Below are 56320 nucleotides of genomic sequence, written 5' to 3' on the forward strand. Positions count from 1 at the left end.
CAGATAGGCGTTGACGGTGACGCCCCGATCGATCGCCAGCCCGGCCTGCTCGGCCAATCCAAGACGGGGCCGCACGCCGACGCCAACCACGACGATATCGGCCTCGATCGCGCCGCCGCTTTTCAACGTCGCGCGCTTGCCGTCGATCGCGGTGACGGTGTCGCCGAGATGGAAGATGACGCCATGCTCTTCATGCAGGGCGCGGACGAAGTCGCCCATCTCGGGCCCCAGCACGCGCTCCATCGGCCGCTGCTCCAGCCCGACGACGTGAACCTCGATATTTCTGGCGCGCAACGAGGCAGCGGCTTCGAGCCCGATAAAGCTCGCGCCGATCACGACCGCGCGCCGGGCGCCATCGGCCAATGCGATGATGGCGCGGGAATCGGCCAGCGAGCGCAGCACGTGCACATGGGACTGGTCCGCGCCCGGTATCGGCAGGTGCACCGGCTCCGCGCCGGTCGCCAGCAGCAAGCGGTCGTAGGGGATGGTTTCGCTGCCAGCCGTGACGACATGGCGCGCGCTGGTATCGATTGAGGTGACCTCGGTGTTGAGCCGCAGGTCGATCTTCACCTCGGTGTAGAATTCATCCGGCCGCAGCGGCAGCCAGTCCTCCGGCGCGCTGCCGGCGAGATAGTCTTTTGACAGGTTCGGCCGATCGACCGGCGCTGCGGCGTCATTGCTCAGCATGACGATGCTGCCGCGATATTCCTGCCGCCGCAGCATCTCGGCTGCGGCAAAGCCCGCCGCGCCACCGCCGACGATCACGATCCGGCCGGGCGCGTCGGTGGCGCCCTTCACCCGCGGCTTGGGCTGTTCACGCTTCTCCCGAACGAAGATGCGGCCATCTTCGAGCTCGACCTTCCAGACCGCGACCGGACTGAGCGCCGGCGCCCTTGTGGCTTCGCCGGTGCGCAAATCGAAACAGGCGTGATGCCAGGGACAGCGGATGCCCTCCCCGGTCACGAGGCCTTCGGCGAGCGGCCCGTGATAATGAGTGCAATGCGCGCCGATCGCAAAAATCTCGGAGCCCGAACGCACCAGCAACACTTCATCCTCGCCGACATGGCCGAGCAAGGTCTCATCGGCGAACTCGGACAGGGTTATGCCCTTTGACAGATCGGGACCGGCGGGTGGCGCTTGCTGGTCGGCCATATCTTCCTCCGCTATGTCTTGCTCCGCTCGCGTCTACGTCGCCATTCCCAGAAATTCCTGACGGGTCAGCGCATTGTCGCGAAAGCAGCCCAGCATACGGCTGGTCACGAGATCGGTGTCCGGCTTGTGCACGCCACGCGTCGTCATGCAGTGGTGCGCCGCCTTGATAACGACGCCGACGCCCTGCGGTTTCAAGACGTCGTTGATGGTGTTGGCAATTTGCGCCGTCATTTTCTCCTGAATCTGCAGGCGCCGCGCATAGACGTCGACCACGCGCGCCAGCTTGCTTATGCCCACCACGCGGCCATTTGGAATGTAGGCCACCCAGGCCTGACCTGTGATCGGCGCCATGTGATGCTCGCAATGGCTCTCGAAACGGATGCCGCGCAGCACGATCATCTCGTCATAGCCCTCGATCTCCTCGAAGGTCCTCTCCAGGATCTCGACCGGGTCCTCACCGTACCCTGCGAAGAATTCCTCGAACGAGCGCGTTACACGCGCCGGCGTCTCACGCAGGCCGTCCCGTTCGGGATCTTCGCCGGTCCATCGGATGATGGTGTGCACGGCCGACTCGACCTCGGCCCTGCTCGGCCTCTGGATCTCGGACAGCGACGCTCTTGCGCGATCCAGCGCATGTACGTTCGGATTCATTGAGATGCCTTTCCAAGACGATTGCCAAGGGAGTTTGAACCTATTGGATGTCACGTCGGCGGAAAGGTTCCCGATCGCGGACGGTCCTCCCGCTTCAGCCGCGGCAATGTGTGCCGAGGGGTCCGCTTACCGGCCGGGTGCAGGCATGGTATCAAGACTTGCTGGAGGACCGCCTGAACGCATTGCGGTCATTCGCTGGACGCCGTGTTTCGCTTAAGCGGCTGATCGGTCGAATCCTCTCGCTGCGCTCAAGCGGTCGACGCGAAGCGTGGACCGACGGGAGCACAATCATGAAAACGTTGCTGCTGGTGCTTTCCATGGTTGCCGGCGCGCGGGATGCGACCGCGCAGGAGGACGCACAATGCGTCCGCGAACGCGCCGCCATGGTCGAAACCATCAAGGACTACGCCCGGTCCCACACCGTTGTTTCGGGACAGCAGGGTTTTTCGGAGCGGGTCCTTGAGGCCATGGGGCAAACCAAACGCCATCTGTTCATTCCCGAGCGATCCTGCTCGATCGCATACGCGGACATGCCGGTTCCGATCGGCCGCGGCCAGACCATATCGCAGCCATTCATCGTGGCCTTGATGACAGCGTTGGCAGAGGTCGCGCCCGATCATGTCGTGCTCGAAGTCGGTACGGGTTCGGGCTACCAGGCCGCCATCCTCGCGCACCTCGCGCGAAAGGTCTGCACCATCGAGATTATCCCTGCATTGGCCGAGGCCGCCACGAAAACACTCAAAGACCTTGGGTATGACAATGTGAGCGTCAGGCTTGGCGACGGCTATGCTGGCTGGCCCGAATGCGGTCCGTTTGACGCCATCGTGGTGACCGCCGCGCTCGGGGAGGTGCCGCCGCCGCTCATTGAGCAGCTTAAAGTGGGCGGCCGGCTCGTCATGCCGGTGGGAGGTTACGGCACTCAGCACCTTACGGTCGTCGAGAAGATCGCCCCTGAAAAGACAACAACGCGCGCCGTCGCCCCCGTGCGGTTCGTGCCCTTCACGCGCTCACCGAGCCGGTAACGGCAGCCCGGATGAAGCGAGGTCAGGACGACAATGCCGCCTTCACCATGCCGCTGGCTTTACCGAAATCCATCTGGCCGGCGAACTTTGCGCGCAGCACGCCGATCACCTTGCCCATGTCCTTCATGCCGCTCGCGCCGGTCTCGGCGATCGCGGCTGATATCACGGCCTTCATCTCATCCTCCGACATCTGCTTCGGCAGATAGGCCGAGATGATCGCGATCTCCTCGCGTTCCTGCGCGGCAAGCTCGGCGCGGCCGCCCTTGTCGTAGAGCTCGACCGATTCCTGGCGCTGCTTGATCATTTTTTGAAACACGCCAAGCAGATCGGCGTCCGACAGCGGCGGCTTGCCTTCCCCGCGCGCGGCGATGTCGGCGTTCTTGATGGTCGAATTGACCATGCGCAGCGTGGAGAGCTTTCGCTCGTCCTTCGCCTTCATGGCGTCCTTGACCGCGTTGTTGATGTCGTCGCGCAGCATTTTTCAGTCCTTCGGCTTTTCAGAGCCCTGATCTAGGCCGTCCCCGGCAATGAAACAATGCCAATGGCCCGTTTCTACAGTTCGTTGCTGATCCGCGTTGCCAAGTAAGAATTTCGGGCAGTATCCCAGTTTGAATTGTTCGAAGAGCGGCTACCAGCAGGCCGTGTATACGTCGTCCTCGACCTCAGAGACGATTCCCGCATTGTCTGTCCGCCAATACACGCCCCAATCAACGACGCAGACTATGACGGCGTCTTGAATGCGGGCGTAGCGGCGACCGAGGCCATGTGCCCCCTTGATTTCATAGCCGTGCTGCGCCAGCGAAGTCAGCAATTCGGTTTCTGGGATGCCGGTCGGAAACGCGGCACGGACGCGCTGGCGATAAACGTCTTTCCCGTCAGGCAGCCCATGTCGAAAAAAGCCTGCAGTGATGTCACGAATAATAGGTGGGCGGCCAAACCAACACAAAGCCTCCAGTCCAGCTACGACGATCGCCATACACAGCAAGAGTATTGCCACTCCTGCGGCGCACTTACGCGCCAGTCCCCGCAGGGCATAAAAACGGGACCTAGCTACCTCTTGCTCCGTCACGCCTGATGGTTCTCCTAGTGGTTCGCGGACTTTACAACAAGCGCGATGCTGGAATTTAAAACTGAAACACTACCGAAGAGACAAAGGGCGCACTTACAAGTTTAATGATATTAGCCCTGCAGCCATTCGACCAGTGCGTCCGCGGTCGCCTCAGGCTGTTCCGGCTGCGGCAGGTGACCGCAATTGGGCAGGATCACGAGCTTTGCGTTGTGAAGGTTGTCGGCCATCTCGACCGACAGCGCGTTCGGGATGGTGTTGTCCTCGTCGCCCGAAAGCACCAGCGTCGGGCATTTGATCGCCGCCAATATCGGCCGAGAATCCGGCCGGCTGATGATGGCCTCCTGCTGGCGCACGAAGCCTTCCGCCCCGACATCTTCGCCCATGTCGTAAATGAGCCGGCGCAGGTCCGCATCCTCGCGGCGCGACGGGTGGACGAAGCCGCGAAACAGCTCGTCCAGCACGGCGCGGTATTCGCCGCTTTTCGCACGCGCCATCATGGTTCGGCGGCGGGCGGTCGCCTCCGGCGTATCGGGCCGTGCCTGGGTGTTGAGCAGCGCCAGTTTTGCCACCCGCTCGGGCGCCTGCCGCATGACCTCGAAGGCGATATAGCCGCCCATCGAATGGCCGGCGAGCGCGAAGCGCGGCGGCGCCTCGGCCAGAATCCGCCGCGCGATCAGGGCCATATGGTCGTCGCGGATGTGGTTGGCGATCGTCACCGGGCCGAACCGCCACAGTGCCGGCAGCACAGGGGCATAGATCCGCGGCGAGCTGACCAGGCCGGGGACGAGCAGGATCGGCATCGAATTGTCCATGCCCGGCTCCGGATTGGGGGCAAAAGCTCGCAAAAGTGTGGAAAAGCCCCGTCTAGGGCCGCGGAACCGGCTGTCAAATATGCGGCAAACGCATGTGAATCCCTTGCTTTTCTTGGCCATCCGGCTTTGACGCGCAGGGGCGCTTGCGACTATGAAGTGCGCTCATGACAACATCTGAAAACGCCTCAGCCTGGCCGGACCACAAACCGACCGCGCTCCTCGTGCTTGCCGACGGTACCGTGCTGGAGGGCTTTGGCCTCGGCGCGGAAGGCCACGCCGTCGGCGAGGTCTGCTTCAACACCGCGATGACCGGCTATGAGGAGATCCTGACAGATCCCTCCTATGCCGGGCAGCTCATCACCTTCACCTTCCCGCATATCGGCAATGTCGGCACCAATGACGAAGATATCGAAACGGTGAACATGGCGGCGACGCCGGGCGCGCGCGGCATGATCCTGCGCTCGGCCATATCAGATCCATCGAACTACCGCGCGACAAAACATCTCGACCAGTGGCTGCGCGCCCGCGGCATCATCGGCCTCTTCGGCATCGATACCCGCGCGCTGACCGCGCTGATCCGCTCCAAGGGCATGCCGAATGCGGTGATCGCCCACGCCAAGAATGGCCAGTTCGATCTGCATGGCATGAAGGAAGAGGCGCGCGAATGGCCGGGCCTCGAAGGCATGGACCTGGTGCCGATGGTCACATCCGCCCAGCGCTTCACCTGGGACGAAACGCCATGGGCCTGGGAAAAGGGTTTTGGCCGGCAGAGCGAACCGGAGTTCAACGTGGTCGCGATCGACTACGGCATCAAGCGCAACATTTTGCGGCTGCTCGCCGGTGAAGGCTGCAAGGTCACGGTGGTGCCGGCGACCACATCGGCCGACGACATTCTGGCAATGAAGCCGGACGGCGTTTTCCTGAGCAACGGCCCGGGCGACCCGGCCGCCACAGGCAAATACGCGGTGCCTGTCATCCAGCAGGTGATTGAATCGGGCACGCCGACCTTCGGCATCTGCCTCGGTCACCAGATGCTGGGGCTCGCCGTCGGCGCCAGGACCATGAAGATGCACCAGGGCCATCACGGCGCCAATCATCCGGTCAAGGACGAGACCACCGGCAAGGTGGAGATCACCTCCATGAACCATGGCTTTGCCGTGGATCAGGCGACGCTGCCGGAAGGCGCGACACAGACCCACATCTCGCTGTTCGACGGCTCCAATTGCGGCATCGAGCTCAAGGGCAAGCCGGTATTCTCGGTGCAGTATCACCCCGAAGCCTCGCCGGGCCCGCGCGACTCGCACTATCTGTTCAAGCGGTTTGCCGATCTGATGCGGGCGAACAAGCGGGCATAAGCGCTCCTACGATTCACTCCATCGTCATGCCCGGACTTGTCCCGGGCATCCACGCTCTTGATGGTATCACCGCAGCCAAGACGCGGATGGCCGGGTCATAGGCGAGCGGAAGCGACGCCGTCCTTCGGACGGTTTTTCCCGGCCATGGCGGGAATCAAGGGAATGACCAAGGATACCGGGCCCGTGCGCACCGAGGGCAAGACGCTCAGCGTTGGCCGCCGCGCCGCCACCGCAGAGGCGCGCATCACCGACGCCAAAGGCCGGCTGCTCGCGCATGCGACGACGACGTGTCTGGTTTTCGAGATTCCAAAGGGAACGTGAGCGGCGGACTTTGGTTTGATCTTGCTACAATTCTGCGATTTCGGAGGAAGGCCCATGTCCGTCGTCAGCGCCGATATCGAGCCCCTCACCTTCAACTTCGAGGATGACGGCCTCGTGCCGAACAGCCCGATGCCGTTCCTGGTCTACAAGGGCGCGGTCGATGTCGCCAACGATCATCCGGAAAAGACCATCGAGGGGCTGTTCGGCGCCAATGGCTGGGGCGCGATGTGGCGCAACGGCGTGTACGATTATCTGCACTACCATTCGACCGTGCATGAGGCGCTCGGCGTCGCCCGTGGGCATGCGCGGGTGCAGTTCGGCGGTGACCGCGGCAAGCCACTCGATATCTCTGCCGGCGACGTCGCGATCCTGCCGGCGGGGACCGGGCATCAGTTGATCTCGGCAAGCGAGGACTTTTGTGTGGTCGGCGCCTATCCTCCGGGGCCCCCGATGCAGATCACGCGGCCGACGCCGGGAAACCATGCGAAGGCGTTGAAGACCATCCCGCAAGTAAAGCTGCCGAAGACCGATCCGGTGCAGGGAGAGAATGGCCCGCTGGTCCGGCTATGGAAGCGCAGCGCGGCTTAAACGACTGCGCCCGTCATTTGGGAGGCTGCAATTCGCCTTTGATCCAGCCAACAGCGTTGGATTCGAGCGGATCGTACGCCACCGTCCTGGTTTCGGTGTGGCCGCATTTTGCGCATTCGAACGTGCGTTGCTCCAAACCTTCCGGCCCATCCGAAACGGCAGTCGTGATCATCCGCGCCTCGCAATCGGGGCAACGCGGCCGCATCGGCAGGAGCTCTGGAGGGGGTCTTTCCGGGGCTAGCATGACACTCACCCAGCGTTGAGTTGAACCTACGGCGCCTGCAATTCGCGCGCCGCCAACCTTTACATAGGCCTAATCTAACCAGTGAAAACGCCCTTCGATCCGTCCAATACCCGACACTTGGGATAGTAGCTGCAAATATATCCGCCGAACTGTCCGATACCCGACTATCCGCCGAGAATTAATTAGCTATTGCCGGTAGTTGCGCCCATTGTGGGTCTATCGCCGGCTTCAGCCCTTAGGCATCGGCGACGGAGAGAGTTGAAGCTCCCGCCTATGTCGCGTTGGAGCTACTGTGGCCGCTGAAAATCACATTCTGAGCTTGCTGGATGCTTCAGCGCTGGCCCTGCTGAAACCGCACATGCGAACGATTGCGGTCGAACATGGCGAGTTGCTCCACAACTCATCGTCGGAAATCGAGTTCGCCTTTTTCCCGCGCTCCTGCATCATTTCCGTTCTCGCCAGCACCGACCAGGGCGCGACCGCCGAGACCTCCATCGTCGGCCGCGAGGGCATGATCGGATCCTCCACCATCCACGGCATCACGACTTCGTTTGCAGATTCGATCGTGCAGGTCGCCGGCGAAGCCGTCCGCATCCCTGCCGCGGAAGTTCATCGGGCCGGACGGGAGAGCGAAAGCTTCCGAAAGACCGTTGCTTTGTTCGATCTCTCCTTGCTCGCGCAGTCGCAGCAATCGACCGCCTGCCAGGCGCTGCACCAGGTGGAAAACCGGGCGGCGCGCTGGCTCATGCAGTGCAGGAAACGGCTGGGCAGCAACGACATCCGCCTGACCCAGGAGTTCTTCGGACAGATGCTCGGGGTTCAACGCACCACCATCAATCTGGTCGAGCGCACCCTGCAGAATGCCGGTCTCATTCAGATCGGCCGGGGCCGCATTTCCATCCTCGACGCCAAGGGGCTGGAGGCTGTCTCATGCGACTGTTACGAGCGCATCGAGAAGCGGTACGAGGAGCTATTGGGCCCGCTCGAGTAAATTTTTCCTGCCGCCGGAAGTAGTGTCGGATACCCGACACTCTAAGGCAATTTGCCCCTGCCAGCCACAGGGCCCCTGACAGCCCAGCGCTCGCAATTGATCCAGGGCTAGCGCCGTCATCCGCGGCGGGCGATCGGCAAGTTCGAGTTGGCTGAAACATCCGCTGCCTGCTCGCCCGAAGACAGCCGCATCGCGGCGACCCGGGCGACAAAAAGTCCGATGACGAGATTTGCCCGTTCAGTTTCCAGCCTGTCACGGATCGGCCCGATCGGCTCGGTCGCGCACATGATCTTGATGCAATCGAGGGTGCGGGACAATGATTCGACCACTGCCAGAATCGGCTCGATGGACGGCGGCGCGGCCGGTGGCTCCGACACGTCTTCAAACTTCGGGCCACGAAATTCAATCACTTTCTGCATCGTTCGATTCCAAACCTGAACAGCCGGTAAAGCATGGTCCGGTAGTTTCTCCGCATCATCCTGCACGGGCCCATCGGGCGGCTTTCATCATAGCGACGCCTCGCACAGGCTCGCTTAAATTGATTATCGGAATCTTGCAGTACCATCTAAAGACGTGTGCTTTTTTCGCGCATCCTGACCGGAACGGGGACCCCGGTTTCGACCCGGAGCCGCCGCCCTTCGGCCCCGCGAGCCTGCTCAGGCCGCGTTGGCGCCTTCCTGACGGCTGGCCTCGAACAGGAACCAGGTGCGGCGCTCGGTCTCGTCGATGAACAGCTCCAGCAACTGCGCGGTGCCCCTGTCCTCATTGTCATCGGCGAGCTTGTGCGCCTTGCGCATCGCCGCCGCCATGTGCTTGTTGTCTTCCATCAGCTCGCGCAACATTTCGCGCGGCGGCACATAGGCCTCGTTGTTGTCCTGGATGGTCTGCAGCTTGGTGATCTGCCCGATCGAACGGAGCGTGATGCCGCCGAGCTTGCGCACCCGTTCGGCGAGCTGGTCGGTGGTGGCGAAGATCGCTTCCGATTGTTCGTCGAGCAACAGGTGATAATCGCGGAAATGCCGGCCGCTGACATGCCAATGGAAGTTCTTGGTCTTCAGGTAGAGCGCGAAGGCGTCCGCCAGCAGGGTGTTGAGCGAAGCCGAAATCTTCTCGACGGCGGCCGGCGCCAGGTCGGTCGGTGTGTCGAGATCGGGGGAAACCTTGCCGGCCTTATTGTTGGTTTTGCTCACGTTGCACCTTCCTGTTAGGAACCGGAGACTGGCGGCGGTGGACATTGGCCGCCGGACGACCTAACGCATCATTTTCCCGCTGGTTCCGGCTCCCGGAACCGCTGTTTTTGCCGGAAGCGCGCATGGATGATTGGATCGACTATTACGATTCCACGCATACGATTTATGCGAGCAAGCTGCATCGCGACCTGCATTTCCAGATCATCGCGCGCGACATCATCGGCTACATCTCCTCGCCCGACGCCGTCGTGCTGGACTATGCATGCGGCGAGGCGCTGTCGGCCGCCAAGGTGGCGGACGCCTGCGGCAAGCTGTATCTGGCCGAGCCGGCGCCCGGCGTCCGCGGACGGCTGATCGCGCGCTTTGCGCCGAACACCAAGATCCGCGTTCGCTCGCTGGATGATCTGCGGAAAATGGACGAGACGGTCGATCTCGTCGTCATGAATTCGGTCGCGCAATACATGACGCCGGACGAACTGGATTCGGCGCTCGCCGTCATGCGCCGGCTGCTGAAGCCCAACGGCCGCCTGGTGCTGGGCGACATCCTGCGGCCCGAAGTCGGCATGGCCAGGGACGTGCTGGCGCTATTGAAATTCGCACGCGCTCACGGCTTCCTGAAAGACGCCCTGTATGGCCTTGCGAGCACGGCGCTGTCGGACTACCGGCAGCTGCGCACCCGCGTCGGGCTGCAGCGCTACCGCGAAGACGAGATGATCGAAAAACTCGCCGCCGCCGGCTTTACCGCCTCGCGCGCGCATCTCAACATTGGCCACAACCCGTGGCGGATGACATTTGTGGCGCGCCACGCTTTCCAGCGCACCTGAGTTCTAATCGCGCGCTAAGGTTGTTAACCCTAAGGCGCGGTAAGGGGTGGTTCACCGCGCCGTGATAGGCAATGATCGCCGCGGCCCGGTGGCGGAAGCGACAACGCGGGAGCAGTGCAATGCTCCTTATCCTGGTTCAAATCCAGGCCGGGCCTCCACGCTTCGCCCTGATGGGCTACGCAGCCACGCCGGAGACCGGCAGGGCAAAGCGGATGCGCTGGCGGCAAGGAAGAGCGGATAAGCCACATATGCGTTCGTCGTCCCCCGCGAAGGCGGGGGGATCCAGTACGCCGCGGCCTCTCGATTCAATCCTGGCGTCTCTGGAATACCGGGTCACCCGCCGGAGCCTGTCATCGGGCGCGCATTCGCGCGACCCGTTGGCGGGTGACGACATTTTTCGCGAAGGCGGACCGACCGCCAAAATCCCTGAATTTCCCCGTTGATGGCCCGTTTTTGGGGGTTTCGCGGGTGCGGAATCTGGTCTAAAGACCACCCGCGCGCGAGGGTGACCCGCGCTCTTGGCTTAGGGGACGCGCAGCATGCGCGCCCTTTTTTTGTGCCCAATTTCCAGTCTGAGAGCTGATGCCCAAAAGAACAGATATCTCCACCATCCTGATCATCGGCGCCGGTCCCATCGTGATCGGCCAGGCCTGCGAATTCGACTATTCCGGCACCCAGGCGGTGAAGACGCTGAAGGAAGAGGGCTACCGCATCGTCCTCGTCAATTCCAATCCGGCCACCATCATGACCGACCCGGAACTGGCTGACGCCACCTATATCGAGCCGATCACCCCCGAAATCGTCGCCAAGATCATCGAGAACGAACGCCACGTCATCCCGGGCGGCTTTGCGCTGCTGCCGACCATGGGCGGACAGACCGCGCTGAACTGCGCGCTGTCGCTGCGCCGGCAGGGCACGCTCGACAAATTCGACGTCGAGATGATCGGCGCCACTGCGGATGCCATCGACAAGGCCGAAGATCGCCAGCTGTTCCGCAACGCGATGGAGAAGATCGGCCTGCAGACGCCGAAATCGCGGCTCGCCAACGCCTCGGCGCTCAAGAAGTCCTACCGCGACAAGTACCTGGCCGATCGCGAAAAGCTGTCCGGCGACGCGCTGGAAGAGTGCGAGCGGCAATGGACGCTCGGCGAGAACGAGCGCCGCAAGCGCTACCAGGAGCATGCGCTCGGCGAAGCGCTGATGGCGCTGTCCGAAATCGGGCTGCCCGCGATCATCCGTCCCTCCTTCACCATGGGCGGCACCGGCGGCGGCATCGCCTACAACAAGGAAGAGTTCCTCGACATCATCGAACGCGGCCTCGACGCCTCCCCGACCAACGAAGTGCTGATCGAGGAATCCGTGCTCGGCTGGAAAGAGTTCGAGATGGAGGTGGTGCGCGACAGACACGACAATTGCATCATCGTCTGCTCGATCGAGAACCTCGATCCGATGGGCGTGCACACCGGCGATTCCATCACGGTGGCGCCGGCGCTGACGCTGACCGACAAGGAATACCAGATCATGCGCGACGCCTCGATCGCGGTGCTGCGCGAGATCGGGGTGGAGACCGGCGGATCCAACGTGCAGTTCGGCGTCAACCCCGACGACGGCCGCATGGTGGTGATCGAGATGAACCCGCGCGTGTCGCGCTCCTCGGCGCTGGCCTCCAAGGCCACGGGATTCCCGATTGCAAAAGTCGCCGCCAAGCTCGCGGTCGGCTACACGCTCGATGAAATCGCCAACGACATCACTGGCGGCGCGACGCCCGCCTCGTTCGAGCCGACGATCGATTACGTCGTCACCAAGGTTCCGCGCTTCGCGTTCGAGAAATTTCCCGGCGCCTCCACTACGCTGACGACCTCGATGAAGTCGGTCGGCGAAGTCATGGCGATAGGCCGCACCTTCCAGGAGAGCCTGCAGAAGGCGCTGCGCGGGCTCGAGACCGGCCTGACCGGGCTCGACGAGATCGAGATCGAGGGGCTTGGCCAACACGACGACAAGAATGCGATCCGCGCCGCACTGGGAACGCCGACGCCGAACCGCATCCTGCAGGTGGCGCAGGCGATGCGGCTCGGCTGGACCGATGAGGAAATCTTCAATTCCTGCAAGATTGATCCATGGTTCCTCAGCGAGATGCGCGGCATCGTCGACATGGAAGCGAAGATCCGGGCGAACGGCCTGCCGCCGAACGGCTACGGCATGCGCATGCTGAAGGCGATGGGTTTTTCGGACGCGCGGCTGGCCGTGCTGTCTGAGTCCACCGAGGCCGAGATCACCGCAAAACGTCACGCGCTCGGCGTCCGCCCCGCTTTCAAGCGTATCGACACCTGCGCCGCGGAATTCGCCTCCCCCACCGCCTACATGTATTCGACCTATGAGGCGCCGTTCGCAGGCAAGCTCGCCGACGAGAGCGCGCCGTCCGACAAGAAGAAGGTCGTCATCCTCGGCGGCGGGCCGAACCGGATCGGCCAGGGCATCGAGTTCGACTATTGCTGCTGCCACGCCTGCTTCGCGCTCGACGATGCCGGCTACGAGACCATCATGATCAACTGCAATCCGGAAACGGTGTCGACCGATTACGACACCGCGGACAGGCTCTACTTCGAGCCGCTCACCGCCGAGGACGTGCTGGAAATCATCGCCACCGAACGGCAGAACGGCACGCTGCACGGCGTGATCGTGCAGTTCGGCGGCCAGACCCCGCTGAAGCTGGCGCGCGCGCTGGAAGCCGCCGACGTGCCGATCCTCGGCACCTCGCCCGACGCCATCGACCTTGCCGAGGACCGCGACCGCTTCAAGCGCGTGCTCGACAAGCTTCGTCTCAAGCAGCCGAAGAACGGCATCGCCTATTCGGTCGAGCAGGCGCGGCTGGTGACGGCCGATCTCGGCCTGCCGCTGGTGGTGCGTCCGTCCTACGTGCTGGGCGGCCGCGCGATGCAGATCATCCGCGAGGAAACCCAGCTCAACGACTACCTGCTCGACACGCTGCCCGAACTGGTGCCGGCCGACGTCAAGGCGCGCTACCCCAACGACAAGACCGGGCAGATCAACACCGTGCTCGGCAAGAACCCGCTGCTGTTCGATCGCTATCTGTCCGACGCTATCGAGATCGACGTCGACTGCCTGTGCGACGGCAAGGACACCTTCATCGTGGGCATCATGGAGCATATCGAGGAAGCCGGCATCCACTCCGGCGATTCCGCCTGCTCGCTGCCGCCGCATTCGATCGACGCAAAGATGATCGAGGAGCTCGAGCGGCAAACCCGGGAGCTCGCGCTCGGCCTCGACGTCGTCGGCCTGATGAACGTGCAATATGCCATCAAGGACAGCGAGATCTACGTGCTCGAGGTCAACCCGCGGGCCTCGCGCACCGTGCCATTCGTCGCCAAGGTCGTCGGCACGCCGGTGGCGAAGATCGCCGCGCGGATCATGGCCGGCGAGAAGCTCGCCGATTTCAAGCTGAAGAAGAAGCAGCTCGGCCATGTCGGCGTGAAAGAGTCTGTCTTCCCTTTCGCGCGTTTCCCTGGCGTCGACACCGTGCTCGGCCCGGAAATGCGCTCGACCGGCGAGGTCATGGGCATCGACCGCTCCTTCGAGGTGGCGTTTGCAAAAAGCCAGCTCGGTGGCGGCACCCGCGTGCCGCGCAAGGGCACGGTGTTCGTCTCGGTGCGCGAGATCGACAAGAACCGCATCGCGGAAGCGGTGCGCTTGCTGCACTCGCTCGGCTTCAAGGTGATGGGCACATCAGGCACCCAGCGCTTCCTGACCGACAACGGCATTCCGACCGAGAAGGTCAACAAGGTGCTGGAAGGACGGCCGCACATCGTCGACGCCATCACCAATGGCGACATCCAGCTCGTTTTCAACACCACCGAGGGACCGCAGGCGCTGGCCGACAGCCGTTCGTTGCGGCGGGCTGCCCTCTTGCATAAAGTGCCGTATTACACCACTCTTTCGGGTGCCGTGGCGGCCGCGCAGGGCATCCGCGCCTATCTGGGCGGGGACCTTGAGGTTCGCACGCTGCAGAGTTACTTTTCCGAAAACTGATCATTAGTCGGGCGTAAATGCCCGCTAAGCGATTGGCAAGAAAGCCGCATGGCTGGAACTCACCGTTCGTTCGCTTGTTGAATCGCCCTTGAATGGGGCCGAAAATCGGCAGGCTGGCGGGCTCGCGTTGGGGCCATGAAAGCCCGAATCGAAATCTAAAAACTGCCTCGTGCGCGCACGCAGGTTGCGGTTCGCACGATGGAAGGACGGAAGACATGATGGAAAAGGTACCGATGACCGCGAGCGGCTATGCCGCACTGGAGGTCGAATTGAAGCAGCGCCAGTCGGTGGAGCGTCCGCGCATCATCGAGCATATCGCGGAGGCGCGCTCGCATGGAGACCTTTCGGAAAACGCGGAATATCACGCCGCCAAGGAAGAGCAGTCGCACAATGAAGGCCGCATCGCCGAGCTCGAAGACAAGCTCGCGCGCGCCGACATTATCGACATCAGCAAGCTCTCGGGCGACACCGTCAAGTTCGGCGCCACCGTCACGCTGGTCGACGAAGACACCGAGAAGAAAACCGTGTGGCAGATCGTGGGCGAGCCGGAAGCCGACGCCAAGAAGGGCCGCATCTCGATCACCTCGCCACTGGCCCGCGCCCTGATCGGCAAGAAAAAAGGCTCGACGGTGGAAGTCGTGGCGCCGGGCGGCGCCAAAGCCTACGAGATCACCAAGGTCGAGTGGCGATAGTCACCCGCAAGTTACTGTTGCGACAAAGCCGCGTTTCGACGCGGCTTTTTTGTTGGGCGCATGACGACGCCGTCGCTGACAGGATTGTGAGTGGAGTTGCGGCGGATTCCATAATAACCGATCCTGGATAATGCTTATAAAGCATAACTAAATCGACGAGCATCGGCGCTGCATGCCGCCGTTTTCGCCGCAAGGCGCGCGCGGTGAGCGGCAGGCCCGGGCGTTTCGCAACGGCATCTTGTTGCGCTGCAATCGCGACAATGCCGCGAAGCGATGACGTGCGAGGGGAATGATTCAATTTCGGGGGTGTTGTGTCGGCATCACACGCAATCGGCCAACACCGTGTAATGTTGTGACGCTAAGTTCTAGTGTGTCAAACAGGGGACAATGACATGGACCAAATCGACAAGATGTTCGCGAAATGGCAGCCGACGGCGCTGAGCCTGTTTCGTTTTATCACCGGGCTGCTGCTGTTTCAGTATGGCGTCGCCAAGATCTTCAAGTTTCCAGTTGTTGCGATGTTCGCCAACCCCCCGCCCTTGATCATGACCGCCGGTACGATCGAGCTGGTGCTTGGTGCGCTGCTGATGATAGGCCTGTTCACGCGCATTGCCGCGTTCGTTCTGGCCGGCGAAATGGCGGCGGCCTATTTCATGGGCCACATGTTCAGGGATGTCGCCAAGCCGGTGTTCCTGCCGCTGCTCAACAACGGCACGCTGGCGATCCTGTTCTGCTTCGCCTGTCTCTATCTGGCGACGTCAGGCGGCGGGCCGTACAGCGTCGACGAGATGCGCAAGAAGTAGGTGGTCCAGTCATTCCGGGGCGATGCGAAAGCATCGAACCCGGAATCTCGAGATTCCGGGTTCGCGTCTTCGACGCGCCCCGGAATGACCCGAAGGGTCAGCTCACGACCTTCACATCGAGCGGCACCGCCGCCTCGTACTTCGAATTGTGCAGTACCAGCGACGTCCGGACGTTGCGCACGTGGGGTGCAGCGGTCAGGTGCGTGACGAAATCCTGAAACGTCGCCATGTCGGGCGCGACGCATTTCAAGATGAAATCCACCTCCCCCGACAACATCCAGCATTCCCGCACCAAGGGCTCGGCGCGGACGAAATCCTCGAACGCGCGCAAATCGGCATCCGCCTGGCTGGACAGGTGGACGGACGCAAACACCGTGACGTCAAAGCCGAGGCGGCGCGGATCGAGCAGGCCGCGGTAGCCCTGGATGTAGCCCTCTTCCTCCAGCGTGCGGACCCGGCGCAGGCAGGGCGGCGGGGAAATCCCGACGCGTTTGGCCAGTTCCACGTTGGTGATTCGGCCGTCGGCCTGGATTTCGGCAAGAATTCTGAGGTCGATTTCGTCAAGATTCTTCGACACGCGCGTCGGGTTCCCTGGTTTTGGCTGCGCTGGGCGGCCTTACTGGCAACTCTCTTAGCGCACGCGGCGCAGCTTGCGCAATTTTATTGCGCGTGCAGCGCCCCATTTCGCGATTGTTACTTCAGTTCCGGGGAAAATTCGCTGGGATGAATTGCAATTCTTGCATAGCTACCCAGATATCTTAGACTTGGATTTGACACTTTCGGCGCCCCGCGACGTCCTTCCGGGCGCTTTCTGCTCAGTCAACAAAAACCCCCGAATAAGAGAGGGATCCGCCGATGCCCGCGCCTATCCATGCCAAGGTCGTCATTATCGGTTCCGGCCCCGCCGGTTACACCGCGGCGATCTACGCGGCGCGTGCGATGCTGGAGCCGGTGCTGATCCAGGGCATCCAGCCCGGCGGGCAGCTCACCATCACCACCGACGTGGAAAACTATCCGGGCTTCGCCGACGTCATCCAGGGCCCGTGGCTGATGGAGCAGATGGAGAAGCAGGCGGCGCATGTCGGCACCAAGATCGTCACCGATCACGTCAACAAGCTCGAACTCGCGCAGCGGCCGTTCCGGCTGACCTGCGATAGTGGCGACGTCTATCTGGCGGAAACGGTGATCCTCGCCACCGGCGCGCAGGCGCGCTGGCTCGGCATCGCTTCCGAAGAAAAGTTCAAGGGTTTTGGCGTCTCGGCCTGCGCGACCTGCGACGGCTTCTTCTACCGCGGCAAGGAAGTGATCGTGGTCGGCGGCGGCAACACCGCGGTCGAGGAAGCGCTGTTCCTGACCAACTTTGCATCGGCCGTGACGATCGTGCATCGCCGCGATCATTTCCGCGCCGAGCGAATCCTGCAGGACCGGCTGTTCAAGAACCCCAAGATCAAGGTGGTCTGGGACTCAGCGATCGACGAGATCTGCGGCACCGAAAACCCGGGCAAGGTCACCCATGTGCGGCTGAAGAACGTCAAGACCGGCAGGCTTACGGACGTGCCGGCCGACGGCGTCTTCATCGCCATCGGCCACGCGCCCGCCACCGATCTCGTCAAGGGCCAGATCAAGCTTAAATCCTCGGGCTATGTCGAGGTGGCGCCGAACTCGACCGCTACTTCAATTCCCGGCCTGTTCGCCGCCGGCGACGTGGCTGATGAAACCTACCGGCAGGCGGTCACGGCTGCCGGCCTCGGCTGTATGGCGGCCCTTGAGGCCGAACGTTTCCTGGCTTTGCGCGCGAGCGATCGCGCGGCGGCAGAATAATCATGCCTAGAACACGGGACGGATCATCGGACATGGATTGGGACAAGCTGAAAGTCTTTCACGCGGCTGCAGAGGCTGGAAGCTTTACCCACGCCGGCGAACAGCTCGGGCTTTCGCAATCGGCGGTATCGCGGCAGGTCAGCGCGCTGGAGCAGGAACTCGCGGTGTCGCTGTTCCACCGCCACGCGCGCGGGCTGATCCTCACCGAACAGGGCGATCTGCTGTTTCGCACCGCGCATGACGTGTTCATGCAGTTGCAGGCGGCGCGCGCCAAGCTCACCGACAGCCGCGAGCGGCCGAGCGGCGACCTCAAGATCACCACGCCGCCGGCGCTCGGCATCAACTGGCTGATCCCGCGGCTCGACGAATTCACCGCGCTCTATCCGGACATCCGCATCTCCATGATCGTGACCGACGAGGATCTCGATCTGTCGATGCGCGAGGCTGACGTTGCGATCCGGACCCGCAAGCCGACCCAGCCGGACCTGATCCAGCGAAAACTGTTCTCGATCGGCTTCCACGCCTATTGCTCGCCGGAATACATCAAGCGCTTCGGCACGCCGCGCACGCTCGACGACCTCGACTCGCACCGCATCATCATGCTCGGCGATTCACAGGTGCCGCCGCATTTGCAGAACCGTAGCTGGCTGATCGACGCCGGCCGCAACGGCTCGGGCCCGCGCGAGGCTTATTTTAAGGTCAACAATATCTTAGGACTGGTCCGCGCCTGCCAGCAGGGGCTCGGCATCGCCGCGCTGCCCGACTACCTGGTCGAGGAAAACAACCGCCTGGTTCAGCTGTTCGGCGAAACCGACTCGATCGCGATCGACACCTACTTCGTCTATCCCGAAGAGTTGAAGACGGTCGCACGCGTGCAGGTGTTCCGCGATTTCGTGGTGAGCAAGGCGCAGCGCTGGCCCTCCTAGAGCATGATCGGGAGCAGGTGACGTTTCGTCATCCCGCTTTGCGGATTAGCCTGTTTAATAGAGGGCCCGCTCACCGCATGTCAGACATGCGGCTCGGACGGTTGCTGCACAGCACTGATGAGGATCATAGTGCTTGAACGCTGAGCGGTCGCGTCGCGCATATGTCCCCCTCCTCCAGTGGCGCGGCGGTTCAGTAATCCCTCTTGGAAGGTGATTGTGTCGGCCTCACGTGGCCAATACCTCAAGCCGGGCTCTCTTGGGCCCGGCTTTTTTTCGTGCCCGTTCTCACGCCCGCGTCATCTTGCGGTGGATTGACATTGAAGCCTTCCACAACCATCATCCGCACATGATCACGCGTTCGTGCGCAGCTTTGTCGTCGAAAAAAGGTCCCCTCCTGGGGACCCGAGATCGACGCGCGCGCTAGACCTGCCGCAACCCGCGATCCCGAAAGCCCCGCCGTCTGGACGGGGTTTTTTTATTGGTCCCGTCTCCGGCTTAACCCCACGAGGAGATGGAACGATGACTGCCCAACCAACCAGCGATCTGGCAAGCCGGCTGCAGGGCCTGTGGCTGCCGCTCATCACGCCGTTTCGCGACGGCGAACTCGACGAGGCGTCGTTACGCCGGCTCGTCAGGCATTATGCGGCCGGCCCGGTCGACGGCTTCATTCTCGCGGCGACGTCGGGCGAAGGCATGTCGCTTCGTCCCGATGAGCTCGAGCGGCTGGTGACGGTGACGCGCAGCGAGCTATCCGGCAGCGGCCACTGCCTGCCGATCCTGTTGGGCCTGTCCGGCGCCTCCACCGCGAAGCTTTTGGATGCGCTGGATGAGACGGCGGCATGGCCGATCGACGGCTACCTGATCGCGAGCCCCTATTACATCCGCCCCTCGCAGCGCGGCCTGGTGCAGCATTTCACCGCGCTCGCCGATCACGCCTCATGGCCGATCGTGCTCTACAACATTCCCTACCGGACCGGCGTCAGCCTCACCAACGAGACGCTGCTTGAGCTCGCCTTGCACCCGAACATCGTCGGCATGAAGGATTGCGGCGCCGACCGCGCGCAGACGATCGACTTCTTAAGCCGGCGGCCACCCGGCTTTGCCGTGCTGACCGGCGAGGACGCGCTGTATCACGAAGCGCTGGCCGACGGCGCCGACGGGGCGATCCTGCTGTCGGCGCATCTGGAGACCGACGCGTTCGCATCGGTGCAGACGCTGTTGAAGCAGGGCGATCGCGGCGGCGCCCAGGCGTGCTGGAAGGCCATTTCCGGACTGACCCGGCTGCTGTTCGCCGAGCCGAGCCCGGCGCCCGCCAAGTATTGGCTCAAGCGCAGCGGGCTGATCGACAGCGCCGAGGTTCGCCTGCCGATGGTGGAGGTGAGCGCGGAGCTCGGCGCGTTGCTGGACGAGGAAATCGAGCGGCGCACGCCACGGCTCTTGCGCCAGGCGTAGGATGCGATCGGCTTCCTCTCGCCTCAATGGCGAGAGGGAGAAACCGGATTAGCTGACCAGCAGGCGATAGGTCAGCACCGGCGCGAAGCCGAGCACCATCGCCCAGATGGCGAACGACGACACCAGGAGAACGTCGTGCGCTCGCTGGGCGTACGCGCTGACCGGATACTCCTTGTCGTGCGTGGTCATTTGCCATTCCCCCCGGTGATGTTCTTTGAGGAGAAACCTACAGATCAAATTTTAATGTCGCGATCGGGCCTTCGCTCGAAGTTTCGGCTTCGCACTCACCAGCCATTAACCAGGATACCTTGGTGGTTAATCGGCGGTAGCAGGCGCGGTCAAATGCAAGCGAAATCGGAATCGGGTTTTTAAAACTGGTCGCGTATCAAGATGGCAGGAGCAACAAGAAACGCGGGGGCGCGTCGTGCATTTCGAATACAACAACACCATTTCTCCGGAACAGGGCTTTAGCACCGAGGACATTCTGTGGGCCGTCGGCATCTGGTCGGTGATCCTGACAATGTCGCCGGTCGTCGTGTTCTACGTGCTGATGGTGGCGTAGAGCGACTTTCGTCATTGCCTGCGACAAGCGCGAAGCGTTTGCGCAAGGGAGCGCGAGCGACGATACTGTTTGCCCGCCACAAAAGAAAAACGCGCGGAGCGCCGCGCGTCTTTGTCAGTCCAGAAAAATCAATCCAGAAAAGAAAGCGGCGTTGTTACGCCGCCTGCTTGTGCATGGCGCCAGAAGCGGACGCCGACCCGCGGATCGCCTTGATCGAACGTTCGATCGCGCCCCAAAGCCTGGTGATCTCCGCCGCGGCCCGGCCTTCCGCGTAATATTCGCGGGCGCCTTCGCCCTGGCTCAGCGCCATGATCAGATCGGCGCGGTTGGTGATCTGGCCGCTCCACACCGGCGCACGGAATTTCGCCAGCGCTTCGCGCGCGATGGTGACGATGCGGCTCTCGACGCCGTCGCGTTCGGCGGGCGCGCCGTTGACCACGACCGCGTAGGGCTTGCGCGCCGAGCGGCAGGTCTGAATCGTTTCCTGCACGGCGTTGACGTCGAACACGCCCGGCCGCGCCGGAATGATCACCATCGTCGCGTTGCGGATCGCATCGTCGACGACGGCCGAAAGATTCGGCGGCGTGTCGATGAACACCCATTCGACGCCGTCGCGCTTGGCGGCAGCGACGATGCCGCTGACGGAATTCACCGCGGCCTTGATCGGCGGTTCGTTGGTGCCGCGCAATTTGTGCCAGAGTGTAAGCGATCCCTGTGGGTCGGCATCGACCAGAAGGATGGGCTTCGTTGCCTTGTGAACATGGGCAGCGAGGTGAGCAGCCAGGGTACTCTTTCCCGAGCCCCCCTTACGTGATGCAAATACTATTACGTTCATACCTTGGCCTCCAAGTTGACCCCAGAAGCTGAAAATGAATCAGCGGGCTGATTCGCGAAAGAAAAATTTAAGGGATGTCGCGATGAAGCCACGTAATTGCCAACAAGGCTGGTTTTTGAGTCACACGTGCGTGCAGGCCCGCAACCGGAAACGGAGCGGTTGAGCGCCTTGATCGGCTTACGGCGTGCTTTTTGTGCGCTCGCGTTCGAGCTTCATGCGCTGCCGTTCGAGCCATTTGCGCTCGATCCATCCGAGCCCCTGCGCCATCGGCTTCTGCAGCGGCGGCACGTCCTGCGCGAACAAAAGGAGTCCGAGCGGCAACATCCAGAGTCCGAGCACCGGCAGGAAGCTGAGAAAGCCGCCGGCGATCAGCAGTATGGCGAGCGGAATCCGGACGTAGATCGACGACGGCTTGCGTACCCAGCTGACGAACTTCGCCGGCCGCGGCGGCAGCTTCTTCTCGAACCAGGCAAAGTGCCGGTCGAGTTCCTTTTGATGTGCGCTCAATGAAACCCTCTCCTCTTGCGCAAGGAGATGTTCATTGCAGGGGGCGCAAACAAGGCGTCAGTCGGCCGCGCGAGGGGACCTTGAAATGGCGATGGCGCCGTCAGGTCGCCCGCGCCGTCAGGTCGCCCGCGCCGTCAGGTCGCCGGTTTCGCCGGCTTTTTGGTTTTGCGCGCCTTGGCGCTCACGGCCTTGCGCGGCGTCGCCGGCCGGATCATGGTCGGCCGGCCAGCCGGCCTGGCCGCAGCCTCGCGGGGCTCGGGATCATCCGGCCTGAACTGGGCGCGGCAGGGCGGCGAGAGCTGGGATTTTTTGGCGACCATGCAGGCGGTCACCCGGCTGACATCGGGAATCTCGGAGCTGCACAGCCGGAACGCATCGCCGGTGCAGGCCTGCTCCTGTTCGGGAGTGTAGGCCTGACCGGCGGCGGGCGAGATCGAAACCGCGAGTGCGGTAGCCAGCAACCATCCAAACCGGAAATTCCCTGCTCGAAAAATCATCATCCATCCCCCCAGCCCAAAGTTTGGCTGAATTGTGGGTGAACGGATCAGAATTCGCAAGCACGGGTGGACAACACGCCACAGCACAAGTGTCGCGGCAGCTCGAGGGGGGCAATGCAGTATGGGTGCGGGATACAGATGGGTTTGAGCACGACGTGGTGGTTGATGGTCAACTGCTTGACCGTCACCCGGAACGAGCGGCGGTCCTGGGCATCAGGAGGAAAGCCGCGAGGTAGAGCAGGCCCGTCACGATCAGCAGATTGTTGTAGCCGGTAACGAGCGCTGCATATTCCAGACAACCGCCGACGATCGCACCCAGCAGGTTGACTGCAAATGCCGACTGCGAGTCCGACGAGTTCTGGAAGCGCTTCGAGAAGGCCACGTTGGCGAGGTAAATCGGCAGGAACGCCAGCAGGGTCGCAGCCAGCAGCCTGGGCACGAAGGGGAGAGGCAGCAGCCACTCGGGACGGATGACCCAGGCTAGGGCCAGAGATGCGGCGATACCGGCGTAGACTACCGGCAGTGATGGCGTCCGGAACTTCCGCGTCGTCTCCACCGCAGCGAGCACGATGACGAGCACGGCGGCGAAGACCAGCGCGTTGACGAACCACGTGGTGCCGAAAAGGAGGGCAAAGGTCGCTACGTTCTTGGTCTCCAGCAGCAGGAACGCCGCCCCCATGAAGAACAGGTCGGCATAGGGGCGCATGTCCCGCAGCGGCCCGCCCAGCGTGCGTACGGCGACCAGGGACGTCAGGAGAACAGCGAGTAGCGTAATCGTATAGAGCGGGGGGAACGAGCCGCCCCTGAAGTAGAGGAACGGCGTATTGTCGGTTGCCGGAGAAATCACGCCGTCGCGCGAATCCTGGGCCCAGGTCGTTTCGCAGCGCTGGTCCGCGGCCGTCATCCCGATTGTGATGACCGCTTGCGCATCGGCGAATGTGTCGACGCATGGAGCGTGCCCGAATGCCGTAGCGGCGGTTCCGGCCAGCCTGTCGATGAGCCAGCGCTCCCGGTAGTAATTGTACATGGCGAAGGCGCCGTGGGGTTTCAGGTGCTCGCGCACGGAAGCCAGCGCTTCCTGCGTGAACAGGAATGACTCGAGCCGAATCTGCGAGGCCCCGCTGACCAGTGTCAGCGAGTCGGGCAGCGCGAAAAGAACAAGGTCGTACTTGCGGCCGGTGCTTTCGAGGAATGCCCGCCCGTCATTCGTGTGCATCTTCACCCGCTTGTCGGCGTATGGCCGGTCGGGGTTCTGCTCCACGCCGATCTTGAGAATTCGCGGGTCGATGTCGACTGCATCGACATGGCGGGCCTGCTTGCGCAGGGCGATCGCCACGTCGGACCCGGACCCCGCTCCGATGATCAGAACGTCATCGAGGGGATTACCGGGCAGCCGGAGATAGGGCGTCTCGTAAATTCTTTCGCCCTGCTCCAGCTTCCACTTCGCGGGGGCCATCAACTGGTGGGGCACTCCGTTGACGCCGATGAGGAGCAGGTTCGAGTCCGCCGGGCCGACTTCCTTGGTGACGACCTTGTAGTAAGGGGACCAGCTTACGCCGGGAGCCAGCGTCTCCTGCAGCAGCTTGCCGACCAGCATCAGCGCCCATGCGCAAGTCACAAGCCGGCGGGACGGGCTGGCCAACGCCAGATAGAGGGTGAACGCGATGAAACCCCAAGCCACCGACGGCGCATGCAGAAAGCTCAGCGCCGTGAACACGGATATGCCGAGAAGCGATCCGATCAGATCGTAGCGATATGCCGTCAGGGGAGGCAGTTTGCCGAAACAGCGACCCACGACTTCGGCCGGCCCGGCCATGACGACTGCGACCATCGCGAAAATGATCGGCAGTGCGAGCCAGGCGGGCGGGCCGCTGGCTTCGAGCGAGGTGAAATAGATTACGTCGGAGCCGGTCCGTTCGATCGTGACGGGGAACCAAAGCACGCCCACGATGAGAATGCTCAGCAGCGGCATCGATGCCGGCCATATGGACCAGCTTTTCCTGCTGATGAGGAAGCCCGCGCCGATACCGAGGAACGAACCCAGGAGGACGAAATTCGAAAAATACGACAGGTGTATAACGTTCGCGCCGAGCCATCGGATCAACGCCAGTTCGAGGAAGAGCATAAGACAGCTTGCCAGCACCATTCGAACGACCGTGCGCCCCGGCCTGCTGCTGCTTGCCTTGGCATCGGCCGTGACGTGTGGCGGGGCGCCGTCAACCGGCGAAATGGAGTCTGCTAGACCCGGATCAACAACTCGAAGCAAACGTCACCCCCTCTGTCCGCTGCGGAATCCTCTCGCGCGAAAACGCAAACTGAAAGATCCGCCATGGCACCGCTTCTCAGGCAGCGGGGCAAGGTACCGGGTGGCGGTCTAAGGGCGGGTTAATGTGGCGAAACTGGAAAGCGGCCGGCCAATCCTACGGGACTATCGGCGAGGTCTGGCCCTTGCCGAGCCCGCTGAGAGGGCGGCGTGATGGTACCCCGGGGGTCCGCACGTCCAACCCGAGACGGCGTGCGCCGTTCTTCGACATGCACTCGCAGACCGGCGCCACGATCGAGGCATCTACGCCCGACGCCTAACCGGATCAAAAACCGTAATTATTTCAGTGTTTTATGTGGTACAGTTGGGTGGGCTCGAACCACCGACCTCCTGTTCCACAGACAGGCGCTCTAACCAACTGAGCTACAACTGCATCCCTCACGCGGGGCCCCATAAAGAGGGGTCGCGAATGGGCCGGAAACTAGGTGCAACGCCTCGCTTTGGCAAGGCCGGGAAGCGTCTGATTATAGTCGCTCCGGGGGCATTTTGCGTTCATTTGCCGGGGCTCCGCAGATGGCGGCAAAGCATCCCTTGGCAGCAAAAAGCCCGGGCCGCTTCGCCCGGGCTCTTCGTCATCGATACCGGAAGCGATCAGGCCGCCGGCTTGTAAAGCTTCGAGGCGGAAGCCTTGATCGGCTCGACGGTCTCGGTGGCGACCTTCTGGCCGAGCTCGGCGAGCTCTTTCGCTTGCGCCGTGATGGTCTCGTACTGCTTCTTGGCGTGCGAGGTCCACAGCTCGAGCGCCGCGGCCGGCGTCTTCACGCCGAACAGCTCCTGCGCGAAATCGAGCGAGGACGTGGTGTTGGCCTTGAAGAACTCGATCAGCTTGGCGTTGTACTCGCTGGCGCCCTTGCTGGCCGAGGTGAACACGGCCTCGATGGTGCCGTTGTGGGTTTCGGCGGCATCCTTGAACTTGGCGTAGCTGTCGCGGGCCTGCGAGACGCCCTTTTCGGCAAGCGCGCGCATCTGCTCGGGGACTTCGAACGGGATGATGGAGGCAGAGAAGGGATCGGTGGAGCTGGTCACGGCTTGCATCCTTCACAATGGGGTTGAAACGGCATTCCCCCCTGCGGACCGCCGGGCAGGCAAGGCGGGCCGAAAGGTCACGCACACACTCACGAAAAGTGCCCATCCACGGGCTGGCCCAATTAGCACCAATATCATGTCAAATTTGTGCAGCGCACTGCAATTTCTGATGCATCGCCGCATATTTAACCCGGAATACGGGTTCCACTCCCGGCTAACCCGGTGCCGGGCTTCTCGCCGATGGCGGCCACTCACACTTTCGGCTTCGCCGCGTCCATGGCGGCCTTGCCGACGGCCTGGCTCATTTCGCTGGCTTGCTCCGCCAGCGCACGCATCTGCGCCTGCACATACTCGCTGTGCAGCCGCATCACCTCGGGCAGATCCTTGGCCTTCAGCAGTGACTGCGTGTGATCGAGCGAGTCCTGCACGTTCTTCTCGGCAAAGGCCATGGCCTTGCTGCCGACATCCTTGGCGCCGGCGCGAACCGCGGCGTTGCGCTCCTCGATAGTGCCGGCGGTGGCCTGCGCGGCGGTGACGAATTTCTCAAAAGCCTTGCGGGCCTGCTCGACGCTCGCTTCCGCCATCGATCGCATTTCCTCGGGTATCTCGAATCGGTCTCGCACTTCGTCACTCATGGTGCGTTCCTTTGTCCTGGCTGGGATTTGCGCCCGGATACCGTCAGGGGGCCGCATCCTGGACGGAATGCGGCGCCGGGGGGTTCCCCTTTGAACCCTTGACGGCCGTTTGCAACCACCTAACGCAGCGGCCGGGCCAAAGGGTCCAGCCGGGTTAAGGTTATCCGCCGCTTAAATTACCCCCGGCCGGCCGGGCCGTGGACCTGCAGCGGCCGGCTTGCGATAGTAATGTTCCCTTAACGCTTTCGGCGTTTTGGCAGCCGATTTTGAAGCCGGACGGTCATGTAGTCGCGATGCAGGATGCGGAATTTCAGTGGCGGGCGCACGGCGATCCGCGATTGGCGGCCTACGCGGCGAGCCGCCTGCCCGCCTGGTTGTGGACGGCGGATGGCCGGCGGATCCTGTGGGCCAATCCGGCTGGCGCCCGCCTGTTCGGCGCAGCCAATGCCGCAGCCCTTGCCGAAAAAACCTTTGGGCCGGCCGACCAGCACCGGCGGCAGATCGCGCGGCTCGCGGGCCGGCTGCTCGCCAACGGCGCCATCCGGCTGGAGCGCTTGCAAGGGTTTGGCGCGGCGCCCGGCGGGCTTGCGACCTGCGGCTGCTCGCGGTTCGACTTTCCCAATGGCAGCCACGGCGTTCTGATCGCCGCCGGCAACATTGCGCTGATCGCGCCGCGTCCGGCGCTGGCGCAGCCCGACGACGAGGTGCAGTTGGACGCCGCCTCATCAGAGCCACCTTCATCAGAGCCACCCCCGCAGCCGAGCGCACCCGTCATGCCCGTCATTGAGCAACCGGTCGCGCCGCAACCGGCTCCCGATTACGAGCAGCCGGCACAATCGGGCGAAGCGCCCGCCGAGTTTGCGTTGTTCGATGCGTTTGCCGAGCCTGCCGCCGCCGACGAGCCGCCCGCGGCCGAAACGATTGCGCGCGCGCCATCGCCTGCGATCGAAGCCTTTGCCGGCCGGCCGGCGCCGCAGGCGCGCCGCCTGCCGCTGCGCTTCACCTGGCAGATGGATCGGGAAGGCCGCTTCACGCTCGGCACCGACGAATTCGCAGGCCTGATCGGCCCGCGCACCACGGCCGCTTTCGGCCGGCCATGGCGCGAGATCGCCGAGACCTTTGGATTCGATCCCACCGGCCGGATGATGCAGGCCTTTGCGACGGGCGCGACCTGGAGCGGCATCACGCTGAACTGGCCGGTGGACGGCGGCGGCACGTTGCCGGTCGAACTGTCCGGCCTGCCGATCTTCGACGCGACGCAAAACTTCATCGGCTATCGCGGCTTAGGCGTCTGCCGCGATTTCGACGCCGTCGCGCGGCTCGCCGCCCTACGCCTGGCGGAATTGTCCGGCGAGATGGTGACGCCGCAAGAAGTGCCCGCTGCGCCATCTGCCGAGCCGGCCAGCGTTGCATTGCCTTCATCCGACGAATTGCCTGAACCGATTGCTGCAAGAACTTCCACTGCGGAGACCCATGCTGGAGAGACTTCTGCTGCAGAGACTTCACATCAAAAAGATTTGGAAACGCCCGTGGAACCTCCCAAGGAAGCCTTAGAGGAAAGCGTCCGAGAAAACGTCCAAGAAGACGTCCAAGAAAACGTCCAAGAAAACGTCCGAGAGCTCGTCAAGGACGCGCTGACGGAAACCGCAACGGAGTTGCCGGCAGACGCTGCCGCAAACGTCCTGCCGTTCCGCGCCCCGGGCGAAGCGAAGCAGCCAGCGCTGTCGCCGGTTGAAAACAGCGCCTTCGACGAACTCGCGCGGCAATTGTCGGCGCGGCTCGACTCCGAGAACGGCAACGAGGCGGCCGAGGCCTGCGAAACCTCTCCGGCCGTGCGCGAAGCCGCGAGCGCGCCGCCCGAATGGCTGGCGCCACCTGAGCCGCCGGCGCGTGGCGAAACCGCGCGCGACAAGGCGCTGCTCGATTTGCTGCCGGTCGGCATCCTGATCTACCGGCTCGACCGGCTGCTATATGCCAACCCCGCCTTCCTGACGCAGATGGGCTATCCGAGCCTGCACGCGCTGGAAGATGCCGGCGGCCTCGACGCGCTCTATGTCGAACCCGGCTCCTCCAACACCTCCTCGACGTCGGACACCGGCAGACCGGTGACGATTTCGGCAAGCCAGCCGACGGACGCGGATACGCTGTCAGCGTCGGCCGACGCACGCCTCTACACCATCTCGTGGGACGGCGATTCGGCGCTGGCCTTGATCTTCTCGGGCACGCAACATGAGGGCGCAGCGATCGCGGCCGCCATCGCGCGAGCCGAGCCTGCATCAGAGCCTGACGTCTTCGAACCGTCGGTATCGGAGTTCGAACCGGCGGTATCGGAGTTCGAACCGGCGGTATCGGAGTTCGAACCGGCGGCACCGGAGCCTGACGGCTCCGAACCGTCGGATGTCGGCCATGCCAACGCCGAAGACCTTGCCGCCATCCTCGACACCACGGCCGAAGGCATCCTGATGTTCGACGCCGAGGGCAACATCCATACCGCCAACCGCAGCGCCGAAGCGCTGTTCGGCCATGACGGCGACGAACTCGCGCGACGCAATCTCGCCGATCTGTTTGCGCCCGAAAGCCGGCATGGCGTGTTCGAATATCTCGCCGGCATCAAGGCGTCCGGCGTCGCAAGCCTGCTCGATCACGGCCGCGAGGTGCTGGGCCGCGAAAGCAAGGGCGGCATCATCGCGCTGTCGATGACCATGGGCCGCACCCGCCCTGAAGGCCCGAATTTCTTCGCGGTGTTCCGCGATCTTTCGCAAGCCAAGCAGACCGAGAGCGAATTGCGCGAGGCGCGGCGGCTGGCGGAACGCGCCGCCAATGCCAAGGCCGACGTGCTGGCCCGGATCAGCCACGAGGTGCGGACGCCGCTGAACGCCATCATCGGCTTTTCCGAAGTGATGATCGGCGAGCGGTTCGGCGCGCTCGGCAACGAGCGCTACCTCGAATACATGAGGGACATCCGCGCCTCCGGCGAACGCGTGATCGCCATCATCAACGACCTGCTCGACCTCTCAAGGATCGAAACCGGCAAGCTCGATCTGGCTTTCACCAACCAGAACCTCAACGAGCTGGTCGAGAGCTGCGTTGCGGTGTTGCAGCCGCAGGCCAACCGCGAGCGCATCATCATCCGCACGTCACTCGCGCACATGCTGCCGCCGGTGATCGCGGACGCGCGGGCGTTGCGCCAGATCACGCTGAACCTGATCGGCAATTCGATCCATCTCGCCAATGCCGGCGGCCAGGTCATCGTCTCCACGGCGTTGTCCGATTTCGGCGAGGTGATGCTGCGGGTCCGCGACACCGGCCACGGCCTCAACGACAATGAGGTTGCCGCAGCCCTGCAGCCGTTCCGGACGCCTGCGCCATCGGATCGGGCCGAGAGTTCGGCCGTCAGCCTGTCGCTAACCAAAGCCCTTGTCGAAGCCAACCGCGCCAAATTCCAGATCAAGACTGGCGGCCGTTCCGGCACGCTGATCGAGATCGTGTTTCCGCACGCGGTCGTGCGCGCCTGATATCACCGGCATCGGTCGAAACGATGCCGCTGTCGCTTTCAGTGCAATCGCTCTGATCCGGCAACTCGCCGGCCATTTTGCTCGTGTTCCACGCAGCCAAACGGGTTTGCGGCAAAACAAGCGCGTTTGCCGCAAAAGATGACGCGGCAATCGACAGTCCTTCTGGACAGCGACGCCTTTTCCGGCTGATATGCGGCGAATTGACACACAATGGCTCCACGTGAGCCTTGGAGGAAACCCCATGATCCCGTTTCATACGCGCCTGTTCGGCGCGGTCGTCGCGTTGACGCTTGCAGCATATAGCCCTGCCCTCGCGCAGCAGCTCGAGCTCAAGATCATGGCGCCCGCCGCCCCCGGCGGCGGATGGGATCAGACCGCCCGATCGATGCAGCAGGCGCTGGTCGCCGCCAAGATCGCCCGCAGCGTCCAGGTCACCAACGTGGCCGGCGCCGGTGGCAGCGTCGGCATCGCGCAGTTCGTCAACGGCGCCAAGGGCGACGGCAACCAGCTAATGGTGAACGGCTTCGTCATGGTGGGCGCGCTCGCCATGAACAAATCGCCGGTGACGCTTGAACAGGTGACGCCGATCGCGCGCCTCACCGAGGAGATCCAGGTGATCGTGGTGCCGGCGAATTCGCCGATCAAGACGGCGCAGGATCTTGCCGCTGCCGTCAAGGCCGACATCGCCAAGGTCACGTTTGCCGGCGGCTCGGCCGGCGGCGTCGACCATGTGATGGCGGCGTTGTTTGCGGGAACGATCGGCGCCGACGCCAAGAAGGTCAACTACATTCCATTTTCCGGAGGCGGTGAATCGCTGGCGGCCATTCTCGGCGGCAAGGTCACCGCAGGCATTTCGGGAATGAGCGAATACGAAGGACAGATCAAGTCCGGCAAATTGCGCGCGCTCGGCGTGACGTCGGAGAAGCGCATCGCCGGCAGCGACATTCCGACCTTCAAGGAACAGGGCATCGATCTTGTACTGGCCAACTGGCGCTCGGTGGTCGCGCCTCCCGGCATCACGCCGGAACAGCGCAAGACGCTGAGCGCCGCGGTGGAGAACATGGTCAAGTCGGACGCCTGGAAGGACATCCTCAAGCAAAAGGGCTGGGATGACGCCTATCTCGGCGGCGACGCGTTCGCGGATTTCCTGAAAAAGGAAACCGCGCGCGTCACCGACGTGCTGAAGTCGGTCGGCCTCGTCAAATCATGACGGATCTTCCGCAAGGCGGCCCGGCGTCGCGGCGCGTCGATCGCGCGGGCCTGGTCATTGCCGCGGCGCTCGCAGCGCTTGCCGCGGTGCTGGTATGGGACTCGCGGCAACTGCCAACCACCACGATGTACGGCATGGGACCCGAGGTGATGCCGGTCGTCATCGCGATCGGGCTCGGTCTGCTTGCGATCGGCAATCTGATCGACGCGCTGCGTGGCAATCTGCCGGCGCGCGAGAGCGCCGATCCCAGAGCGGTGTGGCTCATTCTCGGCGGGCTTGCGCTTCTGATCGCCATCATCGGCCTTGGCGGCGGCTTCATCCTGGCGACGTCAGCGCTGTTCGTCACCACCTCGGCGGCATTCGGACGGCGCGCCATTCTCGTTGACTCCGCCATCGCACTCGTGATGACCACCCTGATCTATCTCGCGTTCGATCGGCTGCTGACGTTGAGCCTTCCCACCGGGCCTCTGGAAAGACTGCTGTAATGGAAACCTTCGCCGCGCTCGCGCATGGCATGGCTGTCGCCGTGCAGCCGATGAACCTGCTCTACGCGCTGATCGGCGTGTTCCTCGGCACTGCAGTCGGCGTGCTGCCCGGCATCGGTCCGGCGCTCACGGTCGCGTTGCTGTTGCCGGTTACCTACAAGCTCGATCCCGGCGGCTCGCTGATCATGTTCGCCGGAATCTACTACGGCGGCATGTATGGCGGCTCGACCACGGCGATCCTCATCAACACGCCCGGCGAAAGCGCGTCGATGGCGACGGCGCTCGAAGGCAACAAGATGGCCAAGGCCGGCCGCGGCGGGCCGGCGCTGGCGACGTCCGCGATCGGTTCGTTCGTTGCGGGCACCATCGCCACCATCGGTCTCGCCTTTCTGGCGCCGTGGCTGGTCGATTTCGCGGTGCGCTTCGGGCCTGAAGATTATTTCGCGCTGATGTGCGTGGCGTTTGTCACGGTGTCCGCAACCTTCGGAGATTCGCCGATCCGCGGACTGACCAGCCTGTTTGTCGGGCTAACGCTCGGACTGATCGGCATCGACAAGCTCACCGGCCAGGCCCGGCTCGCTTTCGGCATCCCCGAACTGCTCGACGGCGTCGAGGTGACGACGCTTGCGGTCGGCCTGTTCGCCGTCGGCGAAGCGCTCTACGTCGCCTCGCGCCGCCATCACGCCGAGGAGAAGATCGAGCCGGTGCGCGGGTCGCTGTGGATGACGAGGGAGGACTGGAAGCGGTCATGGAAGCCGTGGCTGCGCGGGACGATGTTCGGCTTTCCGATCGGTGCGCTGCCGGCCGGCGGCGCCGAAATTCCGACGTTCCTGTCCTACTCCACCGAGAAGCGGCTGACGAAACATCCGGAGGAATTCGGCAAGGGCGCGATCGAAGGCGTCGCGGGGCCGGAAGCCGCCAACAATGCTTCCGCCGCCGGTACGCTCGTGCCTCTGCTGACGCTGGGCCTGCCTACCTCGGCAACGGCTGCGATGATGCTGGCGGGCTTTCAGCAATACGGCCTGAACCCGGGACCGCTGCTGTTTGCCGAGCGGCCCGATCTGGTATGGGGCCTGATCGCCAGCCTGTTCATCGCCAACGTGATGCTGCTGGTGCTCAACCTGCCGCTGGTAGGCCTGTGGGTGAAACTGCTCGCGATCCCGCAGCCGTGGCTCTACGCCGGCATTCTCGTGTTCGCGACCATGGGGACCATCGCTGCCAAACCGTCGGTCGTCGAACTGTCGATGCTGGCAGGTTTTGGCGTGCTGGGATTTTTGATGCGCCGGTTCGATTTTCCGATCGCGCCTGTCGTCGTCGGTCTCATCCTGGGCCCAATCGCCGAAAGCCAGCTGCGCCGGGCACTTGCGATCAGCCTCGGCGATCCAATCGTGCTCTTGCAAAGTCCAATGTCGGCCACGCTGCTCGGTATCGCGCTGATCGCACTGCTGGCGCCGTTCGTGCTGAAGGGACTTGGCCGGTTCAGGGCGAGCGAGGATTAGCGCGTGGACTCGTTAGCGCACAGCCAAATTCGGATTGAGGCGAGTTTGAATTGACTTCCGCTTTCGGCGTCACAGCGGACATGGCTGGACTTGCCGCTGGGTCGCCCCTGTAGCGAATGACCCAATGCGGACATAACGCGCTTCTCCATTTTACGTCAGCTCATGATGTCACAGCCGGCAAACCCGGATCGATCCCAGTCATGGCGACGGATACATCCCAGAGCCGCTGGGCGACCGCCGGATCCTGCGCCTCAGAGGATCGAGAAGCTTCCCCGGAGACTCCCCTGATCTCGCGGAAGCCGGTCGGCCCGTAATAGCCGCCGGGGGTCACTGGCCCGGTCGCAGCCTGCAGAGTGGGCCACGCGCCCATCGCGGCGGTGTTGAGAAACACTCTCGCGAGCGGCAGCAAGAGTTGGAGCGCTCCCATATAGCGTCCGAGGTCAGTCGCGGCAGCACCCGGATGACAGCCCAAGGCCGTCACCGGCGAGCCCGCAGCGCGGAGGCGGCGGTCCAGCTCAAAGAAAAACAGCGCATTGGCGAGCTTGCTCGCAGAATACCGCCCGAACCGGCTGTAGCTTTTCTCGGCGTTCAGATCGTCCCAATCGAGTTTTCCATTCCGATGGACGCTGCTGGAGGTCACCACGACCCTCGCCCCCTTCGTTTCCGCCAGCTTCGGCAGGAGCAGAGCCGTCAGCGCGAAGGTGCCAAGATGGTTGACGCCGAACTGGAGCTCAAATCCCTGCTTCGTGCGCATCAATGGTGGGGTCATTACGCCGGCATTGTTGACGAGGACATCGATGCGCGGCTCCTTTGCCGCCAGTTCGGCTGCGGTCCGAACGCTCGCAAGGTCGGCCTGGTCGAGTGGCAGGAATGCCAGGTCTGCCCTTGGGGTCGCTTGCCTGATCTGTGCCATGGCGATTTCCGCCTTCCCCTTGTCGCGACAGGCGAGCAAGACGCGCGCGCCACGCGCCGCCAAAACGCGGGAAGCCTCGAAGCCAAGGCCAGTGTTCGCTCCAGTGACGATGAAGCACTTGCCCCGCTGGTCAGGCACATTGGCTTCGGTGAATCCGCTTACTTTCGGCATGGTGGTTCCTTTCGATTGAGTGAGTACACGCTCATTTTTTTAGCAAATTGAAGAGTTCATGCGGCCGTACCCTTCCAGAACAGGTCGAAGCCGGCCTGCCTGAGGTGTTTGGCGTCTTTTGGCTTCCCCGCGATGGCCTCGATCACGATGTCCGCCAGTCCCATCAGGACCGTGTCGATGTAGAAGGATGCACGTTTGGGGTCGACATGTCCGGCAAGGCTCTGCTCGACCATTTCCCGAGCCTCTTGAAACATGGCATCGCAGCTGCGCCGGCTCTTGGCGCTGACGCGGTCCGACACCTTGAGCTGGCGCAGCGCCTTGCGCTGCGTCGGGTTCGCCACGCCCCAGTCGATCAAGCGGTCCCAAATGTGCCGGACCCGTTCGCGCGGGCTGCCAGCCTGAGGAGAGGAAGCAAGCATCCCCGCGAGGCCCTTCTCGATCTCCACGAATAGCTGGTTCAGCAGATCGTCTTTCGTCCCGAAATAGGTAAACAGCGTGCCCTCCGCGACCCCGGCCGCCTTGGCGATGTTCGCGGTGGATGCGCCGGTGCCCATCTGCGCGACCAGCTCCGCAGCGGCCTCCAGGATTGCTTCACGTTTCTCTTCACTGAGCGGACGGGCCATGCCATCAACATCTTTTATTGAGTGAGTAGTCACTCAACTAATCTAAGCGGAGGCGACCTAAAGTCAAGGGGAGCCTAGCGGCGCCAAATCCGCCTTTCGCTCGGGATTTCCGCTACTGTGCAGGTTTTCGGATGCCGGCATGCCGAGACCATCTCCACGCTCGGACAGCCGGCGTCCGAAAAGCGCCAAGGCACGAAATCGCGGGAGGTGGGGCGCTGACGGTGCAGCGGGCGCTATGGGGATTTTGCGGCGGGCTCGGGCCTGAGAAGACTGGACCGGAGCGGTTGCGATGATCGGGCTTCTGCCACGCGTAGGGGTGTGCGTCGGTATGAACGAGCGATCTGCGCGTCGCGCGACAAGATTGGTCGCGCGACTGCTGGTGAATCCAGCACAGCGATGCGAGCGTGGGCGCTGCCGGCTGAGAGCCGGCCAGAATGGCGCTTGTCACTGCGGTCGTTGATCGGCGGCGATGGTCTCATGATGTGTCGATCCTGATCGGCGCCGGCGCCGGTGTGGGGCGGTGCTTCGGCTCGCAGCCGCGCTCAAAAGTCTCGATGACGATCATGCGGGCGCCGCAGCACGGGCATGGACGCGGCAGCACGCGGGGTTCGTTGATCGCGGCTTCGGGCGTCTCGGGTTCTTTAGGGCGCGCCGGCTGAGCGAGCAGCTGGCGCGCGTGCGCAATGTTTGCGGCTCGGGCGCCGTTGGCGAGCAGGCCATAGTGTCGGATGCGATGGAAGCCCTTCGGCAGCACGTGGATCAGGAAGCGCCGGATGAACTCGTCGGTCGCCAGCGTCATCGCCTTGTAGCGGGCGGGCCCCTCGATCCGATAGTCCTTGTACTTGAAGGTGACACCGTTCTCGTCGGCGGACAGCAGCCGGCGATTGGAGATCGCGATGCGGTGGGTGTAGCGCGACAGATAGCGCAACACCTGCCTGGGCCCGGCGAACGGCTCTTTGGCGTAGACCACCCAATTGATCTCGCGCAGTGGCGTCAGATAGGCAGCGAATGCAGCCTTATCGGCGAGCCGCGCATGCTCGCCGAAGAACTGCAGGCGGCCGGCGTGGTGAGCCGCGACCAGCATCTCCAGAAACAGCCTGCGGAACAACGCCGAGAGAACCTGCACGGTCAAAAAATAGCGTGGTCGGCACGCGATCCACTTCGATCCGTCCGGCGACAGGCCACCACCCGGCACGACCATGTGGACATGCGGGTGATGCGTCAGCGCGGAACCCCATGTGTGCAGCACCGACATGAAGCCGATGCGAGCGCCGAGATGCTTGGGATCGGCCGCGATCGTGAGCGTGGTCTCCGCCGAGGCTTTGAACAGCAGGTCGTAGATCACCGCCTTGTTCTGATAGGCGATGTCGGCGATCTGCGCCGGCAGCGTGTACACCACATGAAAGTACGGCACCGGCAGGAGATCGGCCTCGCGCTCGGCCAGCCACTCGCGGGCCGCAGCGCCCTGGCACTTGGGGCAGTGCCGGTTGCGGCAGCTGTTGTAGGCGATGACGGTGTGGGCGCAGGTCTCGTTCTCGCAGCGCGCCACATGGCCGCCGAGCGCCGCCGTGCGGCAGCGCTCGATCGCACTCATGACTTTCAGCTGGCCGAGACTGACGTGGCCCGCATTGGCGCGCCGCCACGCCGCCCCGTGGTCGCGCAAGATATCCGCGACCTCCAGCGCTGGACGCGACACAGCTCCCGGCCGTTACGCCGGCGGCGGGTTCTTCCTGCTCTTCCTGGGTCTCTTGCGAGGCTGCGACAGCCGGTCGAGCGGGCTTTCGATCGCCGCGATCATGCCGGTGGCGACACGGGTATAGCGCGCCGTCGTGTCCAGTTTGTCGTGACCCAGCAGCGCCTGGATGAATCTGATATCGGTGCCGTCCTCCAGCAGGTGGGTCGCGAAGCTGTGGCGCAGCGCGTGCAGCGTCACGCCCTTCCTGATCCCGGCCGCATCGGCCGCCTCATGAAACAGGCGGTTGAGCTGGCGGGTGGTCATGGGCTTGCCGGCCCTGGTGCCGGGAAACAGCCAGCGTTCCGGCACGGGCGTTTGCGCATCGTGACGCGATGGGCGCGCCTTCCACCATTGCCGCAACAGATCGAGCGTCTTTGACGACAGCATGACATTACGGTCCTTGCGCCCCTTGGACTGCTCGATGCGAATGATCTTCTGCGCGCTGTCGATATGCTTGACCTTGAGCCGCACCACCTCGCCGGCGCGCAACCCGCAGCCATAGCCGAGGCTGAGCAGGAGGCGGGCCTTGAGGCTGCCGGCGACGGCCAGCAGGCGCCGCGTCTCATCCTGGCTCATCACCAGCGGGATCTTCTGAGGCTCGCGGAGATGATAGATCTCGGCCGCAAGGTCCAATCGGCGCAGCGTCACGCGGAACAAGAACCGCAACCCGGTCATGATGCGGTTGCGGTTGCAGATGCTCGCGCCCGTCTCGGCCAGGTGCAGCTGGAAGCGGCGGATGTCCTCAAGTGTGGCCGTGTCGGGGGACTGCTTCACAAACGCCGCGAACCGCTTGCAACTGCTGATATGGCCTCTCTGCGTGCCCGCACAGAGCTTGCGCGCATTCATGTCCTCGATCATGCGCTGGCGCAGCGGGCTGACAGCATCCGTACTCATAGGAAACTCCTGTCTTGAATGAGGTTGACGACACCTCGATCTTCAAGACAGGGCGACCCGCGCGCTATCGACGATCTTGACCCCGGCTACCGTGCTCGCGGTCGGGCTCCCCGCGCAGCGGGCTATCGCGCAGCGATTTAGTGCGTTGGCACTTAGCGTAGTTTCGCTGCGATGCGGAATGTGGTCGGCTATCGGCCGCATATCCGACATCGAGTAGCCATCAATCTCGATTTATGGGTACGCGCCCTGGTCCTTCCAGCCGGTCGATGGATGCCGTTTGAAGTCACGACCGGCACAATTCTTGCTCGAATCCAGTCTGCCCGAATGCATCCGCCTGCGGATCGCCTGTTTCCTGGGCATTTTTTGGATTTGAATCATTATGCGCTGCCTTGTCGTTGCCGATTTGCATTATTCATTGCCGCAGTTCGACTGGCTGCTTGCGGCAGCTCCTCAATTCGACGTCGTCATTTTCGCCGGCGATGCGCTCGACATCGGATCATTCGTCGATTTCCGCGCGCAAATTCTGGTCGTGAAAAAATACCTGTCGCTGCTGTCAGGCATGACGCGGGTCATTTTCTGCTCGGGCAATCACGACCTCGACGAACGCAGCGCGGAAGGCGAGAAGATCGCGCGCTGGATCGGCGATATCAGCGAGCTTGGCATCGCCTGCGACGGCGACAGCCTGACCGTGGGCGACGTCCGTTTCACGGTATGTCCGTGGTGGGACGGGCCACTGGTCAAGAGCCGCATCGAAGCCCAGCTTCGCGACGCCGCGCTCGAGCGGGCGCAACACTGGATCTGGGTGCATCATGCGCCGCCGGCGAACTCGCCGACGAGCTGGGGCGGCAAGCGGTTCTTCGGCGACGTCGAACTGGTGCAATGGATCGCGCAGCATCAGCCGTCGATGGTGATCTCCGGCCATGTGCATCAGTCGCCCTTCATCCCCGATGGCTCGTGGTTCGATCGGCTCGGCACCACCTGGGTCTTCAACAGCGGCCTGCAGCACGGCCGCCCGCCGGTCTATATCGTGCTCGACCTCGATGAGGGCACGGCGTTCTGGCTGGCGGCCGGCGAAGCGCAATGCATCGACCTGCGCGCGCCTCTGCTGCGGCCGGCAGCGCCAATCGAGAACCCGCCGCCGTGGCTCATATCCTTGGGTCGGATTGCCGATCCGAGCCTGGCGAGACCTGCGTCGGCGGCAGGTTGATCATGCTCTGCAGGAGTTCGCCGACCATCGAGAGATGGTTACCCTGGCCGGCATATTGATGCATCAGGTCGGCCAGATAGGTGTTGGCGACGTTGAGGCGTTGCGCCAGCAAGCGCGCGATCAACAGCGCCACCGCCGGCTGGTCGCGCAGGAACGCCGCGGCGTCGTCGAACTCGTAGACGACGGAATCGGCGGCGGCGCGCACGGTTGCCGTATGCGGTTGGTTGAGCAGTACCGACATCTCGCCCAGCATCGCCCCCGGCTCGGTCAGAACGGCGACGACGCTATCGCCCTTGATGACCTCAAGTCGTCCTTCGAGCAGCACGAACAGGTGTCCGGTCTTGCTGCCCTCATGGAGCACGAGCGTGCCTGCTGGCACGGCTCGCTGAATTCCTCCGGTGCAATAATCCAGAACAGCCCGCATCAGCATTATCTCCTTGTCGGCCAAGACTAGGCGCTGATAATGCCGAGGTCGAACGGATAAGGTGCGTTCGCTGCTCAAAATGTCGGCATGGCAAGTCCGGCATCCGCGCGCGCCATGGAGTGCCTTGCAATGGATGCGCCGGTGGATGCGGTAACTTCGGAAACGATCGCACAATGCGAGAGGCTCATTCGGCCTTTCATCCGGCAAACGCCGATCGCCGAGGTCGATGGCGCGGAGTTTGGCCTTCCCGGCCATACGCTGACGCTCAAGCTGGAGTTGCTTCAGCATTCCGGCTCGTTCAAGGCGCGCGGCGCTTTCGCCAATCTCTTGACCCGTGACGTACCGAAGGCCGGCGTGGTCGCGGCGTCGGGCGGCAACCATGGCGCGGCGGTCGCCTATGCCGCGATGAAGCTTGGCAAGCCGGCCAAGATTTTCGTTCCGAGCATCTCTTCGCCGGCGAAGCTGCAGCGCATCCGCGACTATGGCGCCGACCTTACGATCGAGGGCGACCGCTATGCCGATGCGCTCGCGGCCAGCGAGAGTTGGGCGCAGCAAACCGGCGCACTGCAAGTCCCGGCCTTCGATCAGAAGGAAACCATCATGGGACAGGGAACGCTCGGCCTTGAGCTCGCTGGTCAGGCGCCCGATATCGACACGCTGCTCGTATCGGTGGGCGGTGGCGGGCTGATCGCGGGGATCGCCGCCTGGTACGCCGGCCGTATCAAGGTGATCGGCGTCGAGCCGCTCGCGTCGCCGACGCTGACCAAGGCCCTTGAAGCCGGCGGTCCGATCGATGCGGAGGCCGGCGGTCTGGCGGCGGATTCGCTTGCGCCGCGGCGCGTCGGTGAACAGGTCTTTCCGATCGTGCAAAAATACGCGCGGCAGACCGTGCTGGTTTCCGACGCCGCGATCGCCGAGGCGCAGGCGACGCTTTGGCGTGCCCTGCGCATCGTGGCAGAACCGGGTGGCGCAGCCGCATTCGCGGCGATCCTGTCGGACGCCTACAGGCCCGCCGCGGGCGAGCGCGTGGCCGTCATCATCAGCGGCGGCAACACCGCCGCCGTCAATTTCGACCTCACCTATTGACCACAGTTGGTCACGCGCCTCGGGGCGATCTGCGACGCAGCCGCACGCGAGGCCACGGTAGCTCGCCGTACTTTGGAATCGATCTAAATACTGGCACTGGAATCGCTCTAAATCGAGCCATTCGCGACATCCGGTCGCTGACGGCACGATAGCCGCTGCGCTACTGAGACCGGCATCTCCTCCACTTTTGCCGGGCAGCTTTCATGATCAACTTTCGCGCTACCGCCGCAACCGCCGCGTTGCTTTGTCTCACCGCGTTCGGAGCCTCGCCTGCGTCCGCCGACGGCGAGGTCAACGTCTACACCTATCGCGAAACCAAGCTGATCCAGCCGCTGTTCGATGCCTTCACCAAGGACACCGGCATCAAGGTCAACGTCGTCTCGGCGAGTTCGGGCCTCGAGCAGCGCATGAAGGCGGAAGGCGCCAACAGCCCCGCCGACGTGCTCTTGACGGTCGACATCGGCCGCATCGACGAGGCCGTGCAGGCCGGCGTCACCCAGCCGATCAAGTCGGTGGTGATCGATGAGATCGTGCCGGCGCAATATCGCGACCCGGACGGGCACTGGGCCGGCATTTCGATGCGCGCGCGCGTGATCTACGCCTCGAAGGACCGCGTCAAGCAGGACAAGATCACCTACGAAGAGCTCGCCGACCCCAAATGGAAGGGCAAGATCTGCATCCGCTCCGGCCAGCACATCTACAATAACGGCCTGTTCGCGGCCTACACCGCCAAGTACGGCGAGGCCAAGGCCGAGGAATGGCTGCGCGGCGTGAAGGCCAACCTGGCGCAGAAGCCCTCGGGCGGCGACCGCGAAGCCGCGCGCGACGTCGCGGCCGGCAAGTGCGACATCGGCATCGGCAACACCTATTACTGGGCGCTGATGATGAACAACGATCCCGAGAAGAAGCCGTGGGCGGAAGCCACCAAGGTGATCCTGCCGACCTTCGAGGGCGGCGGCACCCACGTCAATCTCTCCGGCGTCCTGCTCGCCAAGCACGCGCCCAACAAGGCCAACGGCGTCAAGCTGATCGAATGGCTCGCCGGCGAGAAGGCGCAGCAGATCTACGCTGATTCCAACTACGAATACCCGGTTCGATCAGGCGTCGCCGTCAACCCGACGATTGCGGGCTACGGCAAGCTCACAGCCGATCCGCTCCCGATCGCCAAGATCGCCGCCAACCGCAAGGCAGCCTCGACGCTGGTGGACAAGGTCGGGTTCGATAATTGATCGCACCAAGTCGCGACAGCATTTCCGCCAACATGCCCTCTCCCTCCCCGGGAGAGGGCATAATGCTGCTTGGGCTTCCGGCTTCATGCCGATGTGAACCGGCGTGACCCGGACCACGCGCTCGGGGCGGATCGCCGCAGCGATCGCGGTCGCGACCGCCATTCTTGTCGCAGCCCCTGTCATCTCCATCATCGCGCTGGCGATGCAGCCGGCGCCTGATGTCTGGCAGCCGCTCATCGAATATGTGCTGCCGCGGAGCCTTCTCGACACCGCGCTCCTGCTCGGCGGCGTCGGCGCGCTGTCGCTTGCGATCGGCACCGGCGCGGCGTGGACGATCTCGCTGCATGAATTCCGTGGCCGGCAGATGCTGCTCTGGCTGGTGCCGCTGCCGCTCGCGATCCCGACCTATCTCGCGGCGTACGTCTATGTCGATCTGTTCGAGCCGCTCGGCCTGGTCCACCAGACGCTCGCACTCTGGTTGCCGCTGCAGAATGCCGTGCGCGTGCTTCCCAATTTGCGCTCGCTGCCCGGCGCCATCATCGTGATCGCGCTGGTGCTCTACCCCTACGTCTATCTTTCGGCGCGAACGATGTTCCAGTTCCAGAGCGCTGAATTCGCTGAAGCCGCGAAGACGCTTGGCGCCGGGCGCTGGACCACCTTCTGGCGCATCTCGTTGCCGATGGCACGTCCCGCGCTCGCGGTCGGCACAGCGCTGGTGTCGCTGGAAACGCTGAACGACATCGGCGCCAGCGAATATCTCGGCGTCCGCACCCTCACGGTGTCGGTGTTCACGACCTGGCTCAACCGCGGCAGCCTTGCCGGCGCCGCGCAGTTGTCCTGCTTCATGCTGGCGATCGTGGCCGGACTTATCGCAATTGAACGCTACGGACGGCGCAACGTCACGACGGAATTCTCCGCCGAAAGCCCGCGGCTGACGCAGCGGACGACGCTTGCCGGCATCAAGGGCGGTTTGGCATTCGCGGCCTGCCTGCTGCCGGTGTGTCTGGGATTTCTGGTGCCGCTATTGTATCTCGCGCATCAGAGTTTCAAGCGCGGGCTGTTTGCGAACTTCGACATGGCGTTGTGGCGCGACGCCTTCAACTCGATCGCGTTCGCGAGCCTCGCCACGCTGAGCGCGCTGCTGCTCGGCTTTGCGACCATTCTCGCCTGGCGCTGGCGGCCGAACAGGCTGCGCGTCGTCGCGATGAACATTGCGCAATTGGGTTACACGCTGCCCGGGCTGGTGCTGGCGCTCGGGCTGCTGGCGCCGGTGCTCGCCATCGACAACGCGCTGAACGCGCTCGCGGCAGCGCTCGGACGACCGCTGCCGGGACTGATCATGGTCGGCTCCGGCGCCGCCGTTGTCATCGCCTATGTGATCCGGTTTCTGGCGGTGCCGACCGGATTCATCAAGGCGGGGTTTGAGCGGATCCCGCACGATTACGACGACAGCGCGCGCGCCGTCGGCGCCGGCCAGACCACGACGATGCGGCTGATCCATCTGCCGCTGCTGCGCCCCGCCATGCTCGGCGCTGTTATCGTGGTGTTCGTCGATTGCCTGAAAGAGTTGCCGGCGACGCTGTTGCTGCGGCCGCTCAACGTCGACACGCTGGCGACCTCGATCTACCAATACGCCAGCCGCGGCAGTTTTGAGGAAGGCGCGCTCGCGGCGCTATTGATCGTCGCCGCCAGCATCGGCCCCGTGGCGTGGCTGACGCGGTTTTCAGACATCCCGAGCGGGCCGGCGTAGGTTGAGCAACAGATTGGATCTCCGTCGTCCCTGCGAACGCATGCGAACGCAGGGACCCGTAGCCACCGGCCGTTGTTGTTACGAAGGCAACTGACCCCAGCGCCAAAACGAGAGGCCGCGGAGTATGGGTCCCTGCGTTCGCAGGGACGACAAAGAGCGACAGCGACCTCTATGCCTCACGTTTCTAGATCGCGCGCACAAAGCGGCGGAAGCCCGGCGAACCGGTGATCGCTTCGAACGCGGAATCGCGTTTTTCTTCGGCAAAGGAAAAACCCGCTTTCGCATAGCATCGCTCCGCCGCCTCGTTGCCGATCAGGAACGAGATCGATGCCCGCTCGAATCCCGCTGTCCTGCCGGCAGCCAGCGCATGATCGATCAGCGCCTGCACCAGCCCGCGTCCGCGATATTCCGGCAGCGTGGCGACGTGCTCGATCAGCCAGTCGCCCTCGCCGCCCTGCACCCAGCAAATCCTAGTGTAGGCGCCACGCTGGAAGATCGCCGCCACGTCCGATGCGCCAAGCCCGATCTCGCCGGCAGCCGCTTCGATCGCCGCTTTCGCGGCAGCGCCGGTGCCGGAGGCAGGCATGGCGCACAGCGAGGCGGCCGGTTTGCCCTCGACTTCGGCGATGATGAATTGCGAGACGTGCCACCACGACGGGTGTTGCGCGACAGCGATCCGTTCGACAAACGCCAGGCATTGCGGCTCGTCCCAGCCGAGCGCGATGTCGAACCAGCCGCGCGGCAACGGGCCGCGCTGCGAGGCCAGGATATTGCGGGCAATGAAGCTTGCGTCGCCGGTGCGAGCGGGACGGATCGCAGGCAGCGACCGCCCCGCCGCCATCACGCGTTCTTCAGCGCGACGCGGAACTCGGCTTCGGTCTTGGCCTTCACCTCGTCCAGCGTGACGCCGTCGGCGAGTTCGATCAGCGCCATGCCGTCCTTGCCGTGCTTGTCGATGGTGAAGACCGCGAGATCCGTCACCACCATGTCGACCACGCGCTCGCCGGTCAGCGGCAGATTGCACTTCTTCAGCAGCTTCGGGCCGTCCTTGGCGGAATGCTCCATCACCACGACGACGCGCTTGACGCCGGCGACGAGGTCCATCGCGCCGCCCATGCCCTTCACCATCTTGCCGGGGATCATCCAGTTGGCAAGGTCGCCGTTCTGCGCGACCTGCATCGCGCCGAGGATCGACAGATCGATATGGCCGCCGCGCACCATGCCGAAGGAATCGGCCGAGGAGAAATAGCTGGTGTCAGGCAGTTCGCTGACCGTCTGCTTGCCGGCGTTGATGAGGTCGGCGTCCACCTCGTCCTCATAAGGGAACGGACCCATGCCGAGCATGCCGTTCTCGCTCTGCAGGCTGACGTCGATGCCGTCAGGGATATAGTTCGAAACCAGCGTCGGAATGCCGATGCCGAGATTGACGTAATAGCCGTCGCGCAACTCTTTCGCAGCGCGCGCAGCCATCTGTTCACGGGTCCAGGCCATCAGACTTCACTCCCCGTTGCCGCCGCAGGCGCACTTGATGGGCGCGGGCGGGTGTTGCGGAACTCGATGCGCTTCTTGGCCGTGCCCACTTCGATGATGCGTTTGACGAAAATGCCGGGCGTGTGGATGCAGTCCGGATCGAGTTCGCCGGCCGGAACCAGATGTTCGACCTCGGCCACCGTGATCTTCGCCGCGGTCGCCATCATCGGGTTAAAGTTGCGCGCGGTCTTGCGGTAGATCAGGTTGCCGGCGGTGTCGCCCTTCCAGGCGTGGACGATGGCGAGGTCGGCGAACAGGCCGCGCTCCATGATGTATTTCTCGCCGTCGAATTCCTTCACTTCCTTGCCTTCGGCGATCAGCGTGCCGACGCCGGTCTTGGTGAAGAAGGCCGGGATACCGGCGCCGCCGGCGCGGATGCGCTCGGCCAGCGTGCCCTGCGGATTGAATTCGAGCTCCAGCTCGCCGGCGAGATATTGCTGCGCGAACAGCTTGTTCTCGCCGACATAGGACGAGATCATCTTTTTGATCTGCCGTGTCTCCAGCAGCCTGGAGAGGCCGATGCCGTCGACGCCCGCATTGTTGGAGACGACCGTCAAACCCTTGACGCCGGAATCGCGGATCGCGTCCGACAGGGTTTCGGCGATACCGCACAGACCAAAGCCGCCCGACATGATCATCATGCCGTCCTTGAGAACGCCATCGAGTGCCGATTTGGCGTCGGGGTAAACCTTTTTCATGGAGTATGACCTGATGGAGGGAACGGCCGTAAGCCGGCATTATCCGGGATTATTAGGCGAATTCTTCGCGGTGCGTCAATGATGCGGGGATTATGCCGCCGAACCGCCCACCGGGCGCCACCTCGGCCTTGAAAGCGTCAAGAAAACCCTTCAGGTTGCGTGGGTTGGCACGGGCTTACCGACACGGCGCCTGCCCTAATCAACATAGACCCTTAATCAACAAGTCCCCGTAGCATCAACCCGAGTTCGGTTTAGCCAGATCCGGATATGTCATTGACGATGGCCCAAGGAATGAAGCGCCTCGGGATGCCGGTTGCGGCGCTGTTCGGCGTGGCCGTGCTCGCCCTGATCGGAACCTCCTGGTTCCTCAACCGCGACGCGCTGCGGCAGGCGGTCGAGGCGCAGATTCGCGATGTCACCGGGCTCGATTTGGTCGTGTCAGGCGCGATCGACGTGTCGGTGTTCCCGGGCAGCTACGTCTCCTTCCACAATGTCGGGCTGAAGGGCGGCGGCACCACCGACCCCGCGCTGCAGGTCGATGTGCTGACCGCGAACCTGCGCCTGCTGCCACTGCTGCTGCGCCGCTTTGAAATCGCCGATGTCATGATGTTGCGGCCGCACATCCGCGTCATCAGGGAAGCGGGCGGCGAGAGCAACTGGACGCCGTTCGTCGAACGGATCGCGCGCACGATGAGGCCCGGCGCCGAAAACCAGGTGTCGTTTTCAGAAATCAGAATCCAGGACGGCGTGCTCAAATACGAGGACGCCACCAACCACGTGACCGAGCAACTCGGCGACATCGATCTGTCGCTGGCCTGGCCGTCGATCTCGCGCTCGTTCGCGGCGACCGGGCAATTCGACTGGCGCGGCGAACGCGTCGACGGCTCGATCTCGGCCAGCGACTTCGTCGCGATGCTGTCCGGCGACCGCTCGGGCCTGAAGGCGCGCATCGTCAGCGCGCCCTTGAAACTGGCCTTCGACGGCTCGGTCGCCAACCGCACCAGCCTGATGATGGAAGGCACGGTGACCGTCGACAGCCTGTCGCTGCGCAACGCGATGCGCTGGATGGGACAGCCGGTGCCCGGCAGCGGCGGGTTCGGCCGCTTCGCGCTGAAAGCCCGCGCCAATGTCGTCGGCGCCTCGGTTGCGCTGACCAACGTGAATGTCGAACTCGACGGCAATGTCGCCGAGGGCGTGATGACGGTGGCCAATAACGGCCGCCAGACGCTGCAGGCGACGCTCGCCGCGGGCAATCTCGATTTCACGCCCTACATCTCCACCGTGCGCCTGCTGGCGAGCGGCGCGCGCGACTGGAACCGGCAATTGTTCGACCTCACGTCGTTGTCCGCCACCGATCTCGACATGCGCCTGTCGGCGGCGCGGGTGACGGTCGGCCCGACCAGGCTCGGCCGGACGGCATTCGGCGCCAACCTGCGGGGCGGCGCGCTGGCGCTCTCGATCGGCGAAGCGCAGATGTATGGCGGCATCGCCAAGGGCTCGTTCGGGATCGCGCGTTCGGACGCGATCGCCGACGTCAAGGCGCAATTCCAGTTCACCGATGTCGACCTGCAGGCCTGCGCCAGCGAATTGTTCGGCATCACCAAACTATCCGGCCGCGGCAATCTCGGGGTTTCGCTGACGGCCTCCGGCTCGAGCCCGTTCGGGCTCGCTTCCTCGCTCGACGGCACTGCGACGATGATCGGCCACGACGGCGCGATCGCGGGCTTCAATGTCGAACAACTGCTGAAGCGGCTGGAGCGCCGGCCGCTATCCGGCGGCGGCAATCTGCGCTCGGGTTCGACGCCCTACGACAATCTCACCGTCTCGGTGCGCTTCAACGACGGCATCGCCACCGTCGAGGACGTCCGCGTCGACGGACCGACGACGCGCCTGACGCTGTCAGGCACGGCTTCCGTGCCGACCCGCGAATACGACCTCAAGGGCGTCGCCAGCCTGACGCCGGCGGCGGCCGGCGGCGACAAGGGATTTGAACTGCCCTTCGTGGTGCAAGGTCCGTGGGACGATCCTTTGGTATTTCCCGATCCCGAAAGCCTGATCCGCCGCTCGCCCGGCGCGGCGCCCTTGCTCGATGCAGTAAAGGACCGCAAGACGCGTGACGCGGTGCGCTCGGTGATCGAGCGGTTTACGGGCGGTGGGCAGAAACCTGCGGCGCCGGAGACGGCGGACGGGGCGAAGGCGAATTAGCTTTCTGTCCCGGTAGAGACAGCGTAGCCCGGATAAGCGACAGCGACATCCGGGATCTTATCACCGATCCCGCATATCGCCATGCTCATGCGGGCCTACTTGCTGTTTTATGAGAAGAAGTGGCCTCAGCTGCCTTCTTTTTCTTCATTGAGCTTGTCCTTCCCAAGTTCGGCAAGTCGTAGCTCCAGGGTATCAGATGAGTCAGGATGCGAGGCCGCAAAAAGTTTAGCTAGCGCAGACTTCGCTGCAACCGAGGTATCTTCCCAAGGTTTGGTTTTCGACGGCTGGGTTTTCGCAGAACGGTCAGACGCAACGATGACATAAGCGGTCGACGGGTTGTTTTCGATCTTGTTCAAGCGTTCCTTAATGCCTGCCATCTCGTCCAAGAGTACTCGTTGAGAGTCGGTAGCCTGTTCTTGAAGATGCACCACTCCCCTTGCATGCGTGACCGGGTTATCAACCTTGTATCCATCTGCGAGTACTGCCTCCACTGCGCTCTTGAGCCGCGCAGTTGCATTCTTGAGGTCAATGGGGCGTTCAAGTGAAAACTCGATTGACCGATACGCGCTGATATCAAACGGTATCTTCTGTCCGACCTTGTGCATGTGGATGATTGGCTTCTGCGCCATGTGGCGAATGCCTATTTCATAGAACGCATTTGCGTTAAGCGTAGTGATGTCCGCGATGACTAAATCGTCATTGAGAAGATGCGTAATAACCTGAGTGTCGATAAGGCCAGGCTGAGGGAGTTTGTCCGCCCGATATATAACAAACTCGTCTTCCAAAGCTGGCGTTATGATCCCTTCCAAAACCCACTCTGCGTGAGTGCGATCCGAACTGGTTTCGTCTCCGATTGGCCCAACGACAAAGCAATCTTTCTTTTTGCCTTCGGACATACCAGCCTCCCCTGCTAAACCACAACCTAGAAGAATTCATTCAGATCCTCAACACCTCGGACAATTAGATATTGCGGCCGTTCTCACAAACGTTCCTACTCCTCCGAGAAATCTAACCTTCCTGCTCACGGCACGTTATCGCTCCTGCCACCACCAACCCCATACGGCTTGTTGAGAAAGTAACTCCGGTTGCCCAGCGCCGCTTCGGCGTACTGGTCGATCGCAACGATGATCGCCTGCACATGCGCGTGGCACCAGCCTTCCCGCGTTGCCTGGATGCGAACCTCCGCCAGGGCTTTTATCCATGGCGGGTTATCCGCGTTGTGGTCGTACCATCTGAGCGGTGCTGACATCGCTGGCCCCTGTTGATGAAGTCTTCCAGCTCCGCCCGCTTGCGCGAGAGCAGGAGCTGAGCCCGCGCGTTGTCGAGGCCGGATTGATCGAGCCGGCGCGCAAGCTGGTCCAGTTCGCCAATCCGCCGGCGCAGGGCTTGAATCACCTCATCGCTCACGGCGGCCTCGAGCCTTTTCCATTCCGATGGAATCGGAACGGGGCTCTGGATTTTTGATTGGACGCGTTTGCTTGACGCGAACCGGTCCCCACCGCGGATCAGGTCCGCGGCTGGCTTTCGCCGGAAAACGCGCTGGCGCCCCGCTCGCGGATTTTCTGCCGGCCGCGCGGACATCCAGCTTCAGCCGCTCGTCGACATTGAGCAGCCGCTCTTCGCCGCCGAGCCGGTTCCGCTCGCCGATCAGGCCGAGCATGACGACCCGCATGGACATCAGGTGAACCGCGGCCTCCGAGCAGTCCTCATCCCGGTTGACCCGTTTGCGGATATTATCCTCCGAGCTCAGCATCTCCGCCCGCAAGAACCTGATTTTTCTGCGAATTTCGTTCAATTTGTTGTCCATGGGCCACCTCGTCAGGGTTGAACCCTATAAGAACAAATAAAGAACAAATTTCAAGTTAAGAGTCGGCTCCCAAGCAAAGATTCTTTGGAGCCCCCGATGACCCGCCTCCCCGACCAGGTCGATGCGCCGATGACGCCGTGCCAACTGGCGACGCTCCGCACCCTCAGCGCCGAGGCGTATCAGCCGAAACTGTTCGAGAAGGATTTGACGGCAAGGGAAGCCGAGCGGCGGATCGCGGCGCTGAAGGCGGAGATCGAGTTGGCGAATTCGTTTTGAACGGTCGGTTGTTGCTTCAACAAGGCAAGCAAGCCCTTGAAAGCATATCGGGGACATCCATATACCATCCATGCAGATGGTATATGGAGGATGCAACTATGGAAACTAATGTCCGGGAACTTCGGTCCAAGCCGCCTGAAACAGAGAAAATCACGATCAATCTGGGTTATGTGGACCTTGGTCACGTCGATCTAATGGTTCAGGAAGGGTTCTACTCGAACCGTACCGATTTCATCCGCACGGCGATCCGGAACCAACTCGAACGTCATGCCGACGTCGTCAAGCAGTCAACGGCCCGCAAAAGTCTGGACCTCGGACTGCGAAACTACAGCCGCGAGGATCTCGAAGCCGTGCGGCGAGCCGGTGAGATGCTGCACATCAATGTTCTGGGCCTTGCCAGCATCGCCCAAGACGTCACGCCTGAGCTTGCTCGCGCCACCATTGCCTCAGTCTCCGTGCTGGGCGCATTGCATGCCAGTCCGGCGGTGAAGGCCGCCCTCGCCGACAGGACACGGTGAAGGCGATGCTGAACCAAAACATAATTCGGGAGGCGACACGCCTCACGCGCGCAGGCCAACTCGTTGAGGCCACCGCGCTCCTTCAGCGCATGCTTCGCGGCGAGAGTGCAGACGCGCCATCGCGTACCGGCGGTCGCATCGCTCTTGCAGGACGCGAACCGCTAATCATTGACGCGAAGGCCAATGTTATTGAGGAGACGGATAGTCATCCGCAATCAACGCCAACCACCTCCGCACCATCGCGCATGCTCGGGGCGTTGCTGGATCGCAAGAAGGCGCGCTCTGAAATCGGACTGCGAGGTGTGATGAAGCGCGCCCCGCTCTCCACACCGGACATCGTGCCGGAGGGCGCCCGTTTCATTGAAAGGACGTACAACAGTCCCGCGGGAAGCCGTGCCTACAGGCTCTTCATCCCGAGCCGCTATCAAGAGCGACCGCTTCCCTTGGTCGTCATGCTTCACGGCTGTACTCAGTCGCCGGATGATTTCGCCGCCGGCACGAGGATGAACTTTCTCGCGGAGGAACAAAATTGCTTCGTGGTCTATCCTGCTCAGCCCAGCCAGGCAAACCAGGCGAAATGCTGGAACTGGTTTCGCACAGCCGACCAGCAGCGAGGCAGAGGTGAACCCTCGCTTATCGCGGGCATCACGCGCCAAATCATGGATGACTATTTGGTTGATCGAAAGCGCATTTACGTTGGCGGGCTGTCGGCCGGAGCGGCCGCCGCTTCTATCATGGGAGCAACATACAACGATCTGTACGCGGCAATCGGTATACATTCTGGCCTTGCGTGCGGGGTTGCCACGGACCTTCCCTCTGCGCTTGTCGCGATGCGACAAGGCGGGTCCGATCCCAAGGCAGCCTTAGGTGACCGGCCACCTGTCCCAACCATTGTTTTCCACGGCGACCGCGACACGACCGTGCATCCAAACAACGGCGATCAAATTCTTGAGCAGTCTTTGGGAACGACGAGCACACAAAAGAAGGTGCATCGCGGGCAAGTACCCGGAGGGCATGCCTATACAAGAACGATCCTGAGCGACGCGAGTGGGCGCGGAATATTGGAGCACTGGAATATCCACGGAGCCGGGCACGCATGGTCCGGAGGCAGCCCTGCGGGCTCCTACACTGATCCGCGAGGACCGGACGCAACGAAAGAAATGCTTCGTTTTTTCCTCGAGCATTCGCTCCCAGAGGAGTAAGGCCGCCTCAGTCGGCGGCCGATCTCGCGATGTCGCCTGTTGAGCACTGAGACAACATCGCCCGGCCGCCAAATGTCCGCGTTGCGCCGGAAGCAGCAAGCACAAGCCCGGATGAGCGTAGCAACATCTGGGACCTTATCTTTGATCCCGCATATCGCTGCGCTCATGCGGGCTACGCTTGCTGCGTTTTCGAGGCCAGGCCCGCCGCGCCAAAAAACTAATTTCCTCAACCAAATCAATCCGATTTGCGACGTCCAGTCCCCTCCCCCAAAAATATTCCCCTTCCTGTTTCCCCCAAATCACCCCCATAACTCCCGCACCTCATCCCCTCTACGAGGGGCGTATCGCGATCGTCACGAAACGTTGGGATGGGGTGCGGTGGACGCGGCAGCGTTGGGCGCGCAGGCATGTTCGCAGGGCGGTTATCCGTGAGCGATCGACAGCGTGTAGACGAACGGCGCTTGAACGCCTCCGCCAGAACTTCGGCCGGCCGCACAAGCCGGTCGAATGGTTTGGTGAAGGAAGCTGCGTACGGCAAAAGCGTGTGGTCCTGGCACCCGTGGCTGGTGTCAAATCGGCGGAGATTTTCGCAAACCCAACCGGGTTCGCAAAATCGTCAATTCGCCGGCGATGGAGGCAAGAGGAATTCGTCTCCAGGGAGCAACTGTGTTTTTACACGTAGACCTGTGATCGGCCGGGCTCAAGGCTGGCGCTACGCGCCACCGCCTCCGGCGGCTGACGGCCTTGACCCCGTCCGCTCACCGGTCGTTAGGCTGGGCATGCGCTCGGCGGAAGCCGAGCGGGGTCGCTCGGTTTGTAACGGTTGGCGTCCCATTTTTGGCGTCGCGCGATCATGGTGTTGAGGATGACGATGAGCTTGCGCATACAGGCGGTGAGCGCAACCTTCGGCTCCTTTCCCTTGGCGATCAGGCGATCATAGAACGCCTTGAGCACGGGGTTGTGCTGGGTCGCAGCTCCCATGCAAGGCATGTAGAAGAGGTTGCGGGCCTTGCGGCGCCCGCCCTTGATGTGGCGGTTGCCCCGCCGTTGGCCGCTATCGTCATCGTAAGGTGCTACCCCCAGCAAGGCCGCGGCGATATTGTCGTTCACCTGGCCCAGTTCCGGCATCGTCGCGATCAGTCCGGCGGACGTGATCTTACCAAGTCCCGGCACGCTCTCGATGATCTCGGCGAGCTCGGCAAAATGCGCCGTCGCTTTGACCATGGCGGAGATCGCGGTCTCGAGCTTGGCGACTTCGACGGCAATCTTCTTCAAGAGCCGCGCCTGCATTTTCTGCACGACGTCCGGCACAGAATGCTCGCCACTGTTTTTCAAGCTGGTCTGCAGATCGAGCAGTCCCTGGCGCGCATTGACGATCTTGACCAGCCTCTCGCGTGCCGCGTCGAAGGCCTGGCCCGGCGCGTCGGTGAAGGTCTCGGCGAACCAGGCGATCATCTCCGCATCGATCGGATCGTTCTTGGCGAGGCGTCCGGCCGAGCGGGCGAAGCTGCGCACCCGCTTCGGGTCAACGATCCGGACTTCGATGCGGGCCTCGCGCAGCGCCTTGGCCCAGTCCTGCTCATAACCGCCGGAAGCCTCCATGGCTGCCTTGCCGACCTTGTGTTTGCGAAGCCAGCGGATCAATGCGTGCCGCCCCTCTGCGGTGCTCGGGAACGTCTGCCGTTGAGACAGCGAGCGAATGCATGCATCCACCTTGTCCTTGGCCACATCAACACCGACGACAACGACCTCATTTTGTGCCATCATCCACTCCCTTCCTTGCTCGGTTCGGGCTCGCAGCCCATGCAACTGTTCGGGTTGAGGAAGACACCGGATCTGTCCCTCGCTCCCCGACAGGCTCTCAAGGCCTTTGAGCGCGAACGGGCTCAGATCCAGCGACGGGCGGTTGGTCTGAGCCGCCCGTTCGCATATTCTGGCAGATTTTGCGGACACAAGAGCGCGCCATAAGCCGTCAAACCATTGCGCAGGGAAGGCCGGATGCTCTCCGCTGGACCTGTATGCTCGTGTGCGCACTTCCTGTGCACATTGCACACGAGACCGCGGGTGCAGCGCGCACCCGGTCTTCCCTGCGCTCTCCTTGGGCGAGAGCTTCGGTCAAGCCTCGGGCGATCAGCGCCGCGAGATCGTGAACGCATGTTCGGTCGTCATCGTCCGCCTTGTGCGCAATTACGCACTGGGGCGGACGATCCAGTATTCCAGAGGCAGCAGTGATTGAGCCGACAGGCGGCGGCATACTGGATGCCCCTTGGGCTCACGACACAAGTGCAACACCTGCTAGGGTGTTGTGGCGATGGGACAATGTTATGGCCAGCTCAGCCTTGAAGAGCGCGTTGAGATTTACCGCCTGCATGCAGGCGGTAAATCTCAAAACGAAATTGCGTCTGCGCTCGACCGGGCGCCATCGACGATCAGCCGGGAGCTGCGGCGCAATTCCCGGCCTACCAAGGTCTGGGCCGGGGGCTACGAGCCTGTCCGGGCTCAGCAATTGGCCGAGCGTCGGCGACGGTGGGATGGCCGCTTCAAGCTGGCGCGCCAGCCGGACCTGCGAAACCGCGTGGGCAAACGCCTTGCGATGGGACATTCCCCAGAGCAGATCGCTGGCCGGCTGGCGCTGGAACATGGTCGCGTCATCATCAGCCATGAGTCAATCTATCGTTTCATCTATCATCGTGCCGCTCAGAAGGATTGCTGGCACCGCCTGCTGCCGCGCCGCAAACGAAGACGAGGGCACCGTCCAGGACGCAGCCCCGCCAGCCTCATCAAACAACGGCGCTCGATCACCGAACGCCCCGCCGAGGTCGAAGGCCGCGGGACACCGGGCCATTGGGAAGCCGACTTCATGCTGTTCGCCCGATGTGGCCAAGGGTTGCTTGTTCTCCACGAACGGCAAACCCGCTTCAACATGGTTCACCGACCACTCGATCGAAAAGCTGTCCGCACCGCTCGGACCATCGGCCGTCAACTCGGCAAACTTCCCCAAGCAATGCGCAAAACCGTCAGCTTCGACAACGGGAACGAATTCGCCGAGCATCACAGGCTTCACCAAACCCTCGGCGTCCAGACCTTCTTCTGCGATCCCCATAGTCCCTGGCAAAAAGGCGGCGTGGAAAACTCCATCAGGCGCTTACGACGCCTGCTGCCCCGCAAAACTGACCTCAAACTCATCACGGCAGCCGACCTCAAGCGGCACGTTCAGCGCCTCAACGATACCCCACGCAAATGCCTGGACTTCAAGACGCCCGCCGAGGCATTCTCCGCACTCAAATCAATCGTTGCACTTCAAACGTGACTCCATCCCCCGCCTGCGCGGGGCATGACGGTTTTGCGTGCCGCGACAATCCGGATCGCTTCCGGTATCCGGGGGGCACAAATGATTGAACCAAAAATGATTGAACCAAAACGCCGGAGCGTACCCGGAGTGGTTTGCCGCATTTGTGCCCGGAATGTCCCCCTACAGAAGTCTGCTATGCCCCATCTGGATCGCGCCGCGCGCATGGGCTAAGTCCTTTATCCAACCGGTTAACAAGCCGGCGTTTTGAGGGAGAACAACGTGATATCCAAGAAATTAGGTGGGCTTTCACTCGCGGTCGCTGCGGTCGGGCTGTTTTACGCCACTGCACCCGCGCTCGCCCAGCAAAAGACCATCACCGTCTGGTTCGGCAAGGGCTTTTACAAATCCGAGGACGACGCGCTTCTCGAAGCGATCAAGAAATTCGAGGCCAAGACCGGCATCAAGGTCGAGCTGTCGCAATACGCCATTCAGGACATGATCCCGAAGACGGTGGCGGCGCTGGATTCCGGCACCGTGCCTGATGTCGCCTATTCCGACAGCTATGATGTGCAGGCGCAGGGCAAATGGGCGTTCGAGGGCAAGCTCGAGGACCTCGGCGACATCCTGACCCCGATGAAGTCGGCGTTCGCGCCGAACACGCTGGAAACCGCGCTGCTCTATAACGACGTCACCAAGAAGAAGGCCTATTACGGCTTTCCGCTGAAGCAGCAGAGCATGCACGTCCAGATCTGGCAGGACATGCTGGAACAGGCCGGCTTCAAGCAGAGCGACATCCCGACCAAGTGGGAAGATTACTGGTCGTTCTGGTGCAACAAGGTGCAGCCGGCGATCCGCAAGGCCACCGGCCAGCGCGTCTACGCCGTCGGCCAGCCGATGGGCGTGGAATCCACCGACTCGTTCCAGTCGTTCTACACCTTCATGGACGCCTACAACGTCAAGCTGGTCGACGACGACGGCAAGCTTCAGGTCGACGATCCCAAGGTGCGGGAAAACCTGATCAAGGCGATGAAGGATTACACCGATACCTACATCAAGGGATGCACGCCGCCTTCCTCCACCACCTGGAAGGATCCGGACAACAACGTCGCCTTCCACAACAAGACGATCGTGATGACGCACAACTTCACGATCTCGATCGCGGCGAAATGGCTCGACGACGCCAACAACCCGGCGCTGACGCCGGAACAGCGCGCGCTCGGCAAGAAGAACTATGACGAGACCATCATCACCGCCTCGTTCCCGAACAAGCCGGACGGCACGCCGATCAAGTACCGCTCGGACGTCAAGACCGGCCTGATGTTCGCGGTCGCCAAGAACAAGGCCGAGGGCAAGGAGTTCATCAAGTTCCTGCTGCAGGAAGAGAACGTCCGGCCCTATATCGAGGGCGCGCTCGGCCGCTGGTTCCCGGTGACGACCGCCAGCCAGCAAAGCCCGTTCTGGCAGGCTGACCGGCATCGCAAGGCGGTGTACAACCAGTTCACCGGCGGCACCACGCCGTTCGACTTCACCAAGAACTGGAAGTTCACGATTTTGAACAACGAGAACGTCTGGGCCAAGGCGATGAACCGCGTGGTGAGCGAAAAGGTGCCGGTCGACAAGGCCGTCGACGAACTGATCGCCCGCATCAAGCAGATCGCGGGTTAGGAATAAGCGATGCCGGCCGCCGCGATAGTATGGTCTCCGTC

At 62.9% G+C, this 56320-nt stretch carries 53 protein-coding genes, 2 tRNA genes and 1 pseudogene (1 of these 56 cut by a window edge); 28 read left to right on the forward strand and 28 right to left on the reverse strand.

Features of this window, described 5'->3' with window-relative positions; genetic code table 11:
• Both V1293_RS17840 and folE read right to left on the reverse strand, forming a co-directional pair.
• Positions 1 to 1152: the 5' portion of an FAD-dependent oxidoreductase gene (locus V1293_RS17840; RefSeq protein WP_334511183.1), read on the reverse strand. Its footprint begins 375 nt before the window's first position; 1152 of the gene's 1527 nt are visible here — the first part of the coding sequence; its start codon is at positions 1150 to 1152; its stop codon lies beyond the left edge, outside the window.
• Positions 1153 to 1185: 33 nt separating this feature from the next.
• Positions 1186 to 1803, reverse strand: coding sequence for a GTP cyclohydrolase I FolE (folE, locus tag V1293_RS17845; protein ID WP_334511184.1), 618 nt, complete (start codon positions 1801 to 1803; stop codon positions 1186 to 1188).
• 317 nt (positions 1804 to 2120) lie between these two features.
• Between folE and V1293_RS17850 the strand changes: the two genes are divergently transcribed.
• Complete coding sequence (locus V1293_RS17850; protein WP_442894357.1) at positions 2121 to 2825, forward strand: protein-L-isoaspartate(D-aspartate) O-methyltransferase; 705 nt, start codon at positions 2121 to 2123, stop codon at positions 2823 to 2825.
• Between the two features lie 22 nt (positions 2826 to 2847).
• Here V1293_RS17850 and V1293_RS17855 read toward each other — a convergent pair whose 3' ends face one another.
• From V1293_RS17855 to V1293_RS17865, 3 genes are all read right to left on the reverse strand, one after another.
• Positions 2848 to 3303 carry a GatB/YqeY domain-containing protein gene (locus tag V1293_RS17855; RefSeq protein ID WP_334511186.1) on the reverse strand — a complete coding sequence of 152 codons (456 nt, stop codon included), beginning with the start codon at positions 3301 to 3303 and terminating at the stop codon, positions 2848 to 2850.
• A 150-nt stretch (positions 3304 to 3453) separates the two neighbouring features.
• On the reverse strand, positions 3454 to 3801 hold the full coding sequence (locus tag V1293_RS17860; protein WP_334511187.1) for a hypothetical protein: 348 nt from the start codon (positions 3799 to 3801) through the stop codon (positions 3454 to 3456).
• A 203-nt stretch (positions 3802 to 4004) separates the two neighbouring features.
• A complete protein-coding gene (locus V1293_RS17865; protein WP_334511188.1) occupies positions 4005 to 4706 on the reverse strand; it encodes an alpha/beta fold hydrolase in 702 nt (233 codons plus the stop codon).
• 164 nt (positions 4707 to 4870) lie between these two features.
• Here V1293_RS17865 and carA point away from each other — a divergent pair, with 164 nt between their 5' ends.
• The 4 genes and pseudogenes from carA (at position 4871) to V1293_RS17885 (ending at position 8205) form a co-directional block, all read left to right on the forward strand.
• A complete protein-coding gene (gene carA / locus V1293_RS17870; protein ID WP_334511189.1) occupies positions 4871 to 6061 on the forward strand; it encodes a glutamine-hydrolyzing carbamoyl-phosphate synthase small subunit in 1191 nt (396 codons plus the stop codon).
• A gap of 153 nt (positions 6062 to 6214) precedes the next feature.
• Positions 6215 to 6382: pseudogene (locus V1293_RS17875) on the forward strand (PaaI family thioesterase); the annotation flags it as partial.
• 54 nt (positions 6383 to 6436) lie between these two features.
• Positions 6437 to 6970 (forward strand): cupin domain-containing protein, encoded by a 534-nt coding sequence (locus tag V1293_RS17880; protein ID WP_334511190.1) that lies wholly within the window; start codon positions 6437 to 6439, stop codon positions 6968 to 6970.
• A gap of 536 nt (positions 6971 to 7506) precedes the next feature.
• Positions 7507 to 8205, forward strand: a complete 699-nt coding sequence (locus V1293_RS17885) for a Crp/Fnr family transcriptional regulator (protein ID WP_334511191.1) — start codon at positions 7507 to 7509, stop codon at positions 8203 to 8205.
• A 116-nt stretch (positions 8206 to 8321) separates the two neighbouring features.
• On the opposite strand, the gene V1293_RS17890 is transcribed toward V1293_RS17885, so the two are convergent.
• Both V1293_RS17890 and V1293_RS17895 read right to left on the reverse strand, forming a co-directional pair.
• A complete protein-coding gene (locus V1293_RS17890) occupies positions 8322 to 8624 on the reverse strand; it encodes a hypothetical protein (RefSeq protein ID WP_334511192.1) in 303 nt (100 codons plus the stop codon).
• A gap of 237 nt (positions 8625 to 8861) precedes the next feature.
• A complete protein-coding gene (locus V1293_RS17895; RefSeq protein ID WP_334511193.1) occupies positions 8862 to 9395 on the reverse strand; it encodes a Dps family protein in 534 nt (177 codons plus the stop codon).
• 122 nt (positions 9396 to 9517) lie between these two features.
• On the opposite strand from V1293_RS17895, the gene V1293_RS17900 reads away from it, so the two are divergent.
• The 5 genes from V1293_RS17900 to V1293_RS17920 all read left to right on the forward strand — a co-directional run bounded on the left by V1293_RS17900 (position 9518) and on the right by V1293_RS17920 (position 15761).
• Positions 9518 to 10219, forward strand: coding sequence for a class I SAM-dependent methyltransferase (locus tag V1293_RS17900; protein ID WP_334511194.1), 702 nt, complete (start codon positions 9518 to 9520; stop codon positions 10217 to 10219).
• Positions 10220 to 10301: 82 nt separating this feature from the next.
• Positions 10302 to 10377: transfer RNA gene (locus tag V1293_RS17905), tRNA-OTHER, on the forward strand.
• A gap of 424 nt (positions 10378 to 10801) precedes the next feature.
• Positions 10802 to 14266 (forward strand): carbamoyl-phosphate synthase large subunit, encoded by a 3465-nt coding sequence (gene carB / locus V1293_RS17910; RefSeq protein WP_334511195.1) that lies wholly within the window; start codon positions 10802 to 10804, stop codon positions 14264 to 14266.
• A 218-nt stretch (positions 14267 to 14484) separates the two neighbouring features.
• Entirely contained in the window at positions 14485 to 14958 is a 474-nt protein-coding gene (greA, locus tag V1293_RS17915; protein WP_212419807.1) for a transcription elongation factor GreA, read from the forward strand.
• A 392-nt stretch (positions 14959 to 15350) separates the two neighbouring features.
• Entirely contained in the window at positions 15351 to 15761 is a 411-nt protein-coding gene (locus V1293_RS17920) for a DoxX family protein (RefSeq protein ID WP_442894251.1), read from the forward strand.
• A gap of 97 nt (positions 15762 to 15858) precedes the next feature.
• Here the strand turns inward: V1293_RS17920 and V1293_RS17925 are convergent, their stop codons facing one another.
• Complete coding sequence (locus V1293_RS17925) at positions 15859 to 16338, reverse strand: Lrp/AsnC family transcriptional regulator (protein ID WP_334511196.1); 480 nt, start codon at positions 16336 to 16338, stop codon at positions 15859 to 15861.
• A gap of 278 nt (positions 16339 to 16616) precedes the next feature.
• On the opposite strand from V1293_RS17925, the gene trxB reads away from it, so the two are divergent.
• The 3 genes from trxB to dapA all read left to right on the forward strand — a co-directional run bounded on the left by trxB (position 16617) and on the right by dapA (position 19960).
• Positions 16617 to 17582, forward strand: coding sequence for a thioredoxin-disulfide reductase (gene trxB, locus V1293_RS17930; protein ID WP_334511197.1), 966 nt, complete (start codon positions 16617 to 16619; stop codon positions 17580 to 17582).
• A gap of 2 nt (positions 17583 to 17584) precedes the next feature.
• Positions 17585 to 18508 carry a LysR family transcriptional regulator gene (locus tag V1293_RS17935; protein ID WP_334511198.1) on the forward strand — a complete coding sequence of 308 codons (924 nt, stop codon included), beginning with the start codon at positions 17585 to 17587 and terminating at the stop codon, positions 18506 to 18508.
• Between the two features lie 519 nt (positions 18509 to 19027).
• Positions 19028 to 19960 carry a 4-hydroxy-tetrahydrodipicolinate synthase gene (gene dapA / locus V1293_RS17940; protein WP_334511199.1) on the forward strand — a complete coding sequence of 311 codons (933 nt, stop codon included), beginning with the start codon at positions 19028 to 19030 and terminating at the stop codon, positions 19958 to 19960.
• A gap of 48 nt (positions 19961 to 20008) precedes the next feature.
• Here dapA and V1293_RS17945 read toward each other — a convergent pair whose 3' ends face one another.
• Entirely contained in the window at positions 20009 to 20149 is a 141-nt protein-coding gene (locus V1293_RS17945) for a hypothetical protein (RefSeq protein WP_334511200.1), read from the reverse strand.
• Positions 20150 to 20384: 235 nt separating this feature from the next.
• On the opposite strand from V1293_RS17945, the gene V1293_RS17950 reads away from it, so the two are divergent.
• Positions 20385 to 20522 carry a hypothetical protein gene (locus V1293_RS17950; RefSeq protein WP_334511201.1) on the forward strand — a complete coding sequence of 46 codons (138 nt, stop codon included), beginning with the start codon at positions 20385 to 20387 and terminating at the stop codon, positions 20520 to 20522.
• Positions 20523 to 20676: 154 nt separating this feature from the next.
• Here V1293_RS17950 and V1293_RS17955 read toward each other — a convergent pair whose 3' ends face one another.
• The 7 genes from V1293_RS17955 to V1293_RS17985 all read right to left on the reverse strand — a co-directional run bounded on the left by V1293_RS17955 (position 20677) and on the right by V1293_RS17985 (position 26345).
• Positions 20677 to 21357 (reverse strand): ParA family protein, encoded by a 681-nt coding sequence (locus V1293_RS17955; protein ID WP_334511202.1) that lies wholly within the window; start codon positions 21355 to 21357, stop codon positions 20677 to 20679.
• A gap of 177 nt (positions 21358 to 21534) precedes the next feature.
• Complete coding sequence (locus V1293_RS17960) at positions 21535 to 21864, reverse strand: hypothetical protein (protein WP_334511203.1); 330 nt, start codon at positions 21862 to 21864, stop codon at positions 21535 to 21537.
• 134 nt (positions 21865 to 21998) lie between these two features.
• Positions 21999 to 22364, reverse strand: a complete 366-nt coding sequence (locus tag V1293_RS17965) for a hypothetical protein (RefSeq protein ID WP_334511204.1) — start codon at positions 22362 to 22364, stop codon at positions 21999 to 22001.
• A gap of 181 nt (positions 22365 to 22545) precedes the next feature.
• Positions 22546 to 24486: a hypothetical protein gene (locus V1293_RS17970; protein ID WP_334511205.1), complete on the reverse strand. Its 1941-nt coding sequence runs from the start codon at positions 24484 to 24486 to the stop codon at positions 22546 to 22548.
• Positions 24487 to 24980: 494 nt separating this feature from the next.
• Positions 24981 to 25057 (reverse strand) — tRNA-His (locus V1293_RS17975).
• A 218-nt stretch (positions 25058 to 25275) separates the two neighbouring features.
• Complete coding sequence (locus V1293_RS17980; protein WP_334511206.1) at positions 25276 to 25710, reverse strand: phasin; 435 nt, start codon at positions 25708 to 25710, stop codon at positions 25276 to 25278.
• A 251-nt stretch (positions 25711 to 25961) separates the two neighbouring features.
• A complete protein-coding gene (locus tag V1293_RS17985) occupies positions 25962 to 26345 on the reverse strand; it encodes a phasin (RefSeq protein WP_334511207.1) in 384 nt (127 codons plus the stop codon).
• Between the two features lie 293 nt (positions 26346 to 26638).
• Between V1293_RS17985 and V1293_RS17990 the strand changes: the two genes are divergently transcribed.
• From V1293_RS17990 to V1293_RS18005, 4 genes are all read left to right on the forward strand, one after another.
• Positions 26639 to 29860, forward strand: coding sequence for a PAS domain-containing protein (locus tag V1293_RS17990; RefSeq protein ID WP_334511208.1), 3222 nt, complete (start codon positions 26639 to 26641; stop codon positions 29858 to 29860).
• Between the two features lie 241 nt (positions 29861 to 30101).
• Entirely contained in the window at positions 30102 to 31070 is a 969-nt protein-coding gene (locus V1293_RS17995) for a Bug family tripartite tricarboxylate transporter substrate binding protein (protein ID WP_334511209.1), read from the forward strand.
• Positions 31067 to 31555, forward strand: coding sequence for a tripartite tricarboxylate transporter TctB family protein (locus V1293_RS18000; protein WP_334511210.1), 489 nt, complete (start codon positions 31067 to 31069; stop codon positions 31553 to 31555). The genes V1293_RS17995 and V1293_RS18000 overlap by 4 nt, the downstream gene beginning before the upstream one ends.
• Positions 31555 to 33054 carry a tripartite tricarboxylate transporter permease gene (locus tag V1293_RS18005; RefSeq protein WP_334511211.1) on the forward strand — a complete coding sequence of 500 codons (1500 nt, stop codon included), beginning with the start codon at positions 31555 to 31557 and terminating at the stop codon, positions 33052 to 33054. The genes V1293_RS18000 and V1293_RS18005 overlap by 1 nt, the downstream gene beginning before the upstream one ends.
• A 160-nt stretch (positions 33055 to 33214) precedes the next feature.
• Here V1293_RS18005 and V1293_RS18010 read toward each other — a convergent pair whose 3' ends face one another.
• From V1293_RS18010 to V1293_RS18025, 4 genes are all read right to left on the reverse strand, one after another.
• Positions 33215 to 34138 carry an oxidoreductase gene (locus V1293_RS18010; protein ID WP_334511212.1) on the reverse strand — a complete coding sequence of 308 codons (924 nt, stop codon included), beginning with the start codon at positions 34136 to 34138 and terminating at the stop codon, positions 33215 to 33217.
• Between the two features lie 56 nt (positions 34139 to 34194).
• On the reverse strand, positions 34195 to 34761 hold the full coding sequence (locus tag V1293_RS18015; protein WP_334511213.1) for a TetR/AcrR family transcriptional regulator: 567 nt from the start codon (positions 34759 to 34761) through the stop codon (positions 34195 to 34197).
• A gap of 475 nt (positions 34762 to 35236) precedes the next feature.
• Positions 35237 to 36457 carry an IS91 family transposase gene (locus V1293_RS18020; RefSeq protein WP_334508880.1) on the reverse strand — a complete coding sequence of 407 codons (1221 nt, stop codon included), beginning with the start codon at positions 36455 to 36457 and terminating at the stop codon, positions 35237 to 35239.
• Positions 36458 to 36469: 12 nt separating this feature from the next.
• Positions 36470 to 37390, reverse strand: coding sequence for a tyrosine-type recombinase/integrase (locus V1293_RS18025; protein WP_334508877.1), 921 nt, complete (start codon positions 37388 to 37390; stop codon positions 36470 to 36472).
• 379 nt (positions 37391 to 37769) lie between these two features.
• Here V1293_RS18025 and V1293_RS18030 point away from each other — a divergent pair, with 379 nt between their 5' ends.
• Positions 37770 to 38597 carry a metallophosphoesterase family protein gene (locus V1293_RS18030; protein ID WP_334511214.1) on the forward strand — a complete coding sequence of 276 codons (828 nt, stop codon included), beginning with the start codon at positions 37770 to 37772 and terminating at the stop codon, positions 38595 to 38597.
• Here the strand turns inward: V1293_RS18030 and V1293_RS18035 are convergent.
• Positions 38536 to 39021 (reverse strand): Crp/Fnr family transcriptional regulator, encoded by a 486-nt coding sequence (locus tag V1293_RS18035; RefSeq protein WP_334511215.1) that lies wholly within the window; start codon positions 39019 to 39021, stop codon positions 38536 to 38538. The genes V1293_RS18030 and V1293_RS18035 overlap by 62 nt on opposite strands.
• 129 nt (positions 39022 to 39150) lie before the next feature.
• Between V1293_RS18035 and V1293_RS18040 the strand changes: the two genes are divergently transcribed.
• The 3 genes from V1293_RS18040 to V1293_RS18050 all read left to right on the forward strand — a co-directional run bounded on the left by V1293_RS18040 (position 39151) and on the right by V1293_RS18050 (position 43086).
• Positions 39151 to 40107 carry a threonine/serine dehydratase gene (locus V1293_RS18040; protein WP_334516781.1) on the forward strand — a complete coding sequence of 319 codons (957 nt, stop codon included), beginning with the start codon at positions 39151 to 39153 and terminating at the stop codon, positions 40105 to 40107.
• Between the two features lie 203 nt (positions 40108 to 40310).
• The gene (locus V1293_RS18045) at positions 40311 to 41336 is read left to right on the forward strand and encodes a Fe(3+) ABC transporter substrate-binding protein (RefSeq protein WP_334511216.1); all 1026 of its coding nucleotides are present in this window, start codon (positions 40311 to 40313) and stop codon (positions 41334 to 41336) included.
• A 103-nt stretch (positions 41337 to 41439) separates the two neighbouring features.
• Entirely contained in the window at positions 41440 to 43086 is a 1647-nt protein-coding gene (locus V1293_RS18050) for an ABC transporter permease (RefSeq protein WP_334511217.1), read from the forward strand.
• A gap of 184 nt (positions 43087 to 43270) precedes the next feature.
• Here the strand turns inward: V1293_RS18050 and V1293_RS18055 are convergent, their stop codons facing one another.
• Genes V1293_RS18055 through V1293_RS18065 form a run of 3 tightly spaced genes read right to left on the reverse strand, consistent with a single transcriptional unit; the run spans position 43271 to position 45314 of the window.
• On the reverse strand, positions 43271 to 43927 hold the full coding sequence (locus V1293_RS18055; protein WP_334511218.1) for a GNAT family N-acetyltransferase: 657 nt from the start codon (positions 43925 to 43927) through the stop codon (positions 43271 to 43273).
• Entirely contained in the window at positions 43927 to 44577 is a 651-nt protein-coding gene (locus V1293_RS18060) for a 3-oxoacid CoA-transferase subunit B (RefSeq protein ID WP_334511219.1), read from the reverse strand. The genes V1293_RS18055 and V1293_RS18060 overlap by 1 nt, the downstream gene beginning before the upstream one ends.
• Entirely contained in the window at positions 44577 to 45314 is a 738-nt protein-coding gene (locus tag V1293_RS18065) for a CoA transferase subunit A (protein ID WP_334511220.1), read from the reverse strand. The genes V1293_RS18060 and V1293_RS18065 overlap by 1 nt, the downstream gene beginning before the upstream one ends.
• A 279-nt stretch (positions 45315 to 45593) precedes the next feature.
• Between V1293_RS18065 and V1293_RS18070 the strand changes: the two genes are divergently transcribed.
• Complete coding sequence (locus V1293_RS18070; protein WP_334511221.1) at positions 45594 to 47519, forward strand: AsmA family protein; 1926 nt, start codon at positions 45594 to 45596, stop codon at positions 47517 to 47519.
• Between the two features lie 125 nt (positions 47520 to 47644).
• Here the strand turns inward: V1293_RS18070 and V1293_RS18075 are convergent, their stop codons facing one another.
• From V1293_RS18075 to V1293_RS18085, 3 genes are all read right to left on the reverse strand, one after another.
• A complete protein-coding gene (locus V1293_RS18075; RefSeq protein WP_334511222.1) occupies positions 47645 to 48415 on the reverse strand; it encodes a hypothetical protein in 771 nt (256 codons plus the stop codon).
• Between the two features lie 125 nt (positions 48416 to 48540).
• Positions 48541 to 48768, reverse strand: coding sequence for a hypothetical protein (locus V1293_RS18080; protein ID WP_334511223.1), 228 nt, complete (start codon positions 48766 to 48768; stop codon positions 48541 to 48543).
• A 147-nt stretch (positions 48769 to 48915) separates the two neighbouring features.
• Entirely contained in the window at positions 48916 to 49179 is a 264-nt protein-coding gene (locus V1293_RS18085) for a hypothetical protein (RefSeq protein ID WP_334511224.1), read from the reverse strand.
• Positions 49180 to 49422: 243 nt separating this feature from the next.
• On the opposite strand from V1293_RS18085, the gene V1293_RS18090 reads away from it, so the two are divergent.
• The 3 genes from V1293_RS18090 to V1293_RS18100 all read left to right on the forward strand — a co-directional run bounded on the left by V1293_RS18090 (position 49423) and on the right by V1293_RS18100 (position 51322).
• Entirely contained in the window at positions 49423 to 49602 is a 180-nt protein-coding gene (locus V1293_RS18090; protein WP_334511225.1) for a DUF3072 domain-containing protein, read from the forward strand.
• A gap of 98 nt (positions 49603 to 49700) precedes the next feature.
• Complete coding sequence (locus tag V1293_RS18095; protein WP_334511226.1) at positions 49701 to 50120, forward strand: CopG family transcriptional regulator; 420 nt, start codon at positions 49701 to 49703, stop codon at positions 50118 to 50120.
• A 5-nt stretch (positions 50121 to 50125) separates the two neighbouring features.
• The gene (locus tag V1293_RS18100; protein ID WP_334511227.1) at positions 50126 to 51322 is read left to right on the forward strand and encodes an extracellular catalytic domain type 1 short-chain-length polyhydroxyalkanoate depolymerase; all 1197 of its coding nucleotides are present in this window, start codon (positions 50126 to 50128) and stop codon (positions 51320 to 51322) included.
• 768 nt (positions 51323 to 52090) lie between these two features.
• Here V1293_RS18100 and V1293_RS18105 read toward each other — a convergent pair.
• Positions 52091 to 53089 (reverse strand): IS110 family transposase, encoded by a 999-nt coding sequence (locus V1293_RS18105; RefSeq protein ID WP_334507484.1) that lies wholly within the window; start codon positions 53087 to 53089, stop codon positions 52091 to 52093.
• A 544-nt stretch (positions 53090 to 53633) separates the two neighbouring features.
• Between V1293_RS18105 and V1293_RS18110 the strand changes: the two genes are divergently transcribed.
• Complete coding sequence (locus V1293_RS18110; RefSeq protein ID WP_334511228.1) at positions 53634 to 54632, forward strand: IS30 family transposase; 999 nt, start codon at positions 53634 to 53636, stop codon at positions 54630 to 54632.
• 261 nt (positions 54633 to 54893) lie between these two features.
• A complete protein-coding gene (locus tag V1293_RS18115; RefSeq protein WP_334511229.1) occupies positions 54894 to 56279 on the forward strand; it encodes an ABC transporter substrate-binding protein in 1386 nt (461 codons plus the stop codon).
• The last annotated feature ends 41 nt before the right edge of the window (positions 56280 to 56320 follow it).

The sequence above is a fragment of the Bradyrhizobium sp. AZCC 1693 genome (assembly GCF_036924745.1).
Classification (GTDB): domain Bacteria; phylum Pseudomonadota; class Alphaproteobacteria; order Rhizobiales; family Xanthobacteraceae; genus Bradyrhizobium.

What these genes read in the sequence shown, in the direction of transcription:
- folE (WP_334511184.1), bottom strand. Translation starts at nt 1,803, where the DNA reads ATGAATCCGAACGTACATGCGCTGGATCGCGCAAGAGCGTCGCTGTCC.
- V1293_RS17850 (WP_442894357.1), top strand. Translation starts at nt 2,121, where the DNA reads ATGGTTGCCGGCGCGCGGGATGCGACCGCGCAGGAGGACGCACAATGC.
- V1293_RS17855 (WP_334511186.1), bottom strand. Translation starts at nt 3,303, where the DNA reads ATGCTGCGCGACGACATCAACAACGCGGTCAAGGACGCCATGAAGGCG.
- V1293_RS17860 (WP_334511187.1), bottom strand. Translation starts at nt 3,801, where the DNA reads ATGGCGATCGTCGTAGCTGGACTGGAGGCTTTGTGTTGGTTTGGCCGC.
- V1293_RS17865 (WP_334511188.1), bottom strand. Translation starts at nt 4,706, where the DNA reads ATGGACAATTCGATGCCGATCCTGCTCGTCCCCGGCCTGGTCAGCTCG.
- carA (WP_334511189.1), top strand. Translation starts at nt 4,871, where the DNA reads ATGACAACATCTGAAAACGCCTCAGCCTGGCCGGACCACAAACCGACC.
- V1293_RS17880 (WP_334511190.1), top strand. Translation starts at nt 6,437, where the DNA reads ATGTCCGTCGTCAGCGCCGATATCGAGCCCCTCACCTTCAACTTCGAG.
- V1293_RS17890 (WP_334511192.1), bottom strand. Translation starts at nt 8,624, where the DNA reads ATGCAGAAAGTGATTGAATTTCGTGGCCCGAAGTTTGAAGACGTGTCG.
- V1293_RS17900 (WP_334511194.1), top strand. Translation starts at nt 9,518, where the DNA reads ATGGATGATTGGATCGACTATTACGATTCCACGCATACGATTTATGCG.
- carB (WP_334511195.1), top strand. Translation starts at nt 10,802, where the DNA reads ATGCCCAAAAGAACAGATATCTCCACCATCCTGATCATCGGCGCCGGT.
- greA (WP_212419807.1), top strand. Translation starts at nt 14,485, where the DNA reads ATGGAAAAGGTACCGATGACCGCGAGCGGCTATGCCGCACTGGAGGTC.
- V1293_RS17920 (WP_442894251.1), top strand. Translation starts at nt 15,351, where the DNA reads ATGGACCAAATCGACAAGATGTTCGCGAAATGGCAGCCGACGGCGCTG.
- trxB (WP_334511197.1), top strand. Translation starts at nt 16,617, where the DNA reads ATGCCCGCGCCTATCCATGCCAAGGTCGTCATTATCGGTTCCGGCCCC.
- V1293_RS17935 (WP_334511198.1), top strand. Translation starts at nt 17,585, where the DNA reads ATGCCTAGAACACGGGACGGATCATCGGACATGGATTGGGACAAGCTG.
- dapA (WP_334511199.1), top strand. Translation starts at nt 19,028, where the DNA reads ATGACTGCCCAACCAACCAGCGATCTGGCAAGCCGGCTGCAGGGCCTG.
- V1293_RS17945 (WP_334511200.1), bottom strand. Translation starts at nt 20,149, where the DNA reads ATGACCACGCACGACAAGGAGTATCCGGTCAGCGCGTACGCCCAGCGA.
- V1293_RS17955 (WP_334511202.1), bottom strand. Translation starts at nt 21,357, where the DNA reads ATGAACGTAATAGTATTTGCATCACGTAAGGGGGGCTCGGGAAAGAGT.
- V1293_RS17965 (WP_334511204.1), bottom strand. Translation starts at nt 22,364, where the DNA reads ATGATGATTTTTCGAGCAGGGAATTTCCGGTTTGGATGGTTGCTGGCT.
- V1293_RS17970 (WP_334511205.1), bottom strand. Translation starts at nt 24,486, where the DNA reads ATGCTCTTCCTCGAACTGGCGTTGATCCGATGGCTCGGCGCGAACGTT.
- V1293_RS17985 (WP_334511207.1), bottom strand. Translation starts at nt 26,345, where the DNA reads ATGAGTGACGAAGTGCGAGACCGATTCGAGATACCCGAGGAAATGCGA.
- V1293_RS17990 (WP_334511208.1), top strand. Translation starts at nt 26,639, where the DNA reads ATGCAGGATGCGGAATTTCAGTGGCGGGCGCACGGCGATCCGCGATTG.
- V1293_RS17995 (WP_334511209.1), top strand. Translation starts at nt 30,102, where the DNA reads ATGATCCCGTTTCATACGCGCCTGTTCGGCGCGGTCGTCGCGTTGACG.
- V1293_RS18000 (WP_334511210.1), top strand. Translation starts at nt 31,067, where the DNA reads ATGACGGATCTTCCGCAAGGCGGCCCGGCGTCGCGGCGCGTCGATCGC.
- V1293_RS18005 (WP_334511211.1), top strand. Translation starts at nt 31,555, where the DNA reads ATGGAAACCTTCGCCGCGCTCGCGCATGGCATGGCTGTCGCCGTGCAG.
- V1293_RS18010 (WP_334511212.1), bottom strand. Translation starts at nt 34,138, where the DNA reads ATGCCGAAAGTAAGCGGATTCACCGAAGCCAATGTGCCTGACCAGCGG.
- V1293_RS18015 (WP_334511213.1), bottom strand. Translation starts at nt 34,761, where the DNA reads ATGGCCCGTCCGCTCAGTGAAGAGAAACGTGAAGCAATCCTGGAGGCC.
- V1293_RS18025 (WP_334508877.1), bottom strand. Translation starts at nt 37,390, where the DNA reads ATGAGTACGGATGCTGTCAGCCCGCTGCGCCAGCGCATGATCGAGGAC.
- V1293_RS18030 (WP_334511214.1), top strand. Translation starts at nt 37,770, where the DNA reads ATGCGCTGCCTTGTCGTTGCCGATTTGCATTATTCATTGCCGCAGTTC.
- V1293_RS18035 (WP_334511215.1), bottom strand. Translation starts at nt 39,021, where the DNA reads ATGCGGGCTGTTCTGGATTATTGCACCGGAGGAATTCAGCGAGCCGTG.
- V1293_RS18040 (WP_334516781.1), top strand. Translation starts at nt 39,151, where the DNA reads ATGGATGCGCCGGTGGATGCGGTAACTTCGGAAACGATCGCACAATGC.
- V1293_RS18045 (WP_334511216.1), top strand. Translation starts at nt 40,311, where the DNA reads ATGATCAACTTTCGCGCTACCGCCGCAACCGCCGCGTTGCTTTGTCTC.
- V1293_RS18055 (WP_334511218.1), bottom strand. Translation starts at nt 43,927, where the DNA reads ATGGCGGCGGGGCGGTCGCTGCCTGCGATCCGTCCCGCTCGCACCGGC.
- V1293_RS18060 (WP_334511219.1), bottom strand. Translation starts at nt 44,577, where the DNA reads ATGGCCTGGACCCGTGAACAGATGGCTGCGCGCGCTGCGAAAGAGTTG.
- V1293_RS18065 (WP_334511220.1), bottom strand. Translation starts at nt 45,314, where the DNA reads ATGAAAAAGGTTTACCCCGACGCCAAATCGGCACTCGATGGCGTTCTC.
- V1293_RS18070 (WP_334511221.1), top strand. Translation starts at nt 45,594, where the DNA reads ATGGCCCAAGGAATGAAGCGCCTCGGGATGCCGGTTGCGGCGCTGTTC.
- V1293_RS18075 (WP_334511222.1), bottom strand. Translation starts at nt 48,415, where the DNA reads ATGTCCGAAGGCAAAAAGAAAGATTGCTTTGTCGTTGGGCCAATCGGA.
- V1293_RS18080 (WP_334511223.1), bottom strand. Translation starts at nt 48,768, where the DNA reads ATGTCAGCACCGCTCAGATGGTACGACCACAACGCGGATAACCCGCCA.
- V1293_RS18085 (WP_334511224.1), bottom strand. Translation starts at nt 49,179, where the DNA reads ATGCTCGGCCTGATCGGCGAGCGGAACCGGCTCGGCGGCGAAGAGCGG.
- V1293_RS18090 (WP_334511225.1), top strand. Translation starts at nt 49,423, where the DNA reads ATGACCCGCCTCCCCGACCAGGTCGATGCGCCGATGACGCCGTGCCAA.
- V1293_RS18095 (WP_334511226.1), top strand. Translation starts at nt 49,701, where the DNA reads ATGGAAACTAATGTCCGGGAACTTCGGTCCAAGCCGCCTGAAACAGAG.
- V1293_RS18100 (WP_334511227.1), top strand. Translation starts at nt 50,126, where the DNA reads ATGCTGAACCAAAACATAATTCGGGAGGCGACACGCCTCACGCGCGCA.
- V1293_RS18105 (WP_334507484.1), bottom strand. Translation starts at nt 53,089, where the DNA reads ATGATGGCACAAAATGAGGTCGTTGTCGTCGGTGTTGATGTGGCCAAG.
- V1293_RS18110 (WP_334511228.1), top strand. Translation starts at nt 53,634, where the DNA reads ATGGGACAATGTTATGGCCAGCTCAGCCTTGAAGAGCGCGTTGAGATT.